Below are 55,350 nucleotides of genomic sequence, written 5' to 3'. Positions count from 1 at the left end.
AGTGCCTGCCGTCTTGGCCCTAACGGCCATATTTATCGGCATATAGGGGCGAATAGCGTCTCAGGTATATTTGGGTGCACCCGTGCCAGCGTCGAGTGAGCGTGGTCGACCAACGCGGAATCGTGTAAGGAATTGCCATGAAGTTTCTTGCACTCTCTGGCAGTGGCCGGAGCATATCCACAAATACAGCTTTGTTGCGATCTGTCGCTGATATCGCTTCACCGGTTCATCAGGTAAAATTGTTTGCGGAAGTGGCAGACTTGCCGGTGTTTTCGCCGGATCTTGAGGCGGCACAGCTGCCCGAAAGTGTGCAGGCCTTTGCAGATCTTATTCGTGAGAGTGACGGGTTGATCATTTCCAGCCCAGAATATGTGCGGGGGATCCCTGGCGGCTTGAAAAACGCCATCGATTGGTTGGTGTCGCGTGAGGAGATTATAAGCAAGCCCATTGCGCTTATGCATGCATCACATCGCGGCGATGATATGCTAGCCCAGCTTCGGCTGGTGCTCTCTACCGTCAGCCATAGATTTGCGCCGGACTTGTTTTTGCGGTTCGAGTTTATGGCGCTTTCGCCAGACGACATTGCGCAAAGAATGGCACGGCCTGAGAACCAAGATGCCGTGCGCGCGTTTTTGGAAGAATTTACTGATTATTGCAAGCAATAGGGGCGCTTAGCGCCCCCATGTGTTTCGGCTTTAGGTGTTGAACTTAAACAGCATGATGTCGCCGTCTTTCACCACATATTCCTTGCCTTCGTCACGGGCTTTGCCCGCTTCTTTGGCCGCCGCCTCGCCGCCGAGCGCCACAAAGTCATCATAAGCGATGGTCTGGGCGCGAATGAAGCCGCGTTCAAAGTCGGTGTGGATCACACCAGCCGCCTGCGGTGCCTTGGTGCCTTCTGTGATGGTCCAGGCGCGGGCTTCTTTCGGGCCAACGGTGAAGTATGTTTGCAGGTTCAACAGCTTATAGCCTTCGCGAATGATGCGGTTCAGGCCGGGCTCTTCCAGCCCCAGGCTTTCCAAAAACTCTGCCTGTTCTTCATCGTCCAATTGGCTCAGTTGAGATTCGATCTCGGCTGAAATAATGACCATGCGGGCATTTTGTGCCTTAGCATATTCCTCGACCTTTTTGGTCAACTCATTGCCTTCAGCGGCGGAATCTTCATCCACATTGCAGATGTAGAGCGCGGGCTTTGAGGTGAGCAGGTTCAGCTCTTTGAATGCTTTTTTCTCATCTTCGCTGATTTCAACGTGGCGAGCAGGTTTGCCATCGCGCAAAACGTCGAGCGCACGGTTGATCAGATCAATCGTTGCCTTTGCGTCCTTATCCTGGCCGCGCAGCTTTTTCTCAAGGTTTGGAATGCGCTTTTCAAGGCTTTCCATGTCTGCGAGCATCAATTCGGTTTCCACCACTTCCGCGTCGGTCAGCGGGTCGATCTTGCCAGAAACGTGCACGATATCGTCGTTCTCAAAGCAACGCAGCACATAGGCAATCGCGTCTACTTCGCGGATATTGGCCAAAAACTGGTTGCCCAGGCCTTCGCCCTGTGCGGCGCCTTTCACCAAGCCCGCAATGTCCACAAAGCTCAAGCGTGTGGGGATGATCTCGGCGGATTTGCCGATCGCCGCAATCTTGTCCAACCGCTCGTCTGGCACGCTCACTTCGCCCACATTGGGTTCAATGGTGCAGAACGGGAAGTTGGCCGCTTGCGCCGCTGCAGTGCGGGTGAGGGCGTTGAAAAGTGTGGATTTACCTACGTTGGGCAGGCCCACAATGCCGCATTTGAAACCCATCTTAATTCTCTCCTTTGCCGAACAGCTTTTTCAGCATATCGGCCATGGGGCCCTTTTCGGGCACATTTGGTTTTTTGGCTTGGCGCGCTTGGCGAATATGGCTTTGCCCTTTTGGCTTGGCCGCTTCTGCCTTTGGCTCTTTTGCCGGTTCGGCGCTTTGGCTGGCTTGTGCCGCCAGCGCCAATTTGTTCATCAAGTTCGGCCCGTCGCCTTTGGCAAGGCAGTCCGCATTGCGCCCAAATTCATTCAGCAGATCATCCAACCATTCTTGATGGTCGGCTTTGGCAAAATCGCCCAGCACATAGGCGTGCACGCGATCTTTATGGCCCGGATGGCCGATGCCGATGCGGACGCGGTTAAACTCTTTGCCCAAATGGCTTTCGATTGACCGAATGCCGTTGTGGCCGCCATTGCCGCCGCCTTTTTTCACCCGCACTTTACCCGGGGCCAAATCCAGCTCGTCATAGAGCACAAAAATGTCGTCAGGGCTGAGTTTATAAAAGCTCATGGCGGCGATCACGCTGTCGCCGGATTTGTTCATAAAGGTTTGCGGCAGCAATAGCCCAACCTTTTGACCCTCGATCACGCTTTCGGTGAACAGGCCATTGAACTTCTTCTTGAAGGGCGGAAAATTGTGGTGATTGGCGATCTCTTCCACGGCCATGAAACCGACATTGTGGCGGTTCTTGGCATATTTACTTCCGGGATTTCCGAGACCGACAATTAAGCGCATAAAACTACCAATAAAGAGGTGAGGCGACAGGAGGCCGCCTCACATCAAAGGTCTTATTCGTCGTCGCTTTTGACTTCAGTGGCTGGCACTTCGTCTGGTGCAACAACTTCTTCTTCGTCTTCATTTTCCTCAGATTTGAGGGCAGAAGGCGCAGCAATAGTTGCGATGGTGAAGTCACGATCAGTGATGACCGGTGTAACACCTTTTGGCAATTCAACAGTTGAGATGTGCAGGCTGTCGCCAACTTCAGCAGACGCGAGGTCGATTTCCAGGAATTCTGGAATGCTGTCAGCAGGGCAGCTCAATTCAACTGTGTGACGCACCACGTTCAACACGCCGCCACGCTTCAAGCCAGGGCTTGTTTCTTCATTGATGAAGTGCACAGGCACTTCAACGTTGAGAACAGATGTTTTAGAAACGCGCAAAAAGTCGATATGCACCAAAAAGTCGCGTACTGGCTCAAGCTGATAATCACGCGGAATAACGCGGTGGTTTTCACCATCCACGTCGACTGTGATCACTTGAGACAGGAAACCGCCCATTTGGATGCGTTTCATTGCATCTTTGTAGGTCACTGTAATTGATAGCGGGGATTTGTTGTCACCGTAAATAACGGCAGGAACTTGGCCTTCACGACGCAGTGCACGAGAGGCCCCCTTGCCAACCCGGTCCCGCGCTTTGGCTTTAAGCTCAGCGCTCATGGATATTCTCCAGAATGTTTGATGCATCAGAACCCCATGTCCTGAATGCACGCCGACGTCCTCCAGGGGTGCACGCGGCGTTTCAAGGCCCGGTGTATACTGGGTTTATCGTGTTTGGGCAATGGGGTAGGGCGAAGAATCTTCGTGCAAAAGGCCAAAAAAGAAGGGGCGCAGTGTTTGCGCCCCTTAAATCGTCAATTCAGGTGCAATTTCCTAGTCGAAAAGCGAGGAAACAGATTGCTCTGAAGCGGTCCGCGCAATCGCTTCGCCCATCAATTCCGCGATGGAAAAACGGCGAATATTTGCTGTTGCGGCTTCTACATCAGTTTCCAAGATTGAATCTGAAATGACCAATTCTTTCAGCTTGGAGCCGCCCACACGTTCGCAAGCTGTGCCGGAAAGCACGCCGTGGGTGATATAGGCGGAAACTTCTTTTGCGCCTTTTTCCAAGAGGGCTTCAGCCGCATTGCACAGGGTGCCGCCACTGTCGACAATATCGTCGATCATAATGCAAGAATGGCCTTCCACATCGCCGATCACGTTCATCACTTCTGAAACGCCAGCCTTGGGGCGACGTTTATCAACAATCGCCAACGGGGCGCCAATGCGGCGGGCCACGTTCCGGGCGCGCACAACGCCGCCCACATCAGGCGACACAACCATAACTTTGCTGGTGTCGTAATGTTGCTTGATGTCGCGCACCATCACGGGTGCTGATGTCAGGTTGTCGGTTGGAAGATCGAAGAAGCCTTGGATTTGGTTTGCGTGCAGATCCAAAGTTAGAACGCGGTTTGCGCCTGCTTCGGTGATCAGGTTGGAGACCAGTTTCGCCGAAATCGGTGTCCGTGGTGCAGATTTGCGATCTTGCCGTGCATAACCGAAATAGGGAATGACGGCGGTGATGCGACGGGCTGAAGACCGACGCAGTGCGTCGATAACGATCAGCAGTTCCATCAAATTGTCGTTTGCGGGGTAGGATGTTGATTGCAACACAAAAACGTCTTCCCCCCTTACGTTTTCGTTCACTTCAACAAAGATTTCTTTGTCAGCGAATTTGGTTACAACACAATCTGTTAAAGGCGTCTCCAAATATTCGGAGACTGCCTTGGCCAGCGGAATGTTGGAGTTCCCTGTTACCAGCTTCATTTGCCCATGCCCTTTGAGATAATTCTGATCCACGCCTAAAGTTTGCTTATACCCCACAGGCGTTGGGTTCAACACAGTCAAAAGTTGAATCGTGCGTTTTGCTTAATTTTTGTCACAAAATTGCAATGGCAGACAGTTGTCGGCCGGTTTTTGTGTCCAAATGTGTGGCTTTGCGGTGGGAGAAATAGGTCTCATTGTTCGCATATGTGCAAATGTCGAGATGTGCCGCGGTATGCAAGTGTGCCGATTCGAGTTGGTGCACGATGGTGCCCGGCAGGTCAAAGTGGGGTTTGGTCGCACCAGGGGGATAGGGGAAATGTCCCTCAAGTTCGGGCCAATCCTTGAGCACGTTTGCCTTGAACTCGTCGCCCACCTCATAGTTTTCCGGGTGGATACAAGGGCCAAGCACCGCGTGAATTTTGTGGCGATTGGCGCCCAGCTCTTCCATGGCGTCGAGCGTGCGGTGCACAATGCCGCCCACGGCACCTTTCCACCCAGCGTGGCACGCGCCGATCACCTTATTGTCCGGGTCGCAAAACAAAACCGGGCCGCAGTCCGCCGTTTGGATGCCGATGGCTGTGCCGGGCACATTGGAGACGATGCCATCCGCCTCGGGGCGGTTGTCCCAGTCGGCTTTGCCGTCAAATTGCACAACATTGATGGAGTGCACTTGTTTCAATAGCCCAAAGTTACCCGGCTGAATGCCCAGCTGGTCAGCAATTATGGTGAGATTGGCGGTGACGTTTTCTTGGCTGTCGCCTTGTTTAATCGACACATTCAGGCTGTCAAATGGCGCAGGGGAAACCCCGCCGGCCCGGCCAAAGAAGCCGTGGGTGATGCCGTCAAAACTCAAATGGTCTGCTTTTTGCGCGATATCCGTCATCAGCTTGCCTCAAAGGGATAGGGTACCATATTTTTTGATCCAATGGCCTGCACCTTGAAAAGCTGGCCCATTTGTTTGTCACCAATAAGACGCTCAAGGTCGTTTTCAACCTTTTGTCTGGCGTCAGGAATATGATCCATGATCGCCTGCGCCCGCATTTCAATCCCCATGGCTTTGAGGAAGTCTTTTTGGCTGATCAGCGGGCAAATATTGAGCTTGTCTCGGTCCAGCGTTTCGCTCAGCGCTTCAAAATCCACATGGCTTGTGAGGTCGGCGGCGCCCGGATGGGCCAGCGGGTCGACCATTTTATGCTTTTCCAGCGCTTGCAAGGTGTCGCCGGTTTGGGTTTCGGCATAGCCGTAGTCGATGGCCAAAATCGCTCCGGTCTTTTCCGCCACCAGTGCGCCCAACTCTTCCATGTTTTTTTGCGCCGGATAGGCCATTTCCCAAATGGCGTTTTCCTCTGGTTTTGCAATTTTTGCGGGGAAAGCGTCGGTCGGCATGGGGGTTGGGGATAGGCCCCAAACACGGTCGTCATCTTTCAATCCAATCACGCGCTCAAACCAGTTGCCGTTGGTGTATTGGAATTGTTTGATGGGCAGCGCGTCGAAGAACTCATTGGCCACAACAATCAAGGGGCCCTCAATGTCCGCCAGCTGGTGGATCTCTTCCACCCAATTGAGTGGTGTGCCTTTTATGGCGTCAACCTGCGCCTGTTTCAACACCGGGTTGGTTTCCAGCAATTGAATGCTCAGGGCGTCCATCATATCGGGGACGCCTTGGAAAATGCGCACCATATCGGCCATGAGTGTGCCGCGCCCCGGGCCCAGTTCGGCGAGGGTGAATTTTTTCGGCTTGTCCATTTGCTGCCAGATTTGAGCCACCCACACGCCCAGCATTTCGCCAAACATCTGGCTGATCTCGGGCGCGGTGATGAAGTCGCCTTGACGTCCCAATGGGTCTGCCTTGCGATAATAGCCCAGTGTGGGATGGGTGAGGCACAAATTCATATAGGTCGACAAGGACATGGGGCCCTGCGCCTTGATTTGCACATTGATCAAGTCTGAGAGGCTGAGGTGATCATTCATATGGCGCGGCCTCCTTTTTTGGTGCGAGCCGCATTGATTACGAGCGCAACGCCGATCAGCCCAACCGGAATGGAAAGGACCATGCCCATGGTCAGGCCATAAGGCAACAGGCCGATATGCGCGTCCGGTTCGCGTACAAATTCCACCAGAATGCGCGATAGGGCGTAGATGATGGCGAAGAGACCCGCCACCAAGCCCGGCTTGCGCAGGGCCATAGCATTATGTGTAGCGATGCGCAGGATGATGAAGCACAGCAGACCTTCTAAAAGTCCTTCATAAAGCTGGCTGGGGTGGCGCGGGTCCGGGCCGCCTTCTGGAAAGACCACGCCCCATGGCATGGTGGTGACGCGACCATATAGCTCGCCATTGATAAAGTTTGCGATGCGGCCGAGCAAAAGGCCGATGGGGGCAATGGCCGCCATCAAATCGAGGGCAGATAGCGGGCTTTGTTTTAAATATCGGGCGAAAAAGACAGCGGCGAGGGCAACGCCAAATAGGCCGCCATGGAACGACATGCCGCCTTCCCACACCGCGAGAATCGACAAAGGATTGTTGAGATAATAATCGCCGCCGACCAGAAGCGAATAAAACAGCACATAGGCCAAGCGACCACCCAGAATAACGCCGATGATGGCCCAAAACACAAAGTCTGTGAGCTGTGTCGCGGTCATGGGCGGGGTGGATTGATGCCAAAGAGGCTTTTGTTTGATCAAGAGGCGGCCATAGAAAAAGGCGAATCCAATGCCTGCCAGATAGGCCAGTGCGTACCAGCGGATGGCCAGAGGGCCGATGGAGAGGGCGATGGGATCAATATTGGGGAAGGGCACGTTGGTTCACGTTCCTTTGTTGTTTCGTTTGTGGCTCACGCCCATTTTAAAAACACTGGCGACAGCTTGCCGCTCCATTGGGGGCTGGTCAAGCAGCGATTGCGTGCTTACATAAGCTCTATATAGAAATCGAGTACCCTTTTTGAAAGGCAGGTACAAATATGCGTGAAGGCAATAAGTTTTTCGACGATTTGAGCAAGCTGATGAATGATGCTGCGGGTGTTGCAGACGGCGTGCGCCGCGAGATCGAAGTTGCGGTCAAGTCACAAATGGAGCGCGTTGTGAACGATCTTGATTTGGTCAAACGCGAAGAGTTTGAGGCGGTTAAAGCCCAATTGGCGGCGCAAAATGAAGAGATTGAGCAGCTGCGCAAAGACATTGACGCGCTTAAAAAGTAACGGTTTTGTGTCAATTTGAACCGGGTTTCCGGTGGATAAGTCACTCATCTTAACGCCTCATTAACCATCTCGGGCCGATCATCAACAAAGAATGATGTGGGATTCTCCAATTGGCGGGTTTCGCATTTGATGGTCGGTGCTACGCTTTGTTGTAACGCGGTAGATTCGCAAAAGCGACGCACCTTTCTTGGCGCGTGGGTCCAGAAGCAGACCCGAATATCTTGAGTATCTTTGCGTATCTAATTCGGGCAAAACCGTTTTTTGCCCCCTGCAACACGAGCTTTTTTGCGAGGCGCATTATGTCGCTATTAGAGATGGAACACGACCGGGTGGTGCACCCGGTGGATATTATTGAGCACATTGCCGGCATCAATGATTGGGTGTTTGAACGGCAAGATGCCGATGAAATTTCAATCTCTGTCAAAGGGAGTTGGAGCGACTATCACGTTTCCTTTTCCTGGATGGAAAATTTGGAATCGCTGCACATTGCCTGTGCATTTGATCTCAAGGTGCCAGAAGCCCGCCGCGCCGAAGTCAAACAATTGATCACGCAAATCAACGAGCAATTGTGGATTGGTCATTTTGACATTTGGAGCAAAGAAAATATGGTGCTGTTCCGTAACGCGCATTTGTTGAGCGGCGGTGCAGAAGTCTCTCCTTCGCAATGCGAGGCCTTGTTGAACTCAGCCATTGAAAGCTGCGATCAATATTATCAGGCCTTTCAATTTGTGGTGTGGGCAGGCAAACCCGCTTCAGAAGCGCTGTCGCATGTTATTTTTGAAACAGTAGGTGAAGCTTAAATGTTGGGTGATGTCGGTCCGGTTGTTCTTGTTGGCGCAGGTAAAATGGGGATGGCGATGGCCGACGGTTGGCTTGATGCTGGCCTATCCCCTGATCGTTTGATTTTGGTGGATCCTAATCCATCCTCGTCTGTGCGCCACAAAGCCTCAACTGTTGGATTGACGATCTATCAATCTGTGCCGGACAAAGATGCACAGGTCATTGTGTTGGCTGTTAAGCCGCAGGTGGCTGACGATGTTTTGGCGTCCATCAAGCCAGCGATTGGCGATGATAGTGTGCTGATTTCGGTGATGGCGGGTATTTCCATCGCCAAGATGGAAAAGCTGTCAGGGTGCGCGAAAGTTATCCGCGCCATGCCGAACACGCCTGCGCAAATTGGCAAAGGCATCACAGGTGTCTTTTCCAACCGGGCTGTTGATCCACAAGATCGAATGATTGCTGACAATTTGCTTGAAGCATCAGGCGATGTGGTGTGGTTGAACGAAGAAGATGACATCAACAAAGTCACCGGTGTTGCCGGTTCGGGCCCTGCCTATGTGTTTTACATGGTTGAAGCCCTGGCTGAGGCAGCTGAAACCAATGGTATGCCACCGGAAATGGCGATGCGATTTGCGCGGCAAACCATTGTTGGTGCCGCAGGGCTGTTGGAATATGACAATCAGACAAGTGCCGAACAATTGCGTGAGAATGTAACGTCTCCGAATGGCACGACTTATGCGGGATTACAGGTGCTTATGTCCGAAGATGGGCTGGTGCCCTTGATGGAAAAGACAGTGCGTGCAGCCATCGAGCGGGCACGGGAGTTGGGCGAAGATGAGTGATGCAATTGCGCCGGAAATCGGCTTTGACGATTTCATGAAAGTGGATATCCGTACGGGCACGATCGTGGAAGTTCGCCCCTTTCCGGAAGCGCGTAAGCCTGCGCATATTATGTTGATTGATTTTGGCGATGATATCGGCATCAAAAAGTCATCGGCGCAAATCACCGTGCATTATCAGGCCGATGAGTTGGTGGGGCGGCAGGTGATGGCCGTTGTCAATTTTCCGCCGCGCCAAATTGGCCCGCTTAAATCAGAAGTACTCACCTTGGGCTTCGCCGATGAAAACGGCGATATCGTGCTTGCCGCGACAGACAAAATGGTGCCCAACGGGCAGCGGTTGATGTAGCTTTTTTGAAGGTACGTGGCCGTTTTTTGACCGTTTTTTAAAGCGTTTTTGAATAAAATTATAATTTTTCAGTATAAATTGGGGAATCCCCCGCTAATCCGCGCTCTGCAGTAACCTTCGATCAATCATTTCGTCACTACTCTAGCGTGCGCGCTGTTTTTATGCAGTCAATTCGCGGAGTTGAAGGAATTTGTCTTGAATTCTGTTGGGGTTATTCAAAGCGGTAAAATCTTTTTCGCTTCATTTCTGTTGTTTTTGGTTTTGGCGACTGGCGGTGTTTGCCTCGCGCGTCTTTCGCATGACGTGGCTGTGTTTTGGCCTGCCAATGCGGCCATGGTGGCGCTGTGCTTAATCTATGGTTTGTGGCATCTGCCTGCCGTTTTGTTGGGCGCATTTCTTGGCAATATTGCAACGCAATTGCTGTTCGGTGACCCGCTGATATTGATTTTAGGCTTGCCATTTGCCAACGGCTTGGAAATCCTTTTGGTGACGATTGGGTTGCGCGCGTTGAAGCTAGACGAAACGCCGATCGAAACGCCCAAAAGTTTTATGTATTTTCTCGGGGTGCTGACATTCCTCGTGTTACCCGGCGCGGTGATTGGGGCCTCCACAATTCATACCGGATTTGGCCTGCCCTTTGCCAACAGCCTGATTTATTGGTGGGGCGGTGACACATTGAGTTCCATCATTGTTTTGTTGCCCCTTCTTTCTACCGGCTGGCCACGCTGGAGCGGTTTTGCATTTGACCGCAAAACGCTTTTGCCTGTCCTGAAATCGCTGACAATTTTGTTGCTGTGCTCGGTCTTCAGCATGTTGACGCTGCATGTGCTTAACTTGCCTTTGGCGCTGGCCTTTATGGCGCCAAGTTGCTGGCTCGCTTTGCAAGGCAAGCCTTTTAAGGTCGCTGCTGTTGGTTCTGTGCTGGTGATTGGTGTGTCGCTTCTGGTCATTTTCGGGCTGTGGCCGCAAAACAATTCCGGGTTACGGCTGCGCGATCAGGTATTTGAAGCGCAATTGCTCACCTTGCTGGCCATATTGCCATCCTACGCCATTGCGGTGGCCATATCTGGTTTGGCCCGTTCGCAAGAGCAGATCGAGAAGAGCAATATGCGGCTGTCTGTAACCTTGGCCAATATGAACCAAGGTGTGTCGTGCTTTGATCGCAACTTTAAGCTGACCGTGTGGAATGACAAATATGCCCATATGTTCGGCATGACGAAGGCGGATGTTTATGCCGGGGTGTCGTTTTTCGACCTGTTGGCCGTCCAGGCCAAGAATGGTGATTTTGCCGGTGCGCCCCGTCAGCTGTTGGAGAATATTATGCGTGATGTGCGCCAAAGTCAGGAGCACGTTGCTGAAACATATTTGGGCAATGGCCGGATCATCAAATCTGTCCATTCGCCGACGCCCTTGGGCGGGTGGATTGGGACCCATGAAGATATTACAGAAAAGCGCATGATGGAGAAAAAGCTGGCCTATGAATCCATGCATGATGCGCTGACAACGCTGCCCAACCGTCGCTATTTTGATAAGGAAATTGCGCGCAAGGCAAAAGCAGCGCACGAGATCGGATGTCCGTTAACGTTGTTTTTTGTCGATTTGGATCATTTTAAGCAGATCAATGACAGCGTGGGGCATAATGCGGGCGATGCATTGCTGCGGCATACGGGGGAGACGATCCGAAAAGTGATTGATCCAGCGGACTTTGTCGCCCGCCTTGGCGGCGATGAATTTGCTATTGTTTCAAAGCGTTTTCAATCCTTGGAGCAGGCAGGGCAATTGGCGAACACATTGAACGAGGCGTTGCGTGCCCCATGGGTTTATAAAGGGCAGAAAGTGTCATGCGAAGTGAGCATTGGCATCACATTGGGGCGGGGCGCTAAACTCGACATTGAGCGGTTGCGTGCGGAGGCGGACATCGCACTTTATGGTGCCAAGAGAGCCGGACGCGGACAACACAAGGCATATGTGCACGGGCAGCGGGTCGCTTAGGTTGGCCCCTATATGTTAATTTTGAATAATATTCAGATTTTTAAGTTTGCTGTGATCTTCCGGATCAATCATTTCAACAAAAAACCGCGCCACCGTTTCTTTGGTTTCGGGGGGCAATTTGTCCAAAGCCTCACGCATACGTTGCGACTGGTTGGCCGAAAGGGCAGTGAAAAATTCTGCGCCCTTGGCGGTGGGGAAAAGCAACCGTTTACGGCGATCTTTTTGCCCCATCTTTTGTTCGATATAGCCATTGTCGATCAGTTGCCGCAGCACGCGGGCGAGGCTTTGTTTGGTAATTTTTAGCAGGTCGAGCAAGTCCGCGACGGTCATGCCGGGACGCAAATTGACGAAATAAAGCACCCGGTGGTGGGCACGGCCAAAGCCTTGTCTCGACAATAACGCGTCAGCTTCGTGCACAAAATCACGATATGCGAAGAATAAAAGGCCCATTAAATCAAGGGGCATAGCATCCATAATATCCTTTGAAGGATGATCAGAATCGGAATTTATGTCAGCCTTGTTGACATTTATTTTATTGGCTGTCATGCTTCACCCTGTTCACAGTTTGATTTACACTTATCCCAAAGCTTGGGCCATTTGCCAAGATCGGCAGCTTGTCAAATGCAAAATATGCCGATTTATGGCTCAGCATAAGTGATTTCAAACATAATTTCGGGCCAAAAGCCGATTTGAGGGAGAAGAAAATGGCCGGTGTACCTTTAGACCAACGTGATGGTTGGATCTGGTTTGATGGAGAGATGCGCGAGTGGAAAGAGTGCAAGGTGCATGTGTTGACCCATGCTTTGCATTACGCGTCGAGCGTGTTTGAAGGGCAGCGGGCATATAATGGCGAAGTGTTCAAGTTGCACGAGCATTCTGAGCGCTTGCGCAAATCCGCCAATATTCTGGATTTCGAAATTCCATATTCAGCTGACGAAATTGACGCCGCTTGCCGCGAGGTGTTGGAGAAGAACAATCTCACCAACGCCTATATGCGCCCCCTAGCGTGGCGCGGGTCGCATGAGTTGGGCCTTGGCGCCCACAACAACCCTGTTCATTTGGCGATTGCCGCATGGGAATGGCCGAGCCTGTTTTCCATGGAAGAAAAGCTCAAAGGTGTGCGCCTGGCTTGGTCTGATTGGCAGCGTCCGGCGCCAGATTCTGCGCCATTCGCGTCTAAGGCTTCAGGTCTTTATATGATCTGCACCCTTTCAAAGCACGCCGCCGAAGCCAAAGGCTATTCAGACGCATTGATGCGCGACTATCGCGGTTATGTGGCGGAGGCGACTGGCGCGAATGTGTTCTTCATCAAAAATGGTGAAATCCATACGCCAAAGCCTGATTGCTTCTTGGATGGCATTACCCGTCGCACCGTTATTGGGTTGGCGAAAGAGCAGGGCATCAACGTCATTGAGCGGGTAATTATGCCTGACGAAATTGGCGATTTTGAAGAATGCTTCCTGACCGGTTCTGCGGCTGAAGTCACGCCTGTTGCTGAAATCGAAGGCACCATCTTTGAGAAGCGCGACATTTGTCAAAAAATGATCGAGGCTTATGCAGATGCGGTGCAGCCGAAAAAGGCAGCTGCTGAATAAGTCAGCCTTTATCGAATTGAAAAACGCCGCTTCATTTGAGGCGGCGTTTTATTTTGTCCATTTGTTCTTGGCAGCTTCGTCCTTGTCTCGCGCCTCAACCCAGTGGGCGCCGTCCGCCCCCACTTCCTTTTTCCAGAACGGGGCATCGGTTTTGAGCCAATCCATCACATAATTGGCCCCGTCGAATGCGGCTTGTCGATGAGAACTCGCGGCCATCACTTGCACAATCGGTTCGCCGACTTTCATTTCACCAAAGCGATGCACCACTTGGATTGCCAGCAGGTCAAACTTGTCCACGGCCTCTTGGGCAAATCGCTCGATCTGCTTTTGCGCCATTGTAGGGTGATGCTCAAGGATCAGGGCTTTGATCGGCTGCTCCGGTTTGGACCGCACCAGCCCGGTAAAGGTCGCCACGGCGCCGGCTTCGGGCATATCTCGGGTGAATTGATTGACCAAATCGCCCGCATCAAAAATTTCAGCCTGAATGGTGACGCTGATGCCCATCATCCCCCCGTCATCGGTGGGAAAATTGAAAGCTCTTTGGCGCTGCCGAGGGGAGTGTCGAGTTCCACCAACTCATCGTCGAGTGCCGCCCGGAATACAGTTTCCGGTGGCAGGACAAAGGCAAAATCTTCGTCGATGGCGCGTAAATGGTTCAACACATCTTGTACCGTCTTCACATTGTCCGGCAGCTCCAGCTGTTGCTCATCGCGGTTGAGCCGTTCGCGAATCCACGCGAAGTAGCGAATAATCATTTGCCGCTCGCTCCTGCTGTCAGCTTTGGCCATGCCCCGGCGAAATATTCATAGCCGGTATAAACCGTCAGAAGCGTGGCCACCCAAAGCAGGCCGTTTGCCGCTGAGGCAACGCTGGGCACCAGGGGCACCAGCATGAAGATGCCAAGTGCCACGAGTTGCAGGGTGGTTTTGTATTTTGCCAGCTTGGAGACGTGCACTGTGATTTGTGCATTGCCCAAATATTCGCGCAGACCAGCCACGGCGATTTCGCGGAACATGATGGCGATGGCCAGCCATGTCTCGATTTGGTTGAATTCACCCGTATAGGCAAACGCGATCAGCAAGGTGCCGACGAGCAGTTTGTCGGCGATAGGGTCCAACATGCGTCCCAGGTCCGACACAATGTTCATTTTGCGGGCGAGATAGCCATCGAAATAGTCGGTAATACACGCCACCACATAGAGCGCAAAAGCCACCTGGCGGGCCACATTATTGTCAATAAACACCAACCAGATGATGGCGGGGATCGCCACGATTCGGAAGATGGTCAAAAGATTGGGCAAATTCATGAGAAAGCCTTTGTGCCAGAGATTTTGGCCGAGTTTATGATCTATTGAAATGGTCGTAAATGGTCTGCGCCATTTGTTTTGATATGCCGGGTACCGACTGTAAATCGGAGAGCGCCGCGCGGCCGACCGATTTGGCCGATCCGAAATGGTTGAGCAAATTGCGCTTGCGGCTGGGGCCAATGCCTTCAATCTCATCCAGTGGGTTTTTCACAATGGCTTTAGAGCGTTTGGCGCGGTGGGTGCCAATGGCAAAGCGGTGCGCCTCGTCGCGCAGGCGTTGGACATAATAAAGCACCGGATCGCGGGCGGGCAGCATAAACGGTTCACGGCCTTCAATGAAAAAGGTTTCGCGCCCGGCATTGCGCTCTTCGCCTTTGGCGATGCCGATCAAGGTGACTTTTTGCGGCAAGTCGAATTGCTCAAGCACTTTGCGTACCGCATTCAACTGTCCCTTGCCGCCATCGATCAGCAGCACGTCCGGCCAGTCCGGCATGTAAGCGGGGTCTTTGGTCAGTTCTTCGTCTGGCTTTTCATATTCGGTCACCAAACGTTTGAAGCGGCGGGTCAGCACTTCGTTCATCATGCCAAAGTCGTCGCCGGGCGTCAGTTCCTCTGACTTGATGTTGAAGGTGCGGTAATGCTTTTTGGAAAGCCCCTCCCGGCCCGCCACCACCATGGCGCCCACCGCGTGGGTGCCTTGAATGTGTGAGTTATCATATGTCTCGATGCGTTTGGGCGGTTCATCCAAATTGAATGTTTTTGCCATGCCTTCAAGCAGACTGGTTTGCGAGGCACTCTCCGCCAATTGCCGTCCAAGTGCCTGCCGCGCATTGTCGAGGGCATGTTCCACGAGTTGGCGCTTTTCGCCGCGCTGCGGGGTCTGCAGATCGATTTTGCGATCAGCACGGATCGAGAGGGCTTCTTGCAACAGCTTTGGATTGTCCACCGGGTGAGACAGCAAAACCACCTTTGGCGGTGTGCGGCTTTCATAAAACTGCGCTACGAATGCTTCCAGCACTTCAGATTCTTCTAAACTCTTGTCGGCGCGTGGATAATAGGCGCGGTTGCCCCAGTTTTGGTGGGCGCGGAAGAAAAAGACCTGAATGCAGAAGCGGCCCGCTTCTTGGTGAATGGCAAAAATATCGCCTTCGGAAAGCGATTGCGCACTCATATCGCCTTGGGATTGGATCAGCGCGAGCGCAGATATCCGATCGCGCAGCAGGGCGGCGCGTTCAAAGTCCAAATTCTCGGATGCTTGTTGCATTTCTTTCGACAATTGAGCCTGCACGCTTTTGGATTTGCCGGACAAAAAGTCGACCGCGTCTTGCACCAGTTTTTGATAATCTTCGATTGAGATTTCGCCGGTGCAGGGTGCGGCGCAGCGTTTGATCTGGTGTTGCAGGCAGGGGCGGGTGCGCCCTTGATAATAGCTGTCGGAACAATTGCGTAACAGAAACGCTTTTTGCAGCGCAGCAATGGTGCGGTTCACTGCGGTGACGGACGCAAAGGGGCCGAAATAATGTCCTTTTTTGCGGCGCACGCCACGATGTTTCGTTAGTTCGGCGGCTTCATGCTCTGTCGCCAGCAAAATATAGGGGAAGCTCTTATCGTCGCGCAGCAACACGTTGTAGCGGGGCCGCAGCCGCTTGATCATGTTGGCTTCAAGCAGCAGCGCTTCACTCTCGGTATTTGTGGTGACAAATTCCATCGAGCGGGTGGCGGCGATCATGCGGCCGATGCGCACCGAATTGCCCTCATAACGGGTGTAGTTTGTCACCCGCGCTTTGAGGTTGCGGGCCTTGCCCACATAGATCACATTTTGCTGGTCATCCAGCATGCGATAAACCCCGGGCCCGGTGGGCAGGGTTTTCACAAACTGTTTAATGATCTCTGGGCCGGGGGATGGGGTCGCTTCACTCATTGCGACTCAAATATAGCGCAAAAACTAATTTGTTTCACCAAGATCGGCCCAAATGAGATGTTGTCCCCCATCCATCGCGATCATCTGCCCGGTTACGGATTTTGCCCTCAAAAAATAGCGGATCGTGTCCACAATTTCGTCCAGCGCTGGCCCGGTCTTAAGCGGCAGGCTTTCCAACTCTTCTTGGAAATCTTCTTCAGTCTGATGCTCATTCTGAAGGGTCGGGCCGGGGCCAATTGCATTAACGCGAATACGTGGGGCAAGTCCTTGCGCTAACGTGCGCGTGGCGGTCCAGAGCACAGATTTAGAGAGGGTGTAGCTGAAAAAGCTTGGCTTGAGCGCCCAAACCCGTTGGTCAATCATATTGACGATGAGGCCCGCTTGATCGTTTGGCAATTGTGCCGCGAAATGTTTGGCCAAAAACATGGTCGCTTCAGCGTGCACGCTGAAATGCTTGTGCCACATTTCATGGGTCAAATCGTCGATAGTGTCTGGCTTGAACAGGCTGGCATTGTTGATCAGCCCGGTGATCGGGCCAAAATGTTTCGAAGCGCGCTCAATCAGCGTGTCATATTGTTCGGCATCGGTGAGGTCTGCGCCCTCAATGGCGGCGCTGTATCCCTTTGTGTTGAGCTCGTCTGCCAATTGGGCAGCCTCAGTGTCTGAGTGGTTATAATGGATAACCACGTTGTGGCCGTCTTCGGCCATGCCTTTTGCCATGGCTGCGCCGATGCGACTAGCGGCGCCTGTGATGAGAAATGTTTGTTTTTGCATTATCCAATGGGTAGCCCTTCAGCCAGTTGATGTCCAATTTGAAAGACAACTACAAGATAAACAACATAGGCAATGCTCATCGCACCGCCCTCAATCTTGCCGATTGAGCGGTGCATAAACACGACGGGGGCCAGACCGATGGCGATAAACAACATCACCCAATAATCAAACACCATAAAGTTCGGTGCCACCTGCAGCGGCACAATCAGCGCTGTGATGCCGAGAATGGAGAGGATGTTGAAGATGTTGGAGCCAACGGCATTGCCAATGGCCACAGCGGATTGACGCCGCAGCGCGGCGGACATTCCTGCGGCCAGTTCTGGCAATGACGTGCCCAATGCAACGATGGTCAAGCCCACCGCGCTGTCGGCAACGCCCCAAATGGCCGCAATGTCCAACGCGCTATCGGTGGTGAGTTTGCCACCTAGGGGCAGACCAATAACGCCGATGATCAAATAGATCGCGATCTTTTTGGGATCTTCGGGCGCATCGTCGATCTCGTCCATGAGCTCTTCGATGTTCTGGCCGCGTTTGCGCATTTTGTTGGCTTCAAAGCCGTTATAGAGCAGGTAACCTGCCAAAAGCCCCAAAAAGATCAGGCCGTCGACATGGTTGATCACGCCGTCAACGCTCAACACAATCAACAACACTGACACCAAGATCATAAAGCTAGTGGAGCGGCGTAATCCTGTTTGCTTGCAGTCGATAGCGAAAAACAATGCCGGGAAGCCTAGAACCAGCAAAATATTGGTGATGTTTGACCCGACCACATTACCGATGGACAAGCCTGAAGCGCCATCAAGCGCGGCAGAAATGGATACCACCAGTTCGGGTGCGGACGTGCCGAACGCCACAACGGTTAAACCAATTACAAGTGGGGGGATGCCCATTCGGGTCGATACGCCAACAGCGCCACGAACCAACAAATCGCCAGTTACAACTAGCGTGGCCAATCCTAAGATGAGCAGAAAATAGGGCATCGCAACCTTTTCATATGATCATTCGCGACAGGTAGTGACAAGAAACGTCGCAAAACACAAGAGCACCTGATATGGTATGTGTGGAAGAGATTTAAAGGTATTGGATGGAGTTTCCAACCTTTTCATCAAAATTTGTTTGGTATGGCTTTTTCTCGGTATTGTTTCTCACAATTTTGTTAACGCACTGGCTCTCCCTTTGGTTTTGCGCCTAGAATATTTTTTTGTGGAGCGCTAGATGATTACGACAACTCATATATTGATTGCCGGTGCCATATTGACCCGGCGCGACGCGCCCAAAAAGCAAAACATGCTGGCCTTTTTCGGCGGCTTTTTTCCGGACTTTTCGGTGTTTGTCATGGTGGCGTTTTCCGCCATCACGGGTGTCGGTCGCGGCAATATGTGGCGCAGCCCGGACGGAATGTATTGGCAAGAGCCGTGGCAGAGCTTTTCTGCGATCTCCAATTCCATCCCGCTTTATGCATTCCTGATCATTCTGGGGTGGATGCTGGCCATGTATGTGCCGCTATATCGGTATTATTGGCGCCTAATCGGTATCTTTGCAGCTGGCGCAATGTTGCACGTCGTGTCAGATTTTCCTGTGCATACGGACGATGCCCATGTGCATTTCTGGCCCATCACCGATTGGCGGTTCTTCTCTCCGGTCTCTTATTATCAGCGGTCCAACTATGGCGACATTGTTGGTGCGGTGGAGCTGGTGGTTGGCGTGCTGCTGGCGGCCCTCTTGATTTGGCGTTTCAAGAATTTGTGCGCGCGCATCTTTATCGTTGCTTTGCTCGCGCCATATTTTATCTCGCTTGGCTTTATTTTCCGGTACTTTGTGCATTAGCTTTTGGTTTGGCCAACGTGGCAAGGCCAACCCCTGCTAAAATCATCACTGACAATAGCCCGAATTTCAGCGTCAGCGGTTCGCCCAAAAACAGCACGCCGGCAATGGCGGCCAATGCGGGCACGCTCAGCTGCACAATGCCAGCTCGCGTGCGGGTGAGGCCGGGCAGCGCTGTGTACCAAATGGCATAGCCAACGCCGGATGCAAGTGCGCCGGATGCTACGGCCAGGGCCATGCCTTTGAAGCTAACCAAGGCTGGGCTGAGTTGCAGGGCTATGATCGGGACGATCACCACAGAGCCGATCAAAAAAGCGCGCCAGAAATTGCCTGCTGTGTCCAATGTGGGGTGTTTTGAGCCGCGTCCCCATAGGGAATAGATGCCCCAAGCAACACCCGCACAGGCCATCAGGCCGACAGCTTGCAGATCCGGAGCCTGGTCGAAGCCGGGGCTGACCAGCGCAACGAAACCCACCAGTGCGATCACCAAGCCAGCCATTTCCAGCGCCGAGGGGCGATCGCCTTTGGCGATGGCAGTGCCAAGCATTGTGAATTGCACCATGGCAAACAGAATAAGCGCGCCCATACCTGCGCCGAGCCAAAGATAGGCAATTGAAAAGCCGAGCGCATAAACAAATAACGCGATGGCGCTTGGCCAGGTCCCGGCGGCAGCAATATCGCGCATTGATTTGCGATTGACGATCAGTGCAATCAGCATCAGGGTGATCGCGCCAGACCCCAGCCGCATCAGGGTGAAATTATGCGGGTCGATGGCGTTTTCTGCCAAGGCTGCTCGGTTCAATAGCGAGTTGGCCGCAAAGGCAAGCATTGCGGCACCGGTGAGTAAGAATAGGCGCACGTCTAGTCCTTTGGAAAGATTTGTGGGAACGTCAAATCAGCATTCTCATCATAATCAAGGCCGCATGTGGGTTGGTAGTGATATTCGCGCAGTTGTAGACCGTAGCCCGCCCATTGCCATGTACCTGCGCTGCCGCAATCGCCCAAACCGCGAAATTTTGAGAATGACGAAATCGTCAAACGATGTGGGTCGATATATGGGTTCACCAAATAGTCCACCGAGGTCCAGCCACTGGTATCGCCATAATCGACGAAATGCTGCACCGTCGCGGTTTGCCGGGTTGGATTCCAAATATAGAAGCGCGAAAGCAAATTATATGCGCCGGAAGAGCAGGGCAGCATAAACAGGCTGTTCTCCTGATCCAGCTGCATAACTTCCCAACCGGCGTTCTCTACATCGATTGGTTCGAAATCACACACATCGCCCTCAAAGTGCAGGTCTGCAACGGGTTGCGGAATATCTGACGGCGGGGTGGGCAGGGCGAAGGCGCGCTCGTAGTCGGCTGGCGCATAGCCCGCAACACGCGGACTGCCGACGGCATCCTGCTGGTCATCGATCCACAGCATAGAGGCGGTGAGGCCACTCAGGGAAAACTGCAGCGATTGGCGCCCAGCCTCGGTATCGAGTTCAACGGTGAGCGTTTGTTTGGCCAGCATCTTTTGCAGCAGGCGCGTGGCGTCATTGCCGAGGAAAAACAGGTCATTAATCGCGCCATACGCCGCCAAACTCAGCGGCCGATTGAAATAGAGTGTGTCCGGACCGTCTTCCACCACCAAGAAGCTGTCTTTGGTGGGCATAGTGGCAACGGTGGTCAGCGAGATTTCCCAATCGCGTGCCTGTTGTGCCCGGCCCACACGCAAGATGTAATCCGCGACGGCGCCGCTGGGCGGATTGGGATTAATGTAGGTGGTGGCCGAACAATAGCCCGTTGTAGGGCGGCAGGCGGTCAGCCAATCTTTGAAATACGCGCGTTTTTCGCCAAAGGTCTCCGCACTTGCGCCCAGGGGCAGACTGACAACAAGGGTGAGCAGGGCAATGCCGACGGGCTTGAAAAAGCGGAGCATGGGAGAACCTCTCTATCGCGCTGATTTTACGTAAGCGCTGGACAAATCTTCGATATCGACGGAATGGCTGGCCGCCTCGGGCAATCGTTTCAGCAGCAAGGCATGCAGCGCGCCGGTCAGCTCTTTTTTCGTCGCCTCATCACGCCCCGGCAGCAGCTTAATGGTGGCGTGCACAAACCGGTCATTTTCCAATGCTTGCACATGATGCTGATAAGGCAGGGCCCGTACTTTAATGGCGGTTGGGTCGGGAAATGTCGGGTGGGTAGCGATCTCATCGAAAATGGCCTCACACATTGTTTGGATGTCTCGCTCGCCAGCCAGGTTTTGCGCGTATTCAACAATAATGTGCGGCATCAATGATTTCCTTTTGTGATGGGGACATTTCAAAATGTCATCCCCCGACGATGTATTTGGCATAGGCAACGTATCGTTTCGCTGTTAGCGTCGCCCTTTAGTCTTTGCTGCGACTATATCGTGGTTCCGCTTTTTGTGAATAGGGATTTCAAAATGTCTGTGCTTCAGGTGCCGGCCGACGCGAATGTGGCCAAGGGGATCAGTTTAACGCTTGCCGCCATTCTTGTGTTTGGGGTGCAGGACGTGATGGTGAAGATCATGGTCAATGATTATCCCTTTACCCAGGTGGTGATGGTGCGCTTTTGGGGCGTGGGCGTCTTTATTTTGGCCTGGCTGTGGCGCGAAGGTACATTGCGTACGGCGCTGAAAAGCAAAAAGCCGCTGTTGCAAATCACCCGTGGCACCTTGCTGGTGACCGACATCTGGTGCTTTTCCGCGGCGCTGACTTTTTTGCCGCTCGCCGACACGCAGGCGATCTTTATGCTGTTTCCCATTGTCACCACGATGCTGGCCATTCCCTTATTGGGGGAGCAGGTGGGGCTGATCCGCTGGGTGGCGATTGTCGTCGGGTTTATCGGTACCATGATCGTGATTCGTCCCGGCTTTCAGGAGTTCAATATGGGCGTTATCTTCCAGCTCGGTGCCGTGTTCAGCTTTGCCGGCTATACGATTGTGACCCGCATGCTGGCGTCCCATGACCGGACGTCCACCTCCATGGCCTATATGGCGCTGGTGGGCATTGTGCTGTCGACCGCTGTGGGCATCACCACCTTTGAAAATTTCGGTCCCAAGGGTTGGTTGATGATTGGCGGAATCATCATCACCGCCAATATTGCCCATACGCTGTTCACCATGTCGCTGCGTGAAGCGCCGGCCAGCATCTTGCAACCGTTCAACTTTATGATGTTGCCGGTGGCGATTGTGTTCAGTTTTATTGCATTTGGTGATTTGATCGATGGGATCAGCCTGATCGGTGCATTGATTACCGTAGGCGCTGGCTTGACAGTGTGGTGGCGTGAGCGGAAGAAAAAAATACGGACAGGTGCGAGCATTCGCGGAGAGATCAGATAGGGGATGATCGCGAGGTCATGCCCAGCACCTGTCCGATTTAAAAAGACGCAACCCGGATATTCTGGGCCCTTGCGAGGCATGAGATGAATGCCGCCCAGCCTATGCCGGGGTTGCGTCTATTCTGTCGGTCCGTAGCTACTCTGTTACTGACCGACAGTTTCTTTGCCTTCCCCTCCAAACCGGGTGGCAAGGAAACTCATTAGGGCGCCAATGACCAACCCGTCTACAATTGACCAAGCGCCGGAAGAGAAAATGCTATTTTCTCCAAACATGGCGATGGCCACTGCATCGAACTGCGGTTGCGCGATCATCCACAAGACCAGCATCATAAAACCGCCGATCATTGGGCCACGCACCCACCAGGGCATTGGCATGTGCAGCACCGGATGGTAGGTGAACACACCCATAATCCCGATAAAGCCGCCCATCATAATAAGGTAAAGTGCCACGCCAAATCGGAAGGTAAGTGTGACTTCCGGTGTGATCATCGGCAAAATGAAAAAAGCGATCAAACCAAAGACAAGTCCGATGGTTTTACCAATCGCCGCCCGCCTTATAAGTGAAGGTTTTTCAAGCATTCTTCCTACCCTTTCTTTGAATTTAACTGAATTAAATGGGTCTCTATTTGATATAAATCAAACAGCGGGCAGAAAGTTCAATATTGTTTTTTGGCGATTGGGCACGACAAATTGCTCGACTGGCCAGTACCGTCGAGGGGCGATTTGCGGCGCACGAGGTGATGTTCAACTCGGCATCCTAGGGAATGGGGTGAGTTCAACATCACCTCGTGCAGCAAGGATTTTTCCGTGGCTTATCTGCTTTTGGAGGGCTGACCCTAATATCTCCATCAAGCGCGAACGCCTGACGCCCTTGGTGGCGGGCGAAGCAAGATAAGCTGGCCACCCCCTCGCGTCCGAAGGTGTGCCTCGCTCTTCTCCCACATGGGGCAAGCCCCATCTTTCCCCTTGTCCGTCAACAAGCCGCTGGAAAGCGTTGGTGCGAAAAGTGGGGCCATTATACCACCGGCCAAAGGGGCGGAGATAAGTTTTTGATTGACTCAGTTAGTCAATTTGCTAATTGAATAACTATGGAAGAAGATTTTGTGTTTGTGGCGAACGCTTTAGCCCATGAGAAGCGATTGAGAATTTTGGAATGGTTGAAGGACCCGGTGGGGAATTTTCCACCTCAGGTTGATGGCGACCTGATCAAAGACGGGGTTTGCTCCATGTATATTGCCGATAAATTGGAGGTGAGCCCACCCACCGCGTCGCAACATTTGGCGCTGTTGCGCGATGCCGGATTGGTCAAAGCCACACGGATCAAAAAATTCACCTTCTATAAGCGTGAGGAAGCGGCCATCGCCGCCATTGCCAAGCGGATTAAAAACGAACTTTAAGAGCATTTCAGGGAAAAGCTATGTTAGACGAATTGGCGCTTTTGGCCGAAGCCGATCGGCTTGCGGCAGATTATTTGCATTCGGTAGCAGAGCGGCGGGTGTTTCCGACCCAACAGGCGCTGGATGATTTGGTGGCGTTTGATGAAGAGCTGCCCACGGCGCCGAGTGCGGCCGGAGACACGCTCAATATGTTGCACCGCTATGGCGATCCGGCAAGTGTCACCAGCAATGGCGGGCGCTATTTTGGCTTTGTGATTGGGGCAAGTCTGCCAGAAGCTGCCGCTGCGGAGCGATTGGCGATGGCGTGGGACCAATGTGCCTCTTCATTTGTGAATTCGCCCGTGATGGCGAAAATCGAAGAGGTGGCGACCAAATGGGTTCTGGACATTCTGGACCTGCCGCGTGAAAGCCAGATTGGCTTTGGCACCAGCGCCACCGCTTGCGGCCTTTCAGTTTTGGCGGCCGCGCGACGCACGCTTTTGGCGCGGCACGGCTGGAATGTGGATGAAGATGGGCTTATGGGCGCGCCCGAAATCAAATTGGTGGTGCCGCAAACGGTGCACATCACCGTCAAGAAAGCAGCGCGGCTGCTCGGGTTTGGCATGAACCGCCTGATTGAGGCGCCTTGCGATGAATATGGCCGGGTGATCCCAGAGCAATTGCCTGCGCTGGATGATAAAACTATCCTTGTGTTGCAGGCTGGCGAAGTGAATATGGGCGAGTTTGATCGTTTTGCTGAGATCATCCCCATGGCGCAAAAAGCGGGTGCCTGGGTGCATGTGGACGGGGCCTTTGGGCTATGGGCGCGGGCCAGCACATCCAAAAAGGTGCTGACCGACGGCATTGAACTGGCCGATAGCTGGACCACGGACGGCCATAAATGGCTCAACACCCCATATGATGGCGCTATGGCCATTTGCCGCCACGCCGATGAACTGGCCGCGGCGTTGAATTCAGATGCGGTTTATTCCACCGCCGAACCTTATGCGCAAAAGAATTTGGTGCTTGAGTTTTCACGCCGGGGCCGGGGCATGCCGATTTGGGCGGCGCTCCGCAGCTTAGGTCGCGAGGGGGTGGACGAGATGGTCACCCGCCATTGCAACCAAGCGCAAAAACTTGCTGATGGGTTGCGCGCCAAAGGCGTGACTGTGCTGAATCGGGTTGTGCTGAACCAGGTGCTGTGCACGCTCGGCGATGCGGCGAAAAATGAGGCGCTGCTCAACCGGATCACCGACGAGGGTGAGGTTTGGTTTGGCCCGTCGAAATGGCAGGGCGAAAGCGTGTTTCGCCTTTCAGTGTCGTCTTGGCGCACGACTGACGCGGATATTGCGCGGGCGGTAGAGGTGATTGGGCGGAGTGTCTAGTCGCAAATGCTGCATGGACCCTCGGGTCGAGCCAGAGGGTGACGGGGTTTGGGGTTGGTGTTCGCGATAATGTGGCACCGTCATTCTCGCGTAGGCGGGAATCCAGATGGGACTTTCCGCGAGTAAGTTGTTGGCTTTGTGTGTCTTGGTTTGTGCCTACCTGGATCCCCGTTTTCACGGGGATGACGGGTGTGGGGTGGCGCCGGCTTTAGTCATAGATTTGGGTGAATTGCCGTATGGCTGGGCGCAAATGGATTGCAAGATCAAGTCTTGCAATGACGTGGGGGAGAGTGGTGAGGCGGTGCTAATTTGGAGATGCTGCTTGTTCCCTTGGGTCAAGCCTTAGGGAGACGGGGGATGGGCCATGCTGGTTATGCTCCATGGGATTGGGCTAAGTCGATATTTGTTGAGGAAGTGCGTTACACACCGCCGTCATTACCGGACTTGATCCGGTAATCTATTTGAGTTTTCAGCTTTGCAAAATGCCAGAGATTTGGTAGTTCCCACCCTGACCCTGCCCAACGAGGGGAGGGAGTTTGTGCGATACCCAATTGTCTAGGCCGAACTGCCCTCATTTGCGATCACATCCAAAAACACCTGCCCATAGCGGTCGAGTTTGGATTTGCCGATGCCGTTGATTTCCAGCATGGCGTCGAGGTTGGTGGGTTTGGCTTGGGCCAGTTCAACAAGGGTGCGGTCGTGGAAGATGACGTAGGCGGGGACCTTGTTGGTTTTGGCCAGGTCGCTGCGCACGGATCTTAGCGTGTTGAGCAGGGTTTGATCCTCTGTGTTGAGCGGCACCGATGTCGCGGCGCTGCTGCGGGCTTTGCGTTTGGTGCGAAGGGGTTTTACGTAGTGCCGCATGGGCAGGGCGGGTTTTTCTTTTAGGAAGTTGCGCCCGGCGCGGGTGATCATAAAGCCGCCATGACCTTCGGGATTGAGGCACAGCAGATTGCTGGCGATCAATTGGCGGAAGACGTTTTGCCATTCGGGTTTGGTCAAATCCTGACCAATGCCGAAGGTTGGGAGTTGGTCGTGGCCAAACTGGGTGATGCGATCGTTTTCGGTGCCGAGCAGCACATCGATCAGATAGGCGATGCCGAACCGTTCGCCGGTGCGATAGACGCAGGATATGGCCTTTTGTGCCGGAATCGAGGCGTCGAAGGTTTCCGGGGGCTGTTCGCAGGTGTCGCAATTGCCGCACGGATCGCAATTGTCGTCGAAATAGTTGAGCAGCACCTGACGACGGCATTTAGCGGTTTCGCAAAGGCCGAATAGGGCGCCAAGTTTTTGATGCTGAATGCGCTTTTGCTCGGACGGGGCGGTGGAGGCTTCAATCCATTGGCGTTGCTGGGCGGCATCTTCCAGCCCATAGAGCATCAGCGCATTTGAGGGTTGCCCGTCGCGCCCAGCGCGGCCGGTTTCCTGATAATAGGCTTCGATATTTTTGGGCGTGTTCATATGCACCACAAAGCGCACATCGGGTTTGTCGATCCCCATGCCAAAGGCGATAGTGGCGACCATGATCACCCGCTCACCCTGCAAAAAGGCCTGCTGATTTTGCGCGCGCACTTCGCTTGAAAGCCCGGCATGATAAGGCAGCGCTTCGATGCCCTGTTCACAGAGCCATGCGGCCATCTCCTCAACATTTTTGCGCGACAGGCAATAGATGATCCCGCAATCCTCGGGGTGCTTATCCTTGAGGAACCGCAGGACCTGATTGCGGGGGGAATTGCGCAGGGCAATTGAATAATTGATGTTAGGACGGTCAAAGCCGCCGATAAAGCTGCGGCCATCGTCGAGCGCGAGGCGGTGAACAATGTCGGCACGGGTTTGCGCATCTGCGGTGGCGGTGAGGGCAATGCGGGGCACATTGGGGAAACGTTCGGCCAGCATCGAGAGCGCCGCGTAATCAGGGCGAAAATCGTGGCCCCATTCGGACACGCAGTGGGCTTCGTCGATGGCAAACAGGGCGATGTTGCATTTGTCGAGGAAGGACAAAAAGTCCGGCATCATCAGCCGTTCGGGGGCGACATAGAGCAGGTCAATTGTGCCTTCGCGCACCTGCTGCCGCACGATGCTCACTTCTTCGAAAGTCATGGTTGAGTTGATCGCGGCGGATTTGATGTTCATTTGATCAAGGGCGTTGATCTGGTCTTGCATCAAGGCGATCAGCGGGGACACCACAACCGCAACGCCGTTGCGGCAAAGCGCCGGGATTTGATAGCAAAGTGACTTACCCGCGCCCGTTGGCATCAGCACAAAGGCATTGCCGCCCTCGACCACATGATTGATGACGTCTTCCTGCTGGCCGCGAAAGGCGTCATATCCGTAATAATCGCGCAGAATGCTGAGGGGGGTGTTGGTCATAGGCTCAAAGTTAAGACAATAAGTTTGGTCGCGGATTCGCGGGCAACTGTAATGCAGATTGAGCCTGAATGATATGCAACCGAGCGGCCTTCAACCGTTATGTTTGGTCGCCATGGAGGGACGGCCCCGCAATTTGCGGGGCGCGCCAAATTTAGCTGTTTAGCTCGCGGGCAAAGCGCTTGGGCTGAACTGGCACATTTCGCCAGCGCGGGCCATGCTTTCGGTAAACCCAGCGGGTGAGAACAAGCCGTAAAGCACGGTTTCGCCGTCTGACTGGCGTTCCATCGCAAAGCCGATCGAGTCCGAGGCGCCGTTAAGCTCGGTGATCATTTCCGAAACGAAGCCGCTGGTCATGGACGCGTTGTAGCCGGTTGGGCCGAGGTCGGCGAGCATTTCGTCGCTGAGCCATGTGACTTCCCCGTCCACTTCGAGGGCGACATAGTCATTTTCACCCCAAGGTGCGCCTGTTTCGCCGGGCCATGGCGCATATTCATAGCTGAAACCTGCGTTATATCCTTGGTTTTCAAAGCGGAAGACGAGCGCGCCAGAGGTGTCGCGGGCAGATCGGGTTGTGAAGACGTAACAAACCTGACCGATTTTGCTGGCGGCCCAGTCGCCGCTGCTGAAGGTTTGAGCGGCGGCAGGAGAGGTGAACCCTAATCCAACCAGCAGGGCCAAAATGATGTAACGCATGTGATTTCCTTGTTTGATTGCTTTAACTGATTTTTAGTTGAGCTTCAGGGGTTGGTCAAGAAATCAAACTGATCAAAACTAATTGATCTTATTGAGGGTTTTTGTGATTTTGGGCGTGTAGATGCTTTAAAAAAGACCGCGGCAGTGAGCTTTTTTCGTCTTTCTTGTGGCGCGGAGATCTGGACACGAGTGGTGAAGGCGTGGCGGATGATGAGGGAATTCACCATCCGCCAGAGATGTTATTCGCCCAGATGCGAGTCCATCACGTCGAGTTCCATTTCTTTCAGGCGCTTGACCTCATCGCGGAGGCGGGCGGCTTCTTCGAACTCGAGGTTGGTGGCGGCGTCGCGCATTTTGGCTTCGAGGTCTTTAATCGTCGCAGCGAGGTTGTCGCCCACATGCACATCACCTTTAGAGAACTTGTCTTTGCCGGTGGCCACGGTGACGCGGTCGCCTTCATAGACGGATTCCATGATGTTTTTGATGTTCGACTTGATCGATTGCGGCGTGATGCCATGCTCTTCATTGTAGGCGACTTGCTTTTCGCGGCGGCGGTTGGTTTCGGCTATCGCCCGTTCCATAGAGCCCGTGATGCGATCGGCGTAAAGCACAACTCGACCGTCCACATTCCGCGCGGCGCGGCCGATGGTCTGGATCAAGGAGGTTTCAGAGCGTAAGAAACCTTCTTTATCCGCATCGAGGATGGCGACGAGGGCACATTCGGGAATGTCCAACCCCTCACGTAGCAAGTTGATGCCCACCAGCACGTCGAAGGCGCCGAGGCGGAGATCGCGGATGATTTCAATCCGCTCCACCGTATCCACGTCCGAGTGCATATAGCGGACCTTGATGCCTTGCTCGTGCATATATTCGGTGAGGTCTTCGGCCATCTTTTTGGTCAATGTGGTCAGCAAAGTGCGGTAGCCCTGCTTGGCGACCTTTTTCACTTCGTCGATCACATCGTCCACCTGATTGGTGGCCGGGCGAATTTCCACGGGTGGATCAATAAGGCCGGTGGGGCGAATGACTTGCTCAGCGAACACGCCGCCCGTCTGGTCCATTTCCCAATTGCCCGGGGTGGCCGACACATAGACCGATTGCGGCCGCATGGCGTTCCACTCTTCAAAGCGGAGCGGGCGGTTGTCCATGGCGGACGGCAGGCGGAAGCCATATTCGGCCAAGGTGGCCTTGCGGCGGAAGTCGCCGCGATACATGGCGCCCAGCTGGCCGATGGTCACGTGGCTTTCGTCCACGAACAGCATGGCATTGTCGGGCAGATATTCGAACAGGGTTGGGGGCGGCTCGCCGGGCTTGCGGCCAGTGAGATAGCGCGAATAGTTTTCAATGCCGGCGCAGGAGCCGGTGGCTTCCATCATTTCCAGATCGAAGAGGGTGCGCTGTTCCAAGCGTTGCGCTTCAAGGAAACGGCCTGCGCCGTTCAGTTCCTGCAGGCGGCCTTGCAACTCGGTTTTGATGTGCTTGATCGCTTGGGTCAGGGTTGGGCGCGGGGTCACATAGTGTGAGTTCGCATAGAGGCGGATATGTTTGAGCTTGGCAGCCTTTCTGCCGGTGAGCGGATCGAATTCGACAATTTCTTCAATCTCATCGCCCCACAGGGTGACGCGCCAGGCGGCGGTGTCATAGTGGGCGGGGAAGATTTCGATGGTGTCGCCGCGCACGCGGAACGTGCCACGGGTGAAAGCGGCTTCGTTGCGCTTATATTGTAGCGCCACCAGCTCGGCGAGCAATTCGCGCTGATCAATCTTTTGACCTTCGGACAGATCGACGATCATGGAGGTATAGCCCTCGACCGAGCCGATACCGTAAATACAGGAGACTGAGGCGACTATGATCACATCATCGCGTTCGAGCACGGCGCGGGTGGCTGAGTGGCGCATCCGGTCGATCTGTTCATTGATGGTGGATTCTTTTTCGATATAGGTGTCGGTGCGCGGCACATAGGCTTCAGGCTGGTAATAATCGTAGTAGGATACGAAATATTCCACCGCGTTGTTGGGGAAGAAGCTCTTGAATTCGCCATAAAGCTGCGCGGCCAATGTTTTGTTGGGCGCAAGGATCAAGGCCGGACGCTGTGTTTGCGCGATCAGCGACGCCACAGTGAAGGTTTTACCGGAACCTGTGACGCCCAAAAGCACCTGATCGGTTTCGCCATTTTCAATGCCTTCGCCCAGTTCGGCGATGGCCGCGGGCTGGTCGCCCTGTGGTGTAAAATCTGTCGCCAATTCAAAGCTGATGCCGCCTTCCAACTTTGGCGGCCGGGAAGGGCGGTGGGGTTGCCACGCCTCGGTGCCTTCCACTTCTTTTCGGCCATGTTCAATTAGATCCTGCAGCGCTTGCACTGTCGCGGTGACGCCGCCCGATGAGCCAGTGAGCGATTTTGCATTCTCTTTGCTTTTGGCTTTGGCCTCGGGGATATGGTTGAACCCGGCCTGAGGCATCTCGGAAAAGCCATCCAAGTTGGTGGGCCGTTCCACCGCGTTCGCCTTGGACTTTGGCGAGCGCTTGGACATGCCGGTTTTGGTGTCCGGATTAGAGGTTTTTGTGGTTTTCCGCTTGGCCGCATCGGCATCAGCACGATCGAGCGCGCGCTTATTCTTCAAACGCTGCTGCGGCAAAGGCTTCGAAGCCTCAATCTCTTCCGCTTTTTCGATTTCACTGATGAATTCGTCGATGGAAAAGTCGGCCTTCTGCGGCCGTTGAGATTTTTTATCGTCGCTCATGAAAACTACCTTGGTGCGGATGTGCTGCAGATACGGACCGCGAGTCTGTTGAGATCAGTATAGGGAATGTAGGTTGGAACGTAAAGAGAACAAGGCGTGTTCCGCAAGAAAAGGAAAATCTCATAATAATGTTGACAGAATGTCGCACCCGGGTGCATTTATGCTGCCCCGCCGACTCTTTTTCCTCCATCCGCATCGCATGCGAAGAAGGTTTTCATGACCGATATTGATCAATCCGAAGTTGGGGCAGTGCCTCAAACCGATGACGCCCCCGACCATTCTGGCCGCAACAGGCTGGTGATCGCCCTTTTGCTGGTGTCCACCTTTGTGGTGTTTCTCAATGAAACCATCATGACCGTGGCATTGCCACGCTTGATGTTGGCGTTGGACGTGACGGCGGGTGCCGTACAATGGTTGACGACGGCGTTCTTGCTGACCATGGCCGTGGTGATCCCGGTGACGGGGTTTTTGATCCAGCGGATGAATACGCGGCCGATTTTCATTTTGGCGATGAGTGTTTTTAGTGTCGGTACATTTATCTGTGCGGTGGCGCCGGGGCTGGAGCTTTTGATCTTTGGGCGTGTGATTCAGGCCGTGGGCACGGCGATTATGATGCCGTTGCTGATGACTACGGTGATGACCCTTGTGCCGCCTGAAGGTCGTGGCAAAACCATGGGCAATATTTCGATTGTTATCTCGGTTGCGCCCGCCATTGGGCCAGCCATCTCCGGCTTTGTGCTGAACTTTATGGAGTGGCGTTGGCTGTTTATTCTGGTGCTGCCTATTGCGCTGTTGGCCTTGGCGGTGGGTGCCAAATATATGAAGAATGTGACGGAGCCGCGCTATGCGCCTTTGGACATTTTGTCCGTGATCCTGTCTGCGATTGCCTTTGGCGGCCTCGTTTATGGCTTGTCCGGCTTGAGCGGCGAAGGCACGAGCGACATTGCTGGAGTGCCAAGCTGGACACCGCTAATTGTTGGTGTCGTCGTCATGGTCGTGTTCGTTTTACGGCAATTGTCGTTGCAGAAAAAAGATGCGGCGCTGTTGGATTTCAGAACCTTCCAGTCTCGACTTTACACCATCTGTGTTGCCATGTTGGCGATCAGCATGGCTGTGTTGTTGGGCACGGTGATTTTGCTGCCGATCTATACCCAGAATGTGTTGGGCATCGATGCGCTGCAAACCGGGTTTTTGCTGATGCCGGGCGGGTTGTTGATGGGGCTGGCGGCCCCAACGGTTGGTCGGCTTTACGACCGCTATGGTCCGCGTCCGCTGGTGATACCGGGCACCTTGCTTGTGTCGGCGGTGCTGTGGGCCCTCACGCAGGTTGGCGAAACCACGAGCGTTTATAATATTCTGGTGGGTCATATGGTGTTGAGCCTTGGTTTGGCGCTTGTGTTTACGCCGCTCTTTACGTCGGGCCTTGGCTCGGTTCCCGCGAAACTCTATTCACACGGCAGTGCCATGTTGGGCAGCATTCAACAAGTGTCTGGCGCGGCAGGGGTGGCCTTGTTTGTGGCGGTTATGTCGATCCAAACGCGGATGGCAGGCGAGGCGGGATTGGACGCCATACCTGCGCTGACCAGCGGCATTCGCTGGGCGTTTATGTGCGGCGCGGTGATTTTTACATTTGCCGTGGCTGCTGCATTTTTTGTGCGCCGCCCTGCCGATGCGAAAGAGGCTGCGGCTGCCAACCACTAAGTGCGGCAGCCACATGATTGAAGTTGAGAAGGGCCCATCTATGGGCCCTTTTTTATAGGACGGCCTGCACGGCGATCATGATGATCACGCTGACCAGCCAATAGCCTGCATCCACCAATTTTGCGTAATTGGACTTGCCGGAAAATGAATTGCCGGACCATTGCAAAATGGTGAAGCCAATGACGGCCAAAATGGTGCTGAGCAGCAGGTTTTGTGCCGCCATTGCCGCCACAAACCAGGCCACGATGATCAGCCCAATGACTTGCGCAGCCATTGCGCCCATCGGCATGCTTGAGGCGTCATTCATTTCTACGCCGCTGCCTTCAGCCCATTTTTTGCCAAACAGCATTGGTGAGTACCAAAGCCAGCCCGCGATGAATGCCAAAACCGCCCCAACGATTATGGCGATCCAGCTGATATTTGTTGTGATTTCTTCCATAATGTCCCCCAGAACATTGGAGGCAAATATGGCAAATTGCCTGCTGGCGCCCCCAAACCAACGATTAATGAATGCATGGGTGCGACATTTTGGCAAGTCTGATGGGTTTTAGGGCCGAGCAGCTTATGTCAACCGCTCGGCGATTGGGCGGGCCTAATCTACGAGGAAATAGGTGATTGTGGTGACTACGCGCACTTTTTTCTCAATTTGGCGATCTGGTCGATCATTGGGAATATCGACAGCTGGCAGGATTTGGAACACGCCTTGGTTGGCGGTTTGGATATTGCCGACTTTGGAGTCTGACTGGACGGCAAATTGTTGTGCAGCTTCGCGGGCGCGTTGGGTGGCTTGCGTGAGCATGTCGCCCTTCAAGTCGTTGAGGCCCGTAAAGACAAAAGAGGGGCCACCGGACCAAGCGTCTGACGAGAACACGACACCAGCGCGGAGCAATTCTGTGATGTTACGGGCGGCTTCTGCGAGTTGATCCACTTCATTGGTGGTGACCAACAGATCTTCTGTGAGGGTGAAGCGGGCCTCTGCGGGGTAATTTGCCCCATTATAGCCTGTGAACCGATCTTCCACCTTGATGTTTTGCACCAGAATGTCATCGCCGCCAAACCCTTGTTCGCCTAGGAAACTGCGAACGGACTGTTCGGCCAGCTCCAGCTCAGCACGGGCGGCGTCTAATGTGGGCCCTGTCGCGACAAATTTGATCGGCCAGAAGCCGAGATCGGCTTTAACTTGCTGCTCCGCCAGCCCTTTGACCGTGACGGTGCGGATGGGTTCGCGAGATCGTTCTAAAGATTGGCCAGCCAACCAGCCAGCACCGGATACGCCAATGGCGAGCAATATAGCAGAGATAATAATAGCGATGCGCATGACGGTCCCTCCCCAGCTTCGGTTCAGCAAAGTCTACAATCGCGGCTAAAATACGACAACACCCCCGGTCCAAAGGATCGGGGGTGCCGTAGCGCTCACGCTATCTTCAAAGTCTACTGGACTTTGATAGATGAGATCTCATTGTTCATCCGTGGTCCGATCCGACGGAAGCTGCGGTCCACAGTGCGGCATAGGCCACGGTAGCGGGCATGTTCACAGGCGGTCACTTCAACATCGCCAAAGACACGCATGGAGCTGATCTGGTCGTTCCAGCCACCCCGCAGACGGCGGACAGATTCACCTTTGTCTAGGCAGAAGCTGCGGCCGCGGAAGCCGGGTTCGCTGTAAAAGCAGGCGCGTGCTCTTTCTTGAGGCTCTGGACGATTGCCGAAACTGAACTTGAACTCACCGTCACTGCCAAATTGAAATGAGAAGCTGGGATCGCTACTGCCGCTGCTGCCGCCGCTGCCGATGCGTTCCAAATATCGCTTGGAAACCCAACCATCAGGACCATTGTGTGTGATGTAGCACCAGCTGCCAGAACAGCGATTAACACTTACACGTTCACCGGTGTAAAGCGCATCAACAACGCTACGGTTGGTGCTGGGGCCGGAGCGTATATTGAGGGCAGTGGTTGCGCGGGCTGTGTAAGCATTGCTTGAATCGCCGCCACCATCATTGCTGCCGCCGCCATCGCCGCGGCGCTGTAGATATTTCGAAGACACCCAGCCATCTGGGCCAGTGTGCGTGATATAGCACCAGCTGCGTGAATTGGTACAGCGTTCAACGTTCACCCGCTCACCAGCATAAAGGGCGTCAACCACCCGAAAATTGGTGCTGGGGCCGGACCGGACATTCAGTGCTGTCTTTGATGATGCAGGGAAAGCCATTGCAGCGCCGGTAAAGATCATGACGCCAGCAAGGGCCAAGCTGGAGGTTTTGATAAGTTTACTGAGGCTCATTTTTTCTCTCCCTAAATGATTCAGTTTGTTTCTCATATGGGAGATAGAACGATATTGCGCCTGAATGGTTGCTGAACGGCATCGTTAATATTCCGTTCATCTTAAAATATGACGGTGTCGAGCCAAAGGATGTGCCGATTTAGGTGCTGATGGGCTGCTATTTATTAACAGGGGCCGGTTTGCCGGTGGCGTCCAAGGCGACATAAACGAAGGTGCCATCGGTCACTTTGACCCGATCTGTGGCGCGGTTGCGGCGGGCCCAGGCTTCCATATAAACGCTGATGGACGTTGTGCCGGTTTTTTCGATGGTTGTGTAAACACACAATACATCGCCGATTTTGACCGGGGAGATGAAGGTCATCGCCTCGATAGCGACGGTGACGACACGTGAATTGGCCCGTTCCGACGCTGCAATGCCGCCGGCGATGTCCATCTGGCTCAACACCCAACCGCCGAAAATGTCACCTGCCGGGTTGGTGTCTGCTGGCATGGCAACAGTTCGCAAGGTCAACTCGCCTTTTGGCTCTTCTTGATGGGGCATTGTTTGTTCAACCTATCCTAATTGGGCCAATGAATCGTCGTCGTCATCATCCAAAGTTAGCGCTGTGTTGGCGTTGGGCTCAAGTCGAAAACTGGTCACCACACCCGGATCGCGCATTTTTTCTTCCCAATGTTTGCGGCACATGGATACGTAAATCTCTTTGCCGATGGCGACTTGATCGCCTTCACGCATGGGTTGGCCATGCTCATCATAGCGCACCACCATGGTGGCCTTGCGTCCGCACTCGCAGATGGTGCGGATTTCGCGCAAAATGTCGGCAATGGCCAAAAGCTCAGCCGAGCCTTCAAACAATTTACCCTGAAAATCGGTGCGCAGCCCGTAGCACATCACCGGAATGTTCATATGGTCTGCAACACGGGCCAATTGCCAAACCTGCGTTGCGGTGAGGAATTGCGCCTCATCCACAAAGATGCAATCGACCTTTTTGTCTTTATTGGCCTTGATGATCTGATCGAGCAGATTGTCTTCGGTGCTGTAGAGATTGGCGGCCACGTCCAAACCGATACGTGAAGAAATCTTTCCAACACCCCCGTCAGCATAGAGCGCTGAGGTGTAAAGCCGCGCGTTCATGCCGCGCTCTTGATAGTTGTGGGCGGCCTGCAAGAGGATTGTGGACTTGCCCGCATTCATCGCTGCATATGAAAAATAGAGTTTGGCCATGCCTCTTATCCCGTGTTGGGCCCCAATAAGATTCGATCATTTCATTATGAACGAGATCGCCGCAATTTGAAGGGCGCGGCGGGTGTAAAAGCGCAGTTCGTCACAGTTTTTGCGAATTGAGCAGTTTGGCAAAAAAGAAGGCCGCTGGCGGAGCGGCCTATGGCATGCATTCGGGGGCGCATGCCGGTTGCAATTTTTGGGGGCTATTGCAACTGATTTGTTGAAGACGGGAATGCTGTTTTCAACATCGACAACGTTATGGGTCGACTTTTACATTTTGGTGTCGGCAATGTGTCGGATTTGTGACAATCCACAGGCCGAGGATCGAGTTGGCCTGAGCAATGGGAAAATAATTCGCCCTCTGCTGTCGAAATCAAGTTGTCCCAATCGACATATCTCTAGTTGCGTAAAACGAGGTATAAAGCCAGGAGGGAGGCACGGAAAATGAATATCGAACATGTGCAAGCGTTTTTGGCCGCGCTGGAAAAGAATAATGAAAAGGCATGGTTTGGCGACCACAAGCAGACCTACCAAGATGATATTGTGACGCCGATCCTGTCGCTTGTGGCGGCGGTTCACGAGCCTTTGGCTGCGCTCAACCCCCCGTTGCAGGCGGAAGCAAAAACCAATGGTTCATTGCGGCGCATTTATCGCGACACCCGATTTTCGAAGGATAAAACCCCGTACAACACACATGTTCATCTGGTGTTTTGGGCTGGTCATCATGCCACGAAATCACCCGGCACGCACATTGCGCTGCACAAGGACGGATATGGGTTTGGCGCAGGATTTTGGGCGCTCGACAAGGAACAATTGGCGCGAATGCGGGCGCAAATCGTTTCTGATGAGGGCAAAAAGATTTCGGATGTGGTGGGCGCCGTTGAAGCGCACGGGGTGCAATTGATGGCGCCGCAATTGGCGCGGGTGCCACGCGGGTTTGATGCTGACGTGCCTTATGCCAATTGGTTGAAATATAAGGGTTTGGTGGTGCGCAACGCGCGGCAATCTTATGACCCGGCAGTTTTCAACAATGCCGACAAGCTGCGCGATTTTGTGGTGGAAATTTGCGCCAACATGTCGCCGCTTAACCGTTATTTGATGGAACATGTGTTTTAATTGATCGTTGCCTGTTCACAATCGCGCCATGATCCCTATGTACTGAACATCATGCGGGCGGCGCTTGAACAAGGAGATTTCAATGCGCGGAATTAAAACATTATTGGTAGCTGGCCTTTTTGGTCTTTTTTCAACTGGCGTATCCATGGCGCAGGACATGAATCCGGAAGGCATTTGGCAACCGGCAAACAAAGAGTCGCGTTATAAGATTACTTATTGCGGCGACGACAACACCAAGCTTTGCGGTCTTGTGCACTGGATTCAACCAGAGCACCAAAATGCTGAGAACACATCGCTCTTGGGCACCTATTTGTTTTCCGAGCTTCCACGGCGTGGCGAGAATAAATGGCGCGGCAAGATCACGCTTAGGGGCCACACCATTCGCGGTAACGTGACACAGCTTTCGCCGGACAAGCTGAAAGTTGATGCCTGTATGCTGATTTGGTGCGAGGAAGTGACCCTCGATAAATTCTCAGACCTATAATTCGAGATTGGTGACCGGATCGATCGGGTGCTTTTGCTTCCGCTTCGCCTGAATGATCGGCACGGTTTCAACCAGCACGATGGCGATGAAAATCAAAACAGCGCCAAAATAACCCACCAAGCTTAGGCGTTCGCCCAACACCAGGGCGGCGCCAATGGCGGCAAACAAGCTCTCCCCAGATAGAATGATGGCGGCATTGGCCGCAGGCACATGTTGCTGGCCGATGGCCTGCAAGGTGAAGCCAACTGCTGTGGACAGTAAGCCCGCATAAACAATCTCTTTCCAACCCAATTGCAGCACTTCAAGGTTGACGGTTTCGAGCGCGAAGCCGCCGCCAAGGCTATAAAGACCGGCAAGGATAAACACGAATGCTGACACCGTAATTGGCCGTTTGGTCAGTGCAGCGGTATAGCCGAGCATCATGACGTGTACGGCCCAGAAAATCGCGCTGCTCATGACGAGGAAATCGCCGACGACAAAATTGTCTAGGCGGGCGCCGTTGAGCAAATAAAGGCCGAGGAGCGCCAAGGGCGCGCAAACCCAAACGATATAGTGCAGCTTTTGTCGGAAAAACAGGGTCAAGATAAACGGCACAAAGAAGACGTATAGCCCCGTCAGGAAACCTGCATTGGTGACAGTTGCAGTTAAAAGGCCCGCTTGTTGCAACCATGAGCCGAGGAAAAAGGCGGCACTCAGGATGAAGATGAGGCCCCATGCCCGTTTGGAGATCGGTTCGGCCTGGCGTTTATGTTCGAACCACGCCAAAGGCAGAATGACGATGCCGCCGAGCAAATAGCGCGACGCCAAAAAGGTGAGCGGCCCCATGGAATCCATTGCGGATTTTTGCGCGATGAATGCAAATCCCCACACCATGGTGGCAATAATCATGATAAAGGTCGCCATGGAGCGGGGCATAGGCATGTTCCGTTTTGCTTGGAAGGTTGTCAGAGCACCTGATCGAGGGCGCTGATCAATTGTTGAATTTCGGCTTCCTCTGTATAGTGAACAAACGAGGTGCGCAAGACGCCGTGATTTGGATCGACATCCATGCCTTCCATCAACCGATAAACATAGAAGTGGCCGCCTGCCGCCATGATTTTATGGTCAGCCAAATCGCGGGCCAATTCGAGGCCGGGCTTCTCACAAATTATAGAAATGGTTGGCACTCGCGCATCCAAATTATCGGTGCCGACAAGGCGCACTTTGTTGGACGATTTCAAATAATCTATCAGCGGGGTGAGCAGGGCGGTTTCCTGATCTCGCAAAGCGTTGAAGAGGTTGCGCTCCCCATTGTTTGGTGCCGCGATGTTCAGATCTTTTGCAATATCATCAAAATAGGCGGCGATGCCGGCACTGGCGGCGATTTGCGCGTGGTCTGGCCCCGCTGGCACAAGGCGTTTGCGCAAGATGCCATCATTGAAGAAGTGACCTTGGTTTGGCAGCGCTTTGGCCAATTCAGGATCGATGGCCATCAAGCCCTGGTGGGGACCGAAGGTTTTGTAGGTGGAAAACAGATAAATGTCTGCGCCCAAGGCCGTGAGGTCAGGCATGGAGTGTGGCGCATAGGCGACGCCATCAACAATGGTTTTCGCGCCGACTTTTTTCGCTGCCGCACAGATTTCGGCCACAGGATTGATCTCGCCAACAATGTTTGAGGCGTGTGGGAACGTGATCAGTTTGACTTTATCGTCCAACAGATTTTCAAACGCAGAAAATTCGAGGGATCCGGTGGCAGGATTGACCTGCCATTCACGCACTTCAAGGCCTTTTTCAGCTGCCATGCGGCGCACAGCGCCCGTATTGGCCTCATGATCCTGATTGGTGACGATGATCGCGTCGCCAGCGTTCAGCACCTGGCCAAAGGCGTGGGCCAGCGTGTAGGTGTTGGCGGTGGTGGAGGGGCCAAAGTGAATCCAATCCACATGCACATTGAGCAAGCGCGCCATAGAATCGTGCCCATCATCCATTTCCGCACCCGCTTCTTTAGATGCGGGATATTGGCCGTAGGGCTGCAATTTGTGCGCTGTGAAATAGTGATTGTAGCGATCAATCACTTGTTGGCACATATAGGCGCCCCCAGCATTTTCAAAAAAAGCCCAGCCTTTCAGGTCATTTTCGGCAAAAGCAGGAAAATGCTTGCGGAAAATTGATGGGTTTACAGGCAAATTCATGGAGTCCCCCTCATTTGGTTGTACCAAAGTGGTATCGGGCTGGCTCGGGCTTGGCAAGGCGGTAGGGCGTCAAAAAAATTGATGAGCCGTCCACAATATTTCATGCAAACGGCTCAATCAGATAACATTTGTGGCGTTGGGAGAGAGGTGCTGGCGGCCCGGGGCACAATTGGGCCACCAGCGACAGCGTCACATAATGTTTACGGGTTGGAACTATGCGTCGCTGTCATCCTCACGATCATCGTCGTCATTGTCGTTTGGACCGTGTTTGCCGCGCTCACCTTTTTCGCCGCGTTCGCCTTTGGGGCCTTTCTTCGCCATTTCAGCCTGTTGCTCGTCTGTGAGTGTGTCGTAGAAATCGGCAAAGGCCGGGGTGATTTGGCTCATGGCATCAAGCTGCAACTGCATCATGGCTTGCCGTTTTTCCATACGCTCCACCGGGGAGGTGACTTCACCCTCTTTTAGGGGTGCACATGCCTCAGCGGCTTCGGTTTGCGCTTCGGTTACGGCGGCTTTGAAGCTGTCAAAGGCGGCGGTTTGATCGGCGGTCAGTTGTAGTCTCTCCGCCATTTTATCCAGACGTTCATTGGCCCGTTCCGCACCTTGTGGCGCACAAACCATGCCGAGGAAACCGTGGCCGCCGCGAACCATGCGATGTTGGCCGCCTTTCTTGCCTTTGTGCTGCTGCTCAGCGCGTTGGCCTTCGCCATGATTATTGGCAGAAGCAGTCATTGGGGCGAGCGCTGACGCGGTAAGGGTGCCGACCAGTGCGGCGGTGATGGCAAGTGTTGATAGCTTTTTCATTTTGATCTTCCTTTCGATCCATAGAGTGCGTCTGATCGAGATTGAAGATAGTCAGGCTCAACTTGCCGGAAGTTTGCCACCACATGACAAATTGGTAAGTTTGGTAAGATGCTGGCTAAGACACTAAAAAACCAGCCCTTTTATCAAAGGGCTGGCCAAAACAAAAGCCGATTTGGAGGGGGGAGTTATTTGCTGGTCGGCTTTTTGCTTTTCCGCACACGCACCGGGGACGTGCGGCGCGTGGCGTTTGTCGTTGTCCGCCACAGTTCTACAATGATGGCCAGACAAATGACGAGAGCAGGGATAATAATGCCAAGGGCGACTTGGTCCGCAGGGTTATGTGTTGCCGCAAAGGCAGGGCTGGCAACTGCACCTGCTCCCAAGAAAAGGGCAAATCCAATAGTGAGGGGGGGTAGGATTTTTGATTGCTTCTTCATTTATTCGCTCCTTTGAACAGGACCGAATATGCAGACGAACTGAGGGAGAATTTTGGATGAAATAAGAAAAATTGCGGCAGAAATTTAGGCCAATTTGTGACTGCCATAAAGCTTAACAAAATATGCGTTGCCAAATAGCAACGAAATTGGTTCAATCCTGTTTAAACCCCCAATTCGCCTCTCAGGACGCCAGGGCGAAAAAGCTATATGCTGGCGTCACTTAAATGAATCAATTCCTTAAAAGGCCATCAAAAATGGAAAAAGTCTCCGCTGCTCTGCGTCGCATCAAGCCCTCTGCCTCTATGGCGATCTCTCAATTGGCATTGGAAAAGAAAGCGGCGGGTGACGACGTGATTGCCCTGAGCGCGGGCGAGCCCGATTTTGATACGCCGGAACCCATTCGCAATGCGGCCAAGCGGGCGATGGACGAGGGCAAAACACGCTATACGGCTGCGAGCGGCATTCCAGAATTGAAAGCGGCGATTGCCCGCAAATTTGCGCGGGATAATGGAATTAAAACTGACCCCGCAAATTGCTTCGTCGCCACAGGCGGCAAGCAGATCATCTATAATGCGATGATGGCGACCTTGGATGAAGGGGATGAGGCGATCATCCCCGCGCCTTACTGGGTGTCTTATCCTGAAATGGTGCGGTTGACCGGGGCGACGCCAATTATTCTGGCGGCGGATGCGGCCCAGGGGTTTAAAATTACGCCCGCACAATTGGATGACGCCATCACTGACAAAACGGTGTGGTTGCTGCTCAATAGCCCTTCAAACCCCACCGGGGCGGTTTATAGCGCGGATGAATTGAAGGCGTTGGCTGAGGTTTTGCGTAAATATCCGCATGTGATGGTGCTGATGGATGATATTTATGAGCATCTTGTTTATGGCGACGCGAAATTTGCGACCTTGGCAGAAGTGGCGCCTGATTTGCAGGACCGCATTGTGACCATGAATGGCGTATCGAAAGCCTATGGGATGACCGGATGGCGGATTGGCTATTGCACCGGCCCCAGCTGGCTGATGGCTGCGATGAATAAGCTGCAGGGACAATCCACCTCCAACCCATGTTCAATTGCGCAATGGGCGAGCGTGGAAGCGCTGGAAGGCGATCAGAGCTTTTTGGATAAGTGGCGTGACGCGTTTAGCAGCCGCCGCGACTTTGTAGTGGATCGCTTGAACAAAATTGAGGGCATGGACTGTTTGACGCCGGATGGGGCGTTTTATGTCTATCCATCCTGCGCAAGCTTTATCGGCAAAGCGCGCGCGGACGGCAAAGTCATCGAGAATGACGAGGATTTTGTGATGGGCTTGTTGGCGGAGCAAAATGTGGCCAGCGTGCATGGCGGCGCTTATGGCTTGTCACCCTATTTTCGGGTGTCCTATGCCTTGTCCTTGACCGAACTTGAGCGGGCTTGTGATCGGATTGAAGCCTATTGCGCGGGGCTGAAGTAGGCGTGCGCGAATTGATCGCGACATAAGGGACGGGACCAACCACACGGTCGCCCCGGACTTGATCCGGGGCTAACCTTTATTTGTGCTGTGCCTTTGGCCTATTGACGGGCCGCCTTGCGGGCATCGGCATTGGCGAGGGTGTCGAGGAAGACTTTGCGTACGGCGTCGCTGTCCGCTGAGGTGCACACGTGAACGCGGCGAACACCATCATTCACTTCCACCGTGTTGCCTACTTCATTGCCGTCAGGCACTGTGTTCAATGCAACATGTTTGGTGTTGAACAATTCAGGGTCTGTCAGCGCGATGATGGCGGCTGGGTCGTGCAAGGCGCAGCCTTGCAGGCCGACATTGTTCACGTAGAAATTGATGTAATATGTTGAAATCTGGCTCAAAAACTCGCCAATTTCTGGCGAGCTTTCGCTGACTTTGGCAAAGTCGTCCAATGTGCAAACGATTTGCTGGGTTACGTCCAGGCCAACTAAGGTGACGTCCCATTCCGCATCGAACACTTTTTGCGCGGCGTGGGGATCGTTCCACACATTGGCTTCTGCAAATTCGGTGACGTTGCCGGGGGCATCGACCGCGCCGCCCATGATCACCACGTTTTTCACGTTTTTGGCGATGGCGGGATCATGCTCAAGCGCAAGGGCCAAATTGGTCAATGGGCCAACGGCGCAAATGGTGATTTCGCCGGGCTGTTCGGCGGTCATTTCGCACAAGAACTGGGCGGCGCTGCGTGGGTCTTTTTTGCGCGATGGATTTGTGCGGGGATAATCGCCAAAGCCTTCAACACCATGCACGAAATCGGCGTGCGGGTTGGGTGTTTGCACCAAAGGAACTGGTGCACCTTCGGCAACAGGCGTGTCTGCGCCGACCATCTCGGCCAGATGCAGCGCATTGCGGGTGGCTGTGGTCACTGGCACATTGCCGAAAACCGTCGTCATGCCCAACAATTCAAGGCGCGAGTCGGCATATATATGATGGATGGCCATGGCATCATCGATGCCCGGATCTGTGTCCAAAATGATTTTATGTTGGCTCATGAATTGGTCTCCAAAAAGGTTTGAACTTCGTCATATGTGGGGATGGCGCTGGCCGCACCAAGGCGAGTGACCTGGATGGCGCTGGCGGCGCTGGCAATTTTGAGGGCGCGCTCTGGATCGGTGCCCTTATCGAACTCTGCGAGGAAATAGCCCAAAAAGGTGTCGCCCGCGCCGGTGGTGTCGATGGCGTCCACTTTAAAGCTGGTGCTGGTAAAGGTGCCCGAGGGCGTGCGCAGCTCTGCGCCTTTTTCGCCCTTGGTGACCAGCACATAATCGCATTCTAGCTGATCAATGGGCTTGCCGGAGGCTTGCGCCAATTGCTGGGCTTCAATTTCGTTGACCGCGATCAAATCCACATGCGGGATGATGCTGGCGGCGCGTTGCGCGTCAAAGGGGGCAGCGGCATAGGCGATCTTCATGCCGTTCTTTTGGGCGACTTTGAGGGCGTGGTCGATATTGTTGGTTTCGTTTTGAAACAGCAGCCAATCGCTCGCAGTGGCATCAGCCAGTGCGGCTTCAATCGCGTCATTGGTGAAGGTTTGGTTGGCGCCGCCATTGAGGACAATATTGTTCTCGCCGCTATCATCAACATAAATGATGGCATGGCCTGTGGGCGTGTCCGTGACCGCAACTTTGCCTGTGTCGACGCCTGCATTTTTTAAAATGTCGAGGACCCAGCCATCATCTGCGCCGATTTGGCCGAAATGCTTGATGTCGCCATTGGCGCGCGCAATGGCGATCGATTGGTTGGCGCCTTTGCCGCCCAATCCCTTCTCAAATGATGTCGCGGCCAATGTTTCGCCCGGCTGGGGAAAATGGGGCACGCGGTGGACATAGTCGATATTGATTGACCCAAAATTGATGATGCTCATATCCAACCTTACCTACTGGTCGACAATTTATTTGACCTTTTGATCAAAAAATAATCCCGTTGTCGAGCATGATCTTCCTCACGAGGAATTTATCTTTGATCATTTGCCCGTGAGTGCAAACCCGTTTTAACTGGCATAAGCACAAATGGGAGATCACTTCATGCATATTCGTAAATCGCCAAGCTGGCAACTGAGTGAAGCGGAGGCAACGCCCGAAACCGTCTTTCTCAACCGTCGCCAAATTATGGCTGGCGGATTGGCCGCTGGCGCTATTGCTGCCAGCAGTGGATTGAATATTTCGAAAGCCTTTGCCCAAGAGGGGCGTGCCGCGCTTGCGGCGGATCGGAATGAATCATTTGAACTGGATCGTGGCCTCACGCCTGAAGATGTGAACCTTAATTACAATAATTTTTATGAGTTCGGTTCGCACAAAGAAATCGCCAGCGCCGCGCAAGCACTGGATCCGCGGCCGTGGAAAATCACCATTGATGGGATGGTGGAAAAACCGATCAAAATGGATGTTGATGAGCTGATGGCGAAAATGACGCTGGAAGAGCGTCTTTACCGCCACCGTTGTGTAGAGGCATGGTCGATGACGGTGCCATGGATTGGATTTCCACTGCGCAAGCTTGTGGAGATGGCTGCCCCAACATCGGGCGCGAAATTTGTGCGCATGGAAACATTTAATGATCCTGATGTGGCGCGGGGAATCAAAACCCAGCCCTGGTATCCGTGGCCCTATGTGGAAGGGGTGACCATGGCCGAAGCCCAAAACGATCTGTCCTTTTTGGTTGTGGGCGCTTATGGCAAGGTGGTGGCCAACCAGATGGGGGCGCCGCTGCGCTTGGCGCTGCCATGGAAATATGGCTTTAAATCCATCAAATCTATTGTCAGGTTCACTTTCGCCGACGAGCGCCCTGTTAGCTTTTGGGAGCAATTGCAGGCGCGTGAATATGGCTTTTGGGCCAATGTGAACCCGGAAGTGCCGCATCCGCGCTGGAGCCAGGCCACAGAGCGTGTGTTGCATACGGGCGACCGCGTGCCCACCCAGCTGTTCAATGGCTATGCGGAGCAGGTGGCAGGTCTTTATGAAGGTATGGATGATTTGGGCGACGCGCTATATCGCTAGATTAGCCGAATTGGGAACGGTGAGGGCTTGCACATTGTGCAGGCCCTTTTTTATTGGCCCCAAAACCAAAAAAGGCCCCGCACAAAGCGAAGCCTTAATTGGTACAGCAAACAACGAGGGAGGAGGGACGTGTTTGCTGTTCTTTTGAGAGTTGAGTTCGCTGGGAGGAGGATGCGTTCTCAACTCTTATGTCCCTTATATGCGTCTGCACGGTCAGATTTACAAGCGTTCAAATTGCATATGGGGGATGCGCTTTTTGCATAGGTAAGCTCAAGGCGCAAAAAAAAAGGCCCCGTCATAAAGACGAGGCCTTGAATAGTTTTTGGCAAACATCGAGGGAGGAGGGACGTTGCTTGCCATCTTCAAAAAGAGCGTTGCGCTAGGGAGGAGAAACGCGCTCAACTCTTATGAAGGGGGATATGAGGTATCGGCGTTGATTTTACAAGGGGCAAATGCGCATGGGAGCCGTGCGCTTTTTGCATGGGTCGCGTTATGACCGTCTAAGGCGTTGAATTTGATCAGATATTGGGTCGAAAACTGGCGAGTTTGATGCCGAAACCAACAAAGACAACACCCGTGAGGCCTTTAAGCCAGCGTTGGAAGTTGCCCTGGCGCGCAAAACGGCTTAAGCGCGCGAACAATAAAACCATCGCGCCAAACCAAATTGCATTCATGGTGGAATGAATAAAGATCAACAAGAATGAACTGGCCGCGCTTGTTTCACCGACGGTGATAAATTGCGGAAACGCCGCAAGGTAAAACATAGACACTTTGGGGTTGAGCGCATTGGTGAACAGCCCTTCAAAATAGGCATTGCGCAATGTTCTTTTACGCTTTGCCGGGGTCACTTTTGCCGGTGCAGAGACACCCTTGGCAGCAGCGTAGAGCGCTTTGATGCCAATCCAGCACAAATAGGCTGCCCCCAGATATTTGACGAAGGTGAAGGCCGCCGCAGATTGAACCAATATGATGGAGATGCCCAAAACGGCCAAGGCACCATGCAAGTAAAATGCGGTGATGAAGCCTAAAACGTTGGCAAAGCCTGCGGCTTTACCTGAAGTCGGGACTGTTTTGGCAATAAGGACGCCATTTGGTCCTGGTGAGGCGACAAGCAACGCGGCCACAAAGGTGAACGTTAAAATTTCAGACCAGGCCATAACAACTCCATCTCGCTAAGTCGGCATAATATGCGCTGAGTGCGTGCGTCGGGCAAGAGCGGATCTTCGAAAATGGAGCTATGCGTTGGGGCAAAAAAAAGACCTCGCCGGGAGGAGGTGGCGAGGTCCTTTTAAATAGGTTGGGCAGACATCGAGGGAGGAGGGACGGTGTCTGCCGAAAACGATCTGACAACTGGGAGGAGGAGGACGTTGTCATCACGTTATGTCCCTTATATGGCCCATAGGGTTGGGTTTGCCAATGGGGTTTGGTGCATATGGGGTATGCGCAAAATGCATGGCTGCAAATTAGGTTTGCTGATCGGTGTCGATTTTGGCCAAAAAAAAGCCCCATCCGAAGATGGGGCTAAAGAATTCAAGAGGAAACCTCTTACAAGGAGGGAATAGCGAAAAAGTTGAGGGAGGAGGAACAACTTTGTGTTTCGCTTTTCTTGAGGCGGGTTATGAAGATGGAATTAACATTTGGCAAATGTTAATTGCGCATATCAGCCATGCGCCATATGCATATGTGCAATTTCGACTGATTTAGAAGGACCAGTCGCGGGCCTTTGAGACCAAAAAGTCACGGAAAACGCCGACGCGCTTGGAAGCTTTTAGCGCTGGTGGATAAACAAAATATGTTTCAAATTCAGGGGTTTCCACGTCATCAAGCACTTGCACAAGGCTTGGTTCGCCCTCGGTGATATAGTCGGGCAGCATGGCGATGCCAATGCCTTCGCGCGCGGCTTGCATCATGCCATAAATCGCGTTGACGCGCAGAATGGGCTGGCGCGGATTGTTCTCTGGGCGGCCCAATCGCTCCAAATAATTCACGTCACCCAAATATTCGGGACTGGGATTCCCAAAAGTGATGATGCGGTGATTGTCTAAATCCTCGACGCATTTCGGAATGCCAAATTTCTCCAAATAGGAGGTTGAGGCATAGAGGTGGAAATGCACAGTGAACAGCTTGCGCTGAATCAGCTCTGATTGGTTGGGGCGGTGCAACCGAATGGCGACATCCGCCTCACGCATAGCGAGGTCGAGCTCAGAATCATTGAGTTTGATTTCCATTTGGATGGTTGGATAACGATCCAAAAACTCATCAATGCGCGAGGTGAGCCATGTGGAGCCAAAACCAACTGTCGTGGTGACCAAAAGTGGCCCGGACGGCATGTCTTGGCTTTCGGTCATTTGCGCTTCTACGGACTGCAATTCCCAAGCCATGCGGTGGGCGGTGCGGAACAATTGCTCGCCCACCTCTGTCATCACCAGCCCGCGGGCGTGGCGGATGAACAGTTTGAGACCAAGGCTATCCTCCAACGAGGAGATTTGACGGGAAACCGCAGACTGGCTCATGCCCAAACGCTCCCCCGCATGGGTGAAGCTGCCGGCTTCGGCGACGACATGAAAAACCCGCAGGCGGTCCCAATCAATGGCCATTATTCAGCAGCCTCGGCGACTTCTTGCTCGGCCAAGAATTTCTCAGCTTCCAAAGCAGCCATGCAGCCCATACCAGCAGCGGTGACGGCCTGACGGTAAATATCGTCGGTCACGTCGCCTGCGGCGTAAACGCCGGGGATGTTGGTGGCGGTGCTGTCTGGTGCGGTGACCAGATAGCCGCCATGCTTCATTTCCAACTTGCCTTCAAACAAGCTGGTGGCTGGGGCGTGGCCAATGGCAATAAACACGCCGTCCACGTCCATTTCGGTGACTTCGCCTGTGTTGCGGTTTTTGACTTTCGCGCCCGTCACTGTGCGCGGAATGCCCTCAGTGCCGAGAACTTCTTCCAACTCACTGTCCCACAGCACTTCGATCTTTTCGTTTTTGAACAGGCGTTGCTGCAAAATCTTTTCGGCGCGGAACGAGTCACGGCGGTGAATGACAGTCACCTTTGAGGCAAAATTGGTGAGGAACAGGGCTTCTTCAACAGCCGTGTTGCCGCCGCCAACCACAATCACATGCTTGTCGCGATAGAAAAAGCCGTCACAAGTGGCGCAAGCAGAGACGCCAAAGCCTTGGAAAGCCTGTTCTGACGGGATGCCCAGCCATTTGGCTTGTGCGCCAGTGGCGATGATCAGGCTGTCGCAAGTGTAGATGGTGCCGCTATCGCCGGTGAGGGTGAAGGGGCGTTTGTCCAAATCCACATTGATAATTGTATCGGTGATGTTTTTGGTGCCCATCGCTTCGGCTTGTGCTTTCATTTGCTCCATCAGCCAAGGGCCTTGGATCATTTCAGCGAAACCGGGATAGTTTTCCACTTCCGTGGTGATGGTGAGCTGGCCACCGGGCTGGATGCCCTGAATGACAACAGGTTCAAGCATGGCGCGTGCGGCGTAAATTGCGGCAGAATAGCCTGCGGGGCCGGAGCCAATAATCATGACAGGAGCGTGCATAAGCGCAACCTTCTTTTTAAGCATTGATGTTGTGTATAGTTTAGGTATCGCCACGCCCGGTTGCAAGCAGCGGCGATGCGGCGTGCACAAAAAGAGAAAAGAAAACCCCGGCTTTCGTGAAAGCCGGGGCAATTTGTCTCACAATGCCGATGGCATTAGATATATTTAATTTCCAAGATTTCGTATGAATGAGCACCGCCAGGGGCCGTGACTTCAACGCTGTCGCCAACTTCTTTGCCAATCAATGCACGTGAAATGGGGGACGAAATGGAAATTCGACCTGCGCTGGCGTCGGCTTCAGGGTCGCCAACGATCTGGTAGGTTTTTTCCAATTCTGTATCTTCGTCAATCAGCAAAACAGTGGCGCCAAACTTAACGGTGTCGCCGCTCAATTTTGACACATCAATGACATCCGCAAGTGTCAGGATGCTCTCAAGCTCCTGAATGCGGCCTTCATTGAGGCTTTGTTGTTCCTTTGCCGCATGATACTCGGCGTTTTCTGACAGGTCGCCATGGGCGCGCGCTTCAGAAATATCTTGGATGATGCGCGGGCGTTCAACTGACAAGCGATTGTTCAGTTCTTCGCGCAAGGCCTGGTGACCGGAAACGGTCATAGGGATTTTGTCCATAAAGCTCACATCCTTTTAGTTGCGCTTACACAAATCTTGTTCTGGCCGGGCAAGCCCGACCAAATTGGTCTGTTGCAAACGGTCGCTAAACGAAAAATCGGCCCCGCATTGTGGAGCCGCAATACTTGTTAAATTTAAAACCGCGACTGGCCGAATGACAAGTCGCGATTAAATGTGGTGTGACCACCATAATCTGTCAATGGTGGCATAAATCTGGCAAAACGCCAAATTTAGTCAGCTGCAACCAGCTCGCCAGCAGATGATTTGCCAGAACGTTGGTCTTGCAGAATCTCGTATGACAATTTTTGACCTTCGTCCAACTGAGCCATGCCAGCTTTTTGAACAGCAGAGATGTGTACAAACACGTCGTTGCCGCCATCATCTGGTTGAATAAAGCCATAACCCTTTTGGGTGTTGAACCATTTAACTGTACCTTGAGGCATAATGTATTCCTTTCGCGAATTTAGTGCCAGTTTCCCCAATGCATCGATTGCACTGAGGCTGTAATCGATGTTGGTAGAAACGGTTTCGTTCGCGGAGGTAGCTCCGGCCAGGTCGTTCGGCCAATAGTCGATTTTTTAAGGGTAAGATTTATTTGTGACATTTTCAAGTCAAAACAGAATGGAAATGCGAATAAAATTCACATGCTTTCAGCAACAATTCGTTTATTAAGTAACGGTGATGATTGTTTTTTGCTTCTGATAATATCGCCCAAAGTTTTATCGCTCAGCACATCAAAGAAAGCGGTGCGGGCCGAAGTAAACAGGGCAGTCAATTCGCAATATCCGGCAAATTCGCATGCACATTTTTTTCTATCGAGGCATTCCACGAGAGCAAAATTGGGCTCAGAAATGCGAATGAGCTCGGTGATTGTTTTGTCTGGTGCGACTTCACTTAAGCTGATGCCGCCGGATTTGCCGCGTGAAGTGTGCAAAATGTCGTGCTTGGCGAGGTGATGCACAATCTTTGTGAGATGGTTTCTCTTGAGCTTCAATATGTTGGCAACCTGAGAAATGGTCATTTTGTTGGGGGCCACCATGCCCAAGAGCATCAGAAGGCGAAGGCTATAATCTGTTTGCGACGTTAGATGCACAAATTGTCTCACTCATTCGAATTGGCCAAATTTGAGGTTGCGTTCTCGGCCTGTTTTTGTAAAGATGCATTTAATATACATGTTTTGGAAAGTGTTTCAAATGAGTTTTGCGCAGGTCCATCGAGAGAATTATCGTCGCCAGGCCAAGTCCTATGGAATCGACGCGGAATTTGTGTCTCAGATGGTCGATGGCTTTTACACCAAGGTGCGCAATGACGCGGAGTTGGGGCCCATCTTTGATGCGGTGATTCAGGATCAATGGGAGCCGCACTTGGTCAAGATGAAGCAGTTTTGGCGCGCGATTGCCCTGAAAACAGGGGAATATGAAGGCCGCCCCATGCCTGCGCACTTAAAGCTGAAAAATGTGACCAAAACGCATTTCGCCCGTTGGTTGCAGCTTTTTGACGAAAATTTGGATGAGGTTGCCCCCACCCCAGAGGCGAAGGCTTTCTTTCAGGACCGCGCCCGCAATATTGCGCGCAGCCTTATGATGGGCATGTTTTACGATCCAGACGAAGAATTGGGAATATCGTCATGATGTATGTTGTTTACGCCTTCATGGGATTGACCGTTTTGATGATGAGCGTTTTCGTCATCGTCGTGTTTTCTGAACGGAAACACTTTAACGAGCCGCAGATCGCGCTGAGCCGAGATCCGGTGGGGCGGCAGTTTATTCTGGCCGCCAAGACGGGTTTTTGGTTTTGGAAATCTGTGCTCGTGGTGGTGACATTGCTCTACATATTAGGAGTGATCGGATGATGCATTCTCCTTTTCACCGATTTCTCCTGATGGCCCCCTGGCTTTTGCTTTGGGGATTTGCACCCATGCCTCTTTATATTTGGGCATGGTTTGCACTGACTTGATAGGCGCCCTTTAAGATCTCACGCCGTTGGTCTTGTGCATGCAATGTGGGCAGCCTATTGGTCGGGCTGCCCACTTTTTTTGCTTTATGCGGCAAAATAGTCTTGAACCGATGTTACCTTCACATTGTCAGTAGAGTAGGCAACAATGCCTTCAACAGCCGCAATCGCGCCGGCGATTGTGGTGTAGTAAGGGATTTTATTCAGCAATGCGGTGCGCCGCAAATCGCGGCTGTCGCGCAGGGCTTGTGCCCCTTCGGTGGTGTTGATCACCAGCTGCACTTCACCGTTTTTCATGGCGTCGACAATGTGTGGTCGACCCTCAAGCACTTTATTGACCTTTTCGCACTCAATGCCATTTTCAGACAGGAAGCGACGAGTACCGCTGGTGGCGATCACCTTAAAGCCGGTTTCCTGCAGCTTTTGGATAGACGCAAGGATTGCCGCTTTATCCTGATCACGCACGGACACGAACACTGTGCCGGACTTTGGCACCTTGGTGCCGCCGCCCAACTGGCTTTTCGCGAACGCGATGGCGTAATCATTATCCAAGCCAATCACTTCGCCTGTAGAGCGCATTTCTGGCCCCAAAACTGTATCGACGCCGGGGAATCGCGCGAACGGGAAGACCGCTTCTTTTACGGCAATGTGCTTCAGCTTACGCTCTTTCAGATTAAAGCTGGCCAGGCTTTCGCCCGCCATGATCCGCGACGCGATTGCGGCGACCGGATAGCCAATCACTTTGGCAACGAATGGCACCGTACGCGAAGCGCGTGGGTTCACTTCGAGGACATAGAGCTGGCCATCTTTGAGGGCGTATTGCACATTCATCAAACCGCCCACACCAAGCGCAAGTGCGAGATCTGTGGTCTGGCGTTTGATTTCGGCAATAGTTTTCTCATCCAGCGAGCGTGGCGGCAGGGTACATGCACTGTCACCAGAGTGGACGCCTGCTTCTTCAATGTGCTCCATGATGCCAGCAACAAACACGTCTTTGCCGTCGCACAGGGCATCCACATCAATCTCGATGGCGCCGCCAAGATAGCTATCGAACAGCAACGGGCCTTCGGCCAGCACAGAGTTGATCTGGCCAGTTTTGTCGTTGGGGTATTTTTGGCGAATATGCGGGGGCACCAACTCGGTGAGGGTGCCTTGCACATAATCTTCGAACTCATCCGAATTGTGCGCGATGACCATGGCGCGGCCACCCAACACGTTGGATGGGCGGATAACCAGCGGATAAGAAATGTTTTCCGCCACGATCCGCGCTTGCTCCAGCGAGTGGGCAATGCCGTTTGACGGCTGGGTCAAGTCGAGGTCGTTCAATAGCTTTTTGAACTGGTCCCGATCTTCGGCCAAATCAATCATTTCAGGCTGAGTGCCGAGGATTGGGAAGCCTGCGCGCTTAATGTCGTTGGCAAGGCCAAGCGGTGTTTGACCACCGAACTGCACGATCACACCAGCTAAAGTGCCTTTGGACTGTTCGGTGCGCAGAATTTCCAACACATCTTCTTTGGTGAGCGGCTCGAAATAGAGGCGATCTGAAGTGTCATAGTCGGTGGACACTGTTTCGGGGTTACAGTTGACCATGATGGTTTCATAGCCTGCTTCTGCGCAAGCGAAGGAGGCGTGACAGCAGCAATAGTCAAACTCGATGCCTTGGCCAATCCGGTTTGGACCGCCGCCCAAAATGACGATTTTCTTGCGATCACTCGGATGGGCTTCGTTGACCAATTCGCCCGCGAATGGCACTTCATATGTGGAGTACATATAGGCTGTCGGTGAGGCGAATTCTGCCGCGCAGGTGTCGATGCGTTTGTAAACCGGATGCACGTCAAGCTCATCACGGATGACCTTGATTTCGCGTGGCTTTTTGCCGGACAGATCCGCCAAGCGCGCATCAGAAAAGCCCATGCTTTTCAGCTTGCGCATTTGCTGGGCGTTGTCGGGCAGGCCATGCTCAAGCACTTTGGCTTCCATTTCGACAATGCCGCGGATTTGCTCCAAGACCCATGGGTCGATGGCGCAGGCGCGGAAGATAAACTCATCGTCAAAACCAAGCCGCATGGCTTGTGCCACCACCAAAATCCGGTCTGGTGTTGGTGTGCCAAGTGCCGCGCGCACGGCATTTTTGTCGTCGCCAGCGCCAAGGCCCTTAATGTCGATTTCGTTAAAGCCAGACAAGCCTGTTTCCAAAGAGCGCAAGGCTTTTTGGAAGCTCTCCTGGAAGGTCCGGCCAATGGCCATCGCTTCGCCCACAGACTTCATGGCTGTGGTCAGTCGAGGGTCAGAGCCCGGGAATTTCTCAAAGGCAAAGCGTGGAATTTTGGTGACCACATAGTCGATGCTTGGTTCGAAGCTGGCCGGGGTTGCGCCGCCGGTGATGTCGTTTTCAAGCTCGTCCAAGGTGTAGCCCACGGCCAAGCGCGCAGCAACTTTGGCGATTGGGAAGCCGGTGGCTTTCGAAGCCAGCGCAGATGAACGCGACACGCGGGGGTTCATTTCAATCACGATCAAACGGCCATCGGCAGGGTTCACGGCGAACTGTACGTTCGAGCCGCCTGTTTCCACACCGATTTCGCGCAGAACGGCCAAAGAGGCGTCGCGCATGATCTGATATTCTTTATCCGTCAAGGTAAGCGCAGGCGCCACGGTGATGCTGTCGCCCGTGTGCACGCCCATTGGGTCGATGTTTTCGATGGAGCAGATGATGATGCAATTGTCCTTTTTATCGCGGACAACTTCCATCTCATATTCTTTCCAGCCGATGATGCTTTCTTCAACCAACACCTCGTTGGTCGGGGATGCATCAATGCCTGCTTCCACGATCGAGAGATATTCCTCGCGGTTGTAGGCCACGCCACCGCCAGTGCCGCCCATGGTGAAGGATGGGCGAATGATGGCTGGCAAGCCAACAAATTCGAGTGCTTCCATCGCTTCCGTGATGTTGTGGGCCAACATGGATTTAGCGGTTTCAAGATTGATCTTGTCCATCGCGGCGCGGAACAATTCACGGTCTTCCGCTTTATCAATCGCTTCGGCTGTCGCGCCGATCATTTCCACATTATATTTTTCCAACACGCCCATTTTGCGCAGGGAAAGGGCACAGTTCAGCGCGGTTTGGCCGCCCATGGTGGGGAGAATCGCATCGGGGCGTTCTTTTTCAATGATCTTGGCCACCACTTCCGGGGTGATGGGCTCCATATAGGTCGCATCCGCCATGTCCGGGTCGGTCATGATGGTGGCCGGGTTGGAGTTGACCAAAATTATTCGGTATCCCTCCGCCTTCAGGGCTTTACAGGCTTGGGTGCCTGAATAGTCAAATTCGCAGGCCTGACCAATAATAATGGGTCCGGCACCGACAATTAGAATGGAGGAGATATCTTCACGTTTTGGCATAGCATCACTCGGCATCATTCAACACGTTGGTATGCAAGGAACCAATGTGCTGGGTTGCGATTCATAAATATGTGGCTAAGCGGGCGTTTTAGGCGCAAAAATGCAAAAGGGAAACCCCAAAGGCGGAGAAAATTTTTGTTTTGTCGCATTAGTTTTAGGATTCTTTTGAATATGCGCCATTTTCGGAGGTTTTTCGTCGTGGAATAACGGGCGTTGCCGCGTATTCGTAGTTGGCGTTTGGG

General features: G+C 53.3%; 59 protein-coding genes (1 of these 59 running past the window's edge). 20 read left to right on the top strand and 39 right to left on the bottom strand.

Features of this window, described 5'->3' with window-relative positions; all coding sequences use genetic code 11:
* Together G549_RS0107960 and G549_RS0107955 are read left to right on the top strand one after the other, a co-directional pair.
* Positions 1–46, top strand: the 3' end of a protein-coding gene (locus G549_RS0107960; RefSeq protein WP_169449628.1) for a DUF1304 domain-containing protein. The gene continues 308 nt to the left of window position 1, outside the view; only the last 46 of its 354 coding nucleotides appear in the window; the start codon falls outside the window, past its left edge; the stop codon is at positions 44–46.
* Between the two features lie 91 nt (positions 47–137).
* A complete protein-coding gene (locus tag G549_RS0107955; protein WP_027834583.1) occupies positions 138–665 on the top strand; it encodes an NADPH-dependent FMN reductase in 528 nt (175 codons plus the stop codon).
* Positions 666–695: 30 nt separating this feature from the next.
* Here the strand turns inward: G549_RS0107955 and ychF are convergent, their stop codons facing one another.
* From ychF to lgt, 7 genes are all read right to left on the bottom strand, one after another.
* Positions 696–1,793 carry a redox-regulated ATPase YchF gene (ychF, locus tag G549_RS0107950; protein WP_027834582.1) on the bottom strand — a complete coding sequence of 366 codons (1,098 nt, stop codon included), beginning with the start codon at positions 1,791–1,793 and terminating at the stop codon, positions 696–698.
* A 1-nt stretch (position 1,794) separates the two neighbouring features.
* Entirely contained in the window at positions 1,795–2,526 is a 732-nt protein-coding gene (gene pth, locus G549_RS0107945; protein ID WP_027834581.1) for an aminoacyl-tRNA hydrolase, read from the bottom strand.
* A 53-nt stretch (positions 2,527–2,579) separates the two neighbouring features.
* Entirely contained in the window at positions 2,580–3,227 is a 648-nt protein-coding gene (locus G549_RS0107940) for a 50S ribosomal protein L25/general stress protein Ctc (RefSeq protein WP_036221726.1), read from the bottom strand.
* A gap of 213 nt (positions 3,228–3,440) precedes the next feature.
* Entirely contained in the window at positions 3,441–4,373 is a 933-nt protein-coding gene (locus tag G549_RS0107935; protein ID WP_027834579.1) for a ribose-phosphate pyrophosphokinase, read from the bottom strand.
* Between the two features lie 112 nt (positions 4,374–4,485).
* Positions 4,486–5,256 carry a peptidoglycan editing factor PgeF gene (gene pgeF, locus G549_RS0107930; RefSeq protein WP_036221723.1) on the bottom strand — a complete coding sequence of 257 codons (771 nt, stop codon included), beginning with the start codon at positions 5,254–5,256 and terminating at the stop codon, positions 4,486–4,488.
* Complete coding sequence (locus G549_RS19520) at positions 5,256–6,344, bottom strand: class I SAM-dependent methyltransferase (protein WP_036221720.1); 1,089 nt, start codon at positions 6,342–6,344, stop codon at positions 5,256–5,258. The genes pgeF and G549_RS19520 overlap by 1 nt, the downstream gene beginning before the upstream one ends.
* The gene (gene lgt, locus G549_RS0107920; protein WP_027834577.1) at positions 6,341–7,171 is read right to left on the bottom strand and encodes a prolipoprotein diacylglyceryl transferase; all 831 of its coding nucleotides are present in this window, start codon (positions 7,169–7,171) and stop codon (positions 6,341–6,343) included. Before lgt ends, G549_RS19520 begins: the two co-directional genes overlap by 4 nt.
* 161 nt (positions 7,172–7,332) lie before the next feature.
* On the opposite strand from lgt, the gene G549_RS0107915 reads away from it, so the two are divergent.
* The 5 genes from G549_RS0107915 (at position 7,333) to G549_RS0107895 (ending at position 11,529) form a co-directional block, all read left to right on the top strand.
* Complete coding sequence (locus G549_RS0107915) at positions 7,333–7,569, top strand: accessory factor UbiK family protein (protein WP_027834576.1); 237 nt, start codon at positions 7,333–7,335, stop codon at positions 7,567–7,569.
* Between the two features lie 299 nt (positions 7,570–7,868).
* The gene (locus tag G549_RS0107910) at positions 7,869–8,369 is read left to right on the top strand and encodes a type III secretion system chaperone family protein (protein ID WP_027834575.1); all 501 of its coding nucleotides are present in this window, start codon (positions 7,869–7,871) and stop codon (positions 8,367–8,369) included.
* Positions 8,370–9,191, top strand: a complete 822-nt coding sequence (gene proC, locus G549_RS0107905) for a pyrroline-5-carboxylate reductase (RefSeq protein WP_027834574.1) — start codon at positions 8,370–8,372, stop codon at positions 9,189–9,191. It begins immediately after the preceding gene.
* Positions 9,184–9,537 carry a tRNA-binding protein gene (locus G549_RS0107900; RefSeq protein WP_027834573.1) on the top strand — a complete coding sequence of 118 codons (354 nt, stop codon included), beginning with the start codon at positions 9,184–9,186 and terminating at the stop codon, positions 9,535–9,537. The genes proC and G549_RS0107900 overlap by 8 nt, the downstream gene beginning before the upstream one ends.
* 195 nt (positions 9,538–9,732) lie before the next feature.
* Complete coding sequence (locus G549_RS0107895; protein ID WP_156905513.1) at positions 9,733–11,529, top strand: sensor domain-containing diguanylate cyclase; 1,797 nt, start codon at positions 9,733–9,735, stop codon at positions 11,527–11,529.
* A gap of 15 nt (positions 11,530–11,544) precedes the next feature.
* Here G549_RS0107895 and G549_RS19515 read toward each other — a convergent pair whose 3' ends face one another.
* Positions 11,545–11,994: a MarR family winged helix-turn-helix transcriptional regulator gene (locus G549_RS19515; protein WP_245985812.1), complete on the bottom strand. Its 450-nt coding sequence runs from the start codon at positions 11,992–11,994 to the stop codon at positions 11,545–11,547.
* Between the two features lie 239 nt (positions 11,995–12,233).
* Here G549_RS19515 and G549_RS0107880 point away from each other — a divergent pair, with 239 nt between their 5' ends.
* Positions 12,234–13,124 carry a branched-chain amino acid aminotransferase gene (locus G549_RS0107880; RefSeq protein WP_027834571.1) on the top strand — a complete coding sequence of 297 codons (891 nt, stop codon included), beginning with the start codon at positions 12,234–12,236 and terminating at the stop codon, positions 13,122–13,124.
* 48 nt (positions 13,125–13,172) lie between these two features.
* Here the strand turns inward: G549_RS0107880 and G549_RS0107875 are convergent, their stop codons facing one another.
* From G549_RS0107875 to G549_RS19500, 6 genes are read right to left on the bottom strand one after another with little or no spacing between them, the layout of a single operon-like run.
* Positions 13,173–13,631 (bottom strand): molybdenum cofactor biosynthesis protein MoaE, encoded by a 459-nt coding sequence (locus G549_RS0107875; RefSeq protein ID WP_246778357.1) that lies wholly within the window; start codon positions 13,629–13,631, stop codon positions 13,173–13,175.
* Complete coding sequence (locus G549_RS0107870) at positions 13,628–13,879, bottom strand: MoaD/ThiS family protein (protein ID WP_027834569.1); 252 nt, start codon at positions 13,877–13,879, stop codon at positions 13,628–13,630. The genes G549_RS0107875 and G549_RS0107870 overlap by 4 nt, the downstream gene beginning before the upstream one ends.
* Positions 13,876–14,430: a CDP-diacylglycerol--glycerol-3-phosphate 3-phosphatidyltransferase gene (pgsA, locus tag G549_RS19510; protein ID WP_051213543.1), complete on the bottom strand. Its 555-nt coding sequence runs from the start codon at positions 14,428–14,430 to the stop codon at positions 13,876–13,878. Before pgsA ends, G549_RS0107870 begins: the two co-directional genes overlap by 4 nt.
* 34 nt (positions 14,431–14,464) lie before the next feature.
* Positions 14,465–16,351, bottom strand: coding sequence for an excinuclease ABC subunit UvrC (gene uvrC / locus G549_RS19505; RefSeq protein ID WP_051213542.1), 1,887 nt, complete (start codon positions 16,349–16,351; stop codon positions 14,465–14,467).
* 24 nt (positions 16,352–16,375) lie between these two features.
* Positions 16,376–17,125 (bottom strand): SDR family oxidoreductase, encoded by a 750-nt coding sequence (locus G549_RS0107855; protein ID WP_027834568.1) that lies wholly within the window; start codon positions 17,123–17,125, stop codon positions 16,376–16,378.
* Positions 17,125–18,105, bottom strand: a complete 981-nt coding sequence (locus G549_RS19500; RefSeq protein WP_036221716.1) for a calcium/sodium antiporter — start codon at positions 18,103–18,105, stop codon at positions 17,125–17,127. The genes G549_RS0107855 and G549_RS19500 overlap by 1 nt, the downstream gene beginning before the upstream one ends.
* Before the next feature lie 235 nt (positions 18,106–18,340).
* Between G549_RS19500 and G549_RS19495 the strand changes: the two genes are divergently transcribed.
* Positions 18,341–18,952 (top strand): hypothetical protein, encoded by a 612-nt coding sequence (locus G549_RS19495; protein WP_051213541.1) that lies wholly within the window; start codon positions 18,341–18,343, stop codon positions 18,950–18,952.
* Here G549_RS19495 and G549_RS0107835 read toward each other — a convergent pair.
* The 3 genes from G549_RS0107835 to G549_RS0107825 are packed head-to-tail and all read right to left on the bottom strand — an operon-like array spanning position 18,927 to position 21,226.
* Positions 18,927–19,808 (bottom strand): DMT family transporter, encoded by an 882-nt coding sequence (locus G549_RS0107835; RefSeq protein ID WP_027834567.1) that lies wholly within the window; start codon positions 19,806–19,808, stop codon positions 18,927–18,929. The genes G549_RS19495 and G549_RS0107835 overlap by 26 nt on opposite strands.
* Positions 19,809–19,810: 2 nt before the next feature.
* The gene (locus G549_RS0107830; RefSeq protein ID WP_027834566.1) at positions 19,811–20,872 is read right to left on the bottom strand and encodes a DUF1176 domain-containing protein; all 1,062 of its coding nucleotides are present in this window, start codon (positions 20,870–20,872) and stop codon (positions 19,811–19,813) included.
* A gap of 12 nt (positions 20,873–20,884) precedes the next feature.
* Positions 20,885–21,226, bottom strand: a complete 342-nt coding sequence (locus tag G549_RS0107825; protein ID WP_027834565.1) for a 5-carboxymethyl-2-hydroxymuconate Delta-isomerase — start codon at positions 21,224–21,226, stop codon at positions 20,885–20,887.
* Between the two features lie 153 nt (positions 21,227–21,379).
* On the opposite strand from G549_RS0107825, the gene G549_RS0107820 reads away from it, so the two are divergent.
* A complete protein-coding gene (locus G549_RS0107820) occupies positions 21,380–22,297 on the top strand; it encodes a DMT family transporter (protein WP_027834564.1) in 918 nt (305 codons plus the stop codon).
* A gap of 143 nt (positions 22,298–22,440) precedes the next feature.
* Here G549_RS0107820 and G549_RS0107815 read toward each other — a convergent pair whose 3' ends face one another.
* Complete coding sequence (locus tag G549_RS0107815; protein WP_169449627.1) at positions 22,441–22,785, bottom strand: hypothetical protein; 345 nt, start codon at positions 22,783–22,785, stop codon at positions 22,441–22,443.
* Between G549_RS0107815 and G549_RS21915 the strand changes: the two genes are divergently transcribed.
* The 3 genes from G549_RS21915 to G549_RS0107805 all read left to right on the top strand — a co-directional run bounded on the left by G549_RS21915 (position 22,778) and on the right by G549_RS0107805 (position 25,057).
* Positions 22,778–23,191 (top strand): hypothetical protein, encoded by a 414-nt coding sequence (locus G549_RS21915; RefSeq protein ID WP_169449626.1) that lies wholly within the window; start codon positions 22,778–22,780, stop codon positions 23,189–23,191. The two genes, G549_RS0107815 and G549_RS21915, sit on opposite strands and share 8 nt — an antisense overlap.
* Positions 23,192–23,384: 193 nt before the next feature.
* Positions 23,385–23,693: an ArsR/SmtB family transcription factor gene (locus G549_RS0107810; RefSeq protein ID WP_027834562.1), complete on the top strand. Its 309-nt coding sequence runs from the start codon at positions 23,385–23,387 to the stop codon at positions 23,691–23,693.
* Positions 23,694–23,713: 20 nt separating this feature from the next.
* Positions 23,714–25,057: a pyridoxal phosphate-dependent decarboxylase family protein gene (locus G549_RS0107805; RefSeq protein WP_027834561.1), complete on the top strand. Its 1,344-nt coding sequence runs from the start codon at positions 23,714–23,716 to the stop codon at positions 25,055–25,057.
* 555 nt (positions 25,058–25,612) lie between these two features.
* Here G549_RS0107805 and recQ read toward each other — a convergent pair.
* The 3 genes from recQ to uvrB form a co-directional block, all read right to left on the bottom strand.
* Entirely contained in the window at positions 25,613–27,427 is a 1,815-nt protein-coding gene (gene recQ / locus G549_RS0107800; protein ID WP_027834560.1) for a DNA helicase RecQ, read from the bottom strand.
* Between the two features lie 159 nt (positions 27,428–27,586).
* A complete protein-coding gene (locus tag G549_RS0107795; RefSeq protein ID WP_027834559.1) occupies positions 27,587–28,120 on the bottom strand; it encodes a hypothetical protein in 534 nt (177 codons plus the stop codon).
* Positions 28,121–28,359: 239 nt separating this feature from the next.
* Positions 28,360–30,861 carry an excinuclease ABC subunit UvrB gene (uvrB, locus tag G549_RS0107790; protein WP_027834558.1) on the bottom strand — a complete coding sequence of 834 codons (2,502 nt, stop codon included), beginning with the start codon at positions 30,859–30,861 and terminating at the stop codon, positions 28,360–28,362.
* A gap of 216 nt (positions 30,862–31,077) precedes the next feature.
* Between uvrB and G549_RS0107785 the strand changes: the two genes are divergently transcribed.
* Positions 31,078–32,562, top strand: a complete 1,485-nt coding sequence (locus G549_RS0107785; RefSeq protein ID WP_051213540.1) for an MDR family MFS transporter — start codon at positions 31,078–31,080, stop codon at positions 32,560–32,562.
* 52 nt (positions 32,563–32,614) lie between these two features.
* Here the strand turns inward: G549_RS0107785 and G549_RS0107780 are convergent, their stop codons facing one another.
* From G549_RS0107780 to G549_RS19485, 5 genes are all read right to left on the bottom strand, one after another.
* The gene (locus G549_RS0107780) at positions 32,615–33,001 is read right to left on the bottom strand and encodes a DUF1761 domain-containing protein (protein WP_027834556.1); all 387 of its coding nucleotides are present in this window, start codon (positions 32,999–33,001) and stop codon (positions 32,615–32,617) included.
* A gap of 153 nt (positions 33,002–33,154) precedes the next feature.
* Positions 33,155–33,880 carry an SIMPL domain-containing protein gene (locus G549_RS0107775; RefSeq protein WP_027834555.1) on the bottom strand — a complete coding sequence of 242 codons (726 nt, stop codon included), beginning with the start codon at positions 33,878–33,880 and terminating at the stop codon, positions 33,155–33,157.
* 113 nt (positions 33,881–33,993) lie between these two features.
* Positions 33,994–34,842 carry an SH3 domain-containing protein gene (locus G549_RS0107770; protein ID WP_027834554.1) on the bottom strand — a complete coding sequence of 283 codons (849 nt, stop codon included), beginning with the start codon at positions 34,840–34,842 and terminating at the stop codon, positions 33,994–33,996.
* 157 nt (positions 34,843–34,999) lie between these two features.
* Positions 35,000–35,383, bottom strand: a complete 384-nt coding sequence (locus G549_RS0107765) for an acyl-CoA thioesterase (protein ID WP_027834553.1) — start codon at positions 35,381–35,383, stop codon at positions 35,000–35,002.
* Between the two features lie 12 nt (positions 35,384–35,395).
* Positions 35,396–36,064, bottom strand: a complete 669-nt coding sequence (locus G549_RS19485; RefSeq protein ID WP_084634096.1) for a thymidine kinase — start codon at positions 36,062–36,064, stop codon at positions 35,396–35,398.
* 444 nt (positions 36,065–36,508) lie between these two features.
* Here G549_RS19485 and G549_RS21270 point away from each other — a divergent pair, with 444 nt between their 5' ends.
* Both G549_RS21270 and G549_RS0107745 read left to right on the top strand, forming a co-directional pair.
* Positions 36,509–37,180: a DUF2461 domain-containing protein gene (locus G549_RS21270; RefSeq protein WP_051213539.1), complete on the top strand. Its 672-nt coding sequence runs from the start codon at positions 36,509–36,511 to the stop codon at positions 37,178–37,180.
* Between the two features lie 82 nt (positions 37,181–37,262).
* Positions 37,263–37,664: a DUF2147 domain-containing protein gene (locus G549_RS0107745; RefSeq protein WP_027834552.1), complete on the top strand. Its 402-nt coding sequence runs from the start codon at positions 37,263–37,265 to the stop codon at positions 37,662–37,664.
* On the opposite strand, the gene G549_RS19475 is transcribed toward G549_RS0107745, so the two are convergent.
* From G549_RS19475 to G549_RS0107725, 4 genes are all read right to left on the bottom strand, one after another.
* A complete protein-coding gene (locus G549_RS19475; protein WP_051213538.1) occupies positions 37,659–38,567 on the bottom strand; it encodes a DMT family transporter in 909 nt (302 codons plus the stop codon). The genes G549_RS0107745 and G549_RS19475 overlap by 6 nt on opposite strands.
* Positions 38,568–38,608: 41 nt before the next feature.
* On the bottom strand, positions 38,609–39,835 hold the full coding sequence (locus G549_RS0107735; RefSeq protein WP_051213537.1) for an aminotransferase class V-fold PLP-dependent enzyme: 1,227 nt from the start codon (positions 39,833–39,835) through the stop codon (positions 38,609–38,611).
* A gap of 213 nt (positions 39,836–40,048) precedes the next feature.
* Positions 40,049–40,639, bottom strand: a complete 591-nt coding sequence (locus tag G549_RS0107730; RefSeq protein WP_027834550.1) for a Spy/CpxP family protein refolding chaperone — start codon at positions 40,637–40,639, stop codon at positions 40,049–40,051.
* A gap of 185 nt (positions 40,640–40,824) precedes the next feature.
* On the bottom strand, positions 40,825–41,076 hold the full coding sequence (locus G549_RS0107725) for a hypothetical protein (protein WP_027834549.1): 252 nt from the start codon (positions 41,074–41,076) through the stop codon (positions 40,825–40,827).
* Between the two features lie 254 nt (positions 41,077–41,330).
* On the opposite strand from G549_RS0107725, the gene G549_RS0107720 reads away from it, so the two are divergent.
* The gene (locus G549_RS0107720) at positions 41,331–42,533 is read left to right on the top strand and encodes a pyridoxal phosphate-dependent aminotransferase (protein WP_027834548.1); all 1,203 of its coding nucleotides are present in this window, start codon (positions 41,331–41,333) and stop codon (positions 42,531–42,533) included.
* 98 nt (positions 42,534–42,631) lie between these two features.
* On the opposite strand, the gene G549_RS0107715 is transcribed toward G549_RS0107720, so the two are convergent.
* Positions 42,632–43,576: a nucleoside hydrolase gene (locus tag G549_RS0107715; protein WP_027834547.1), complete on the bottom strand. Its 945-nt coding sequence runs from the start codon at positions 43,574–43,576 to the stop codon at positions 42,632–42,634.
* A complete protein-coding gene (locus G549_RS0107710) occupies positions 43,573–44,448 on the bottom strand; it encodes a ribokinase (RefSeq protein WP_027834546.1) in 876 nt (291 codons plus the stop codon). The genes G549_RS0107715 and G549_RS0107710 overlap by 4 nt, the downstream gene beginning before the upstream one ends.
* Positions 44,449–44,608: 160 nt before the next feature.
* Here G549_RS0107710 and msrP point away from each other — a divergent pair, with 160 nt between their 5' ends.
* Positions 44,609–45,577 carry a protein-methionine-sulfoxide reductase catalytic subunit MsrP gene (msrP, locus tag G549_RS0107700; RefSeq protein WP_027834545.1) on the top strand — a complete coding sequence of 323 codons (969 nt, stop codon included), beginning with the start codon at positions 44,609–44,611 and terminating at the stop codon, positions 45,575–45,577.
* A 518-nt stretch (positions 45,578–46,095) separates the two neighbouring features.
* Here the strand turns inward: msrP and G549_RS0107695 are convergent.
* The 6 genes from G549_RS0107695 to G549_RS0107665 all read right to left on the bottom strand — a co-directional run bounded on the left by G549_RS0107695 (position 46,096) and on the right by G549_RS0107665 (position 50,849).
* Complete coding sequence (locus G549_RS0107695) at positions 46,096–46,734, bottom strand: LysE family translocator (RefSeq protein ID WP_027834544.1); 639 nt, start codon at positions 46,732–46,734, stop codon at positions 46,096–46,098.
* Between the two features lie 543 nt (positions 46,735–47,277).
* Positions 47,278–48,174, bottom strand: a complete 897-nt coding sequence (locus G549_RS0107685) for a LysR family transcriptional regulator (protein WP_027834542.1) — start codon at positions 48,172–48,174, stop codon at positions 47,278–47,280.
* Positions 48,174–49,127 (bottom strand): thioredoxin-disulfide reductase, encoded by a 954-nt coding sequence (gene trxB / locus G549_RS0107680; protein ID WP_027834541.1) that lies wholly within the window; start codon positions 49,125–49,127, stop codon positions 48,174–48,176. The genes G549_RS0107685 and trxB overlap by 1 nt, the downstream gene beginning before the upstream one ends.
* A 155-nt stretch (positions 49,128–49,282) precedes the next feature.
* Positions 49,283–49,756, bottom strand: coding sequence for a transcription elongation factor GreA (gene greA / locus G549_RS0107675; protein WP_027834540.1), 474 nt, complete (start codon positions 49,754–49,756; stop codon positions 49,283–49,285).
* Between the two features lie 230 nt (positions 49,757–49,986).
* Positions 49,987–50,199 (bottom strand): cold-shock protein, encoded by a 213-nt coding sequence (locus G549_RS0107670; protein WP_027834539.1) that lies wholly within the window; start codon positions 50,197–50,199, stop codon positions 49,987–49,989.
* Positions 50,200–50,396: 197 nt separating this feature from the next.
* Entirely contained in the window at positions 50,397–50,849 is a 453-nt protein-coding gene (locus tag G549_RS0107665) for an RrF2 family transcriptional regulator (RefSeq protein ID WP_027834538.1), read from the bottom strand.
* Positions 50,850–50,949: 100 nt separating this feature from the next.
* Here G549_RS0107665 and G549_RS0107660 point away from each other — a divergent pair, with 100 nt between their 5' ends.
* Together G549_RS0107660 and G549_RS0107655 are read left to right on the top strand one after the other, a co-directional pair.
* Entirely contained in the window at positions 50,950–51,387 is a 438-nt protein-coding gene (locus tag G549_RS0107660) for a group III truncated hemoglobin (protein WP_036222088.1), read from the top strand.
* Positions 51,384–51,608: a hypothetical protein gene (locus G549_RS0107655; protein WP_027834536.1), complete on the top strand. Its 225-nt coding sequence runs from the start codon at positions 51,384–51,386 to the stop codon at positions 51,606–51,608. The genes G549_RS0107660 and G549_RS0107655 overlap by 4 nt, the downstream gene beginning before the upstream one ends.
* A 188-nt stretch (positions 51,609–51,796) precedes the next feature.
* Here the strand turns inward: G549_RS0107655 and carB are convergent, their stop codons facing one another.
* Positions 51,797–55,108 carry a carbamoyl-phosphate synthase large subunit gene (gene carB / locus G549_RS0107650; RefSeq protein ID WP_027834535.1) on the bottom strand — a complete coding sequence of 1,104 codons (3,312 nt, stop codon included), beginning with the start codon at positions 55,106–55,108 and terminating at the stop codon, positions 51,797–51,799.
* Between the last annotated feature and the right edge of the window lie 242 nt (positions 55,109–55,350).

This window comes from Maritalea myrionectae DSM 19524 (assembly GCF_000423365.1).
In the GTDB taxonomy this organism is placed as follows: Bacteria; Pseudomonadota; Alphaproteobacteria; order Rhizobiales; family Devosiaceae; genus Maritalea; species Maritalea myrionectae.
Note: the sequence above shows the minus strand (reverse complement) of the source record. Positions and strands in the feature narration are given on the sequence as shown.

Excerpts from the sequence above, each read along its gene's own strand:
- G549_RS0107955 (WP_027834583.1), top strand. The coding sequence starts at position 138 with ATGAAGTTTCTTGCACTCTCTGGCAGTGGCCGGAGCATATCCACAAAT.
- ychF (WP_027834582.1), bottom strand. The coding sequence starts at position 1,793 with ATGGGTTTCAAATGCGGCATTGTGGGCCTGCCCAACGTAGGTAAATCC.
- pth (WP_027834581.1), bottom strand. The coding sequence starts at position 2,526 with ATGCGCTTAATTGTCGGTCTCGGAAATCCCGGAAGTAAATATGCCAAG.
- G549_RS0107940 (WP_036221726.1), bottom strand. The coding sequence starts at position 3,227 with ATGAGCGCTGAGCTTAAAGCCAAAGCGCGGGACCGGGTTGGCAAGGGG.
- G549_RS0107935 (WP_027834579.1), bottom strand. The coding sequence starts at position 4,373 with ATGAAGCTGGTAACAGGGAACTCCAACATTCCGCTGGCCAAGGCAGTC.
- pgeF (WP_036221723.1), bottom strand. The coding sequence starts at position 5,256 with ATGACGGATATCGCGCAAAAAGCAGACCATTTGAGTTTTGACGGCATC.
- G549_RS19520 (WP_036221720.1), bottom strand. The coding sequence starts at position 6,344 with ATGAATGATCACCTCAGCCTCTCAGACTTGATCAATGTGCAAATCAAG.
- G549_RS0107915 (WP_027834576.1), top strand. The coding sequence starts at position 7,333 with ATGCGTGAAGGCAATAAGTTTTTCGACGATTTGAGCAAGCTGATGAAT.
- G549_RS0107910 (WP_027834575.1), top strand. The coding sequence starts at position 7,869 with ATGTCGCTATTAGAGATGGAACACGACCGGGTGGTGCACCCGGTGGAT.
- proC (WP_027834574.1), top strand. The coding sequence starts at position 8,370 with ATGTTGGGTGATGTCGGTCCGGTTGTTCTTGTTGGCGCAGGTAAAATG.
- G549_RS0107900 (WP_027834573.1), top strand. The coding sequence starts at position 9,184 with ATGAGTGATGCAATTGCGCCGGAAATCGGCTTTGACGATTTCATGAAA.
- G549_RS19515 (WP_245985812.1), bottom strand. The coding sequence starts at position 11,994 with ATGCCCCTTGATTTAATGGGCCTTTTATTCTTCGCATATCGTGATTTT.
- G549_RS0107880 (WP_027834571.1), top strand. The coding sequence starts at position 12,234 with ATGGCCGGTGTACCTTTAGACCAACGTGATGGTTGGATCTGGTTTGAT.
- G549_RS0107875 (WP_246778357.1), bottom strand. The coding sequence starts at position 13,631 with ATGATGGGCATCAGCGTCACCATTCAGGCTGAAATTTTTGATGCGGGC.
- G549_RS0107870 (WP_027834569.1), bottom strand. The coding sequence starts at position 13,879 with ATGATTATTCGCTACTTCGCGTGGATTCGCGAACGGCTCAACCGCGAT.
- pgsA (WP_051213543.1), bottom strand. The coding sequence starts at position 14,430 with ATGAATTTGCCCAATCTTTTGACCATCTTCCGAATCGTGGCGATCCCC.
- uvrC (WP_051213542.1), bottom strand. The coding sequence starts at position 16,351 with ATGAGTGAAGCGACCCCATCCCCCGGCCCAGAGATCATTAAACAGTTT.
- G549_RS0107855 (WP_027834568.1), bottom strand. The coding sequence starts at position 17,125 with ATGCAAAAACAAACATTTCTCATCACAGGCGCCGCTAGTCGCATCGGC.
- G549_RS19500 (WP_036221716.1), bottom strand. The coding sequence starts at position 18,105 with ATGCCCTATTTTCTGCTCATCTTAGGATTGGCCACGCTAGTTGTAACT.
- G549_RS19495 (WP_051213541.1), top strand. The coding sequence starts at position 18,341 with ATGATTACGACAACTCATATATTGATTGCCGGTGCCATATTGACCCGG.
- G549_RS0107830 (WP_027834566.1), bottom strand. The coding sequence starts at position 20,872 with ATGCTCCGCTTTTTCAAGCCCGTCGGCATTGCCCTGCTCACCCTTGTT.
- G549_RS0107825 (WP_027834565.1), bottom strand. The coding sequence starts at position 21,226 with ATGCCGCACATTATTGTTGAATACGCGCAAAACCTGGCTGGCGAGCGA.
- G549_RS0107820 (WP_027834564.1), top strand. The coding sequence starts at position 21,380 with ATGTCTGTGCTTCAGGTGCCGGCCGACGCGAATGTGGCCAAGGGGATC.
- G549_RS0107815 (WP_169449627.1), bottom strand. The coding sequence starts at position 22,785 with ATGATCACACCGGAAGTCACACTTACCTTCCGATTTGGCGTGGCACTT.
- G549_RS0107810 (WP_027834562.1), top strand. The coding sequence starts at position 23,385 with ATGGAAGAAGATTTTGTGTTTGTGGCGAACGCTTTAGCCCATGAGAAG.
- G549_RS0107805 (WP_027834561.1), top strand. The coding sequence starts at position 23,714 with ATGTTAGACGAATTGGCGCTTTTGGCCGAAGCCGATCGGCTTGCGGCA.
- recQ (WP_027834560.1), bottom strand. The coding sequence starts at position 27,427 with ATGACCAACACCCCCCTCAGCATTCTGCGCGATTATTACGGATATGAC.
- G549_RS0107795 (WP_027834559.1), bottom strand. The coding sequence starts at position 28,120 with ATGCGTTACATCATTTTGGCCCTGCTGGTTGGATTAGGGTTCACCTCT.
- uvrB (WP_027834558.1), bottom strand. The coding sequence starts at position 30,861 with ATGAGCGACGATAAAAAATCTCAACGGCCGCAGAAGGCCGACTTTTCC.
- G549_RS0107785 (WP_051213540.1), top strand. The coding sequence starts at position 31,078 with ATGACCGATATTGATCAATCCGAAGTTGGGGCAGTGCCTCAAACCGAT.
- G549_RS0107780 (WP_027834556.1), bottom strand. The coding sequence starts at position 33,001 with ATGGAAGAAATCACAACAAATATCAGCTGGATCGCCATAATCGTTGGG.
- G549_RS0107775 (WP_027834555.1), bottom strand. The coding sequence starts at position 33,880 with ATGCGCATCGCTATTATTATCTCTGCTATATTGCTCGCCATTGGCGTA.
- G549_RS0107770 (WP_027834554.1), bottom strand. The coding sequence starts at position 34,842 with ATGAGCCTCAGTAAACTTATCAAAACCTCCAGCTTGGCCCTTGCTGGC.
- G549_RS0107765 (WP_027834553.1), bottom strand. The coding sequence starts at position 35,383 with ATGCCCCATCAAGAAGAGCCAAAAGGCGAGTTGACCTTGCGAACTGTT.
- G549_RS19485 (WP_084634096.1), bottom strand. The coding sequence starts at position 36,064 with ATGGCCAAACTCTATTTTTCATATGCAGCGATGAATGCGGGCAAGTCC.
- G549_RS21270 (WP_051213539.1), top strand. The coding sequence starts at position 36,509 with ATGAATATCGAACATGTGCAAGCGTTTTTGGCCGCGCTGGAAAAGAAT.
- G549_RS0107745 (WP_027834552.1), top strand. The coding sequence starts at position 37,263 with ATGCGCGGAATTAAAACATTATTGGTAGCTGGCCTTTTTGGTCTTTTT.
- G549_RS19475 (WP_051213538.1), bottom strand. The coding sequence starts at position 38,567 with ATGGCGACCTTTATCATGATTATTGCCACCATGGTGTGGGGATTTGCA.
- G549_RS0107735 (WP_051213537.1), bottom strand. The coding sequence starts at position 39,835 with ATGAATTTGCCTGTAAACCCATCAATTTTCCGCAAGCATTTTCCTGCT.
- G549_RS0107730 (WP_027834550.1), bottom strand. The coding sequence starts at position 40,639 with ATGAAAAAGCTATCAACACTTGCCATCACCGCCGCACTGGTCGGCACC.
- G549_RS0107725 (WP_027834549.1), bottom strand. The coding sequence starts at position 41,076 with ATGAAGAAGCAATCAAAAATCCTACCCCCCCTCACTATTGGATTTGCC.
- G549_RS0107720 (WP_027834548.1), top strand. The coding sequence starts at position 41,331 with ATGGAAAAAGTCTCCGCTGCTCTGCGTCGCATCAAGCCCTCTGCCTCT.
- G549_RS0107715 (WP_027834547.1), bottom strand. The coding sequence starts at position 43,576 with ATGAGCCAACATAAAATCATTTTGGACACAGATCCGGGCATCGATGAT.
- G549_RS0107710 (WP_027834546.1), bottom strand. The coding sequence starts at position 44,448 with ATGAGCATCATCAATTTTGGGTCAATCAATATCGACTATGTCCACCGC.
- msrP (WP_027834545.1), top strand. The coding sequence starts at position 44,609 with ATGCATATTCGTAAATCGCCAAGCTGGCAACTGAGTGAAGCGGAGGCA.
- G549_RS0107695 (WP_027834544.1), bottom strand. The coding sequence starts at position 46,734 with ATGGCCTGGTCTGAAATTTTAACGTTCACCTTTGTGGCCGCGTTGCTT.
- G549_RS0107685 (WP_027834542.1), bottom strand. The coding sequence starts at position 48,174 with ATGGCCATTGATTGGGACCGCCTGCGGGTTTTTCATGTCGTCGCCGAA.
- trxB (WP_027834541.1), bottom strand. The coding sequence starts at position 49,127 with ATGCACGCTCCTGTCATGATTATTGGCTCCGGCCCCGCAGGCTATTCT.
- greA (WP_027834540.1), bottom strand. The coding sequence starts at position 49,756 with ATGGACAAAATCCCTATGACCGTTTCCGGTCACCAGGCCTTGCGCGAA.
- G549_RS0107670 (WP_027834539.1), bottom strand. The coding sequence starts at position 50,199 with ATGCCTCAAGGTACAGTTAAATGGTTCAACACCCAAAAGGGTTATGGC.
- G549_RS0107660 (WP_036222088.1), top strand. The coding sequence starts at position 50,950 with ATGAGTTTTGCGCAGGTCCATCGAGAGAATTATCGTCGCCAGGCCAAG.
- G549_RS0107655 (WP_027834536.1), top strand. The coding sequence starts at position 51,384 with ATGATGTATGTTGTTTACGCCTTCATGGGATTGACCGTTTTGATGATG.
- carB (WP_027834535.1), bottom strand. The coding sequence starts at position 55,108 with ATGCCAAAACGTGAAGATATCTCCTCCATTCTAATTGTCGGTGCCGGA.